The following is a 57,671-nucleotide window of genomic DNA, read 5'->3' on the forward strand; positions in this document are numbered from 1 at the left end:
TGAGCGCAAGCGGGAAATCCGCATAGTTAAGCAATGTTGAAATTAATAGATTAATCTTTGCTTTCTGACTGTAGCGCGTTCAGATTTGGTCTGCCATGTGTTTTCAATTCATCAGATGTGGAAGGTAGCGGGTGAACCAGGAAGGCGTAGTCATGAACGATTTGATTGCCAAGCAGATGCTTCTGGATAATTTCTTCAATCACAGTTGGGGTGGCGCTGTGATACCACACCCCGTCGGGATAGACCACCAAAATGGGGCCTTGCTGGCAAACTCGCAGGCAGTTGGCTTTAGTGCGAAAAACGCAGGTGGGGCGATCGCCCGTGGGTTGGTCTAGCCCCAATTCCTTTAGCCGCTTTTTTAGATAATCCCACGCCACCAGGCTGTCGCCTTTGTCGCAGCACTTGGGCACGCTCTGATCAGCGCAGATAAAGACGTGGCGCTCGATTTGTGGCAGATGGAGCGCCGCGACACAGGTAGAGAGGGGGGTAGTCATAGGAGGGACGGTTAAGGGGGATCGAGTGATAAGGGGTGAGAGAGGGAAAAAACGAAGAATGAAGAACGAAAAACGGAACCTCTTCGTTCTTCTCTCTTCGTTCTTCTCTCTTCATTCTTCTCTCTTCGTTCTTCTCTCTTCATTCTTCGCTCCAACACTCCTTAAGCTAGGGAGTGTAATCAATTAAGTAAGCTGTAATCAGCAGTGATTCAGCTATCTGACGATTATGACAACCCGACGCTACGCCCTGCGCGATGACCAATGGGAACGGCTCCAAGATTTGCTCCCTGGACGAGCGGGGGCGGTGGGAGTCACAGCAAAGGATAATCGTCTGTTTGTCGAGGCAGTGCTATATCGATATCGAGCCGGCATTCCCTGGCGAGACTTGCCAGAGCGGTTTGGTCATTTTCGCAAGGTTCACACCCGCTTTCGGCGCTGGGCAAAGACGGGCGTATGGCAACGGGTGTTTCAGGTGCTGTCTGAAGATGCAGACAACGAATACGCCATGATCGACACCACGATTGTGCGTGCTCATCAGCATAGTGCTGGGGCAAAGGGGGGGATGCCAATGCCCAAGCCATTGGTCGTAGTAAAGGGGGATTGAGCACCAAGATTCATGCGACTGTCGATGCACTGGGCAATCCGACAGGCTTTCACCTCACACCCGGGCAGGTCTGTGACCTTGATGGGGCTGATGTGCTGCTAGAGAACATTCAAGCTGATACAGTCCTGGCTGACAAAGGATATGACGCAGACCAACGGGTGGTTGAGCGACTCCAACAACAGGGCAAGGCTGCTGTGATTCCGCCCAAGCGAAACCGCAAGACACCGCGTGAATACGACAAGGAGCTATACAAAGCGCGGCATCTGATTGAGAACTTCTTTGCCAAACTCAAGCAGTATCGAGCGATTGCGACACGCTATGACAAGTTAGCCGAGACGTTTCTGAGTGCAATTTACATGGCGGCTGCCCTTATTTGGCTTAATTGATGACACGCCCTAGTAAGTTATAGGCTCATCATAGAAATCGGGGTACCAGAACCATCGGTTACATCAATAGGTGGACTACGGAAACCGGGAGCTACACGCTGTATTAATCGGTGGGGCAAACAATTTGTCGAAGATTGACCGGAATTAGTGCTTAATTCCCTTTAGAGATGTCCCTTTAGAGATACCTCAGCCCTTCTCCTATTTTCGTTAGTCAGTTAGGATTGTGGGCACACTAGGGCTAACTTAGCTCTTTGATAGCAGCTTGCGCGTCGTCAGGGTTGTTTCTGCTAGCTTGGGCTGATCTAAGTTGCTCGTGTTGGATTTAACCGATACATCCGGCTTCTCGTTGCTGGACAGGATACTTAAGAACGCATTTGCTTTGCGCCAGGCCTTGCTGAACTTCGGCAGCAATACTCCTTGCATCATTGGAGTGTAGATAGGGGGACGACCCCAAAGGAGAACTTGCTGAACTTCGGCAGCAATACTCCTTGCATCTCTGTGATTGCCTAGATTCAGTCTGTCGTTGCTCTCGTCTAACCTAGATTAAATCTGGAGGTTAATGTGAGTCTCTTCGAGAAAATTCGAGGTGAGTTTGTAGACATTATCGAGTGGTTGGACTCTACCAACGACACGATGGTCTATCGCTTCCAGCGATACAACAACGAAATCAAAATGGGGGCAAAGCTAACCGTACGCCCTGGACAAAAGGCAGTATTCGTCAACGAAGGCCGTATTGCTGACTGCTTCGAGCCGGGGATGTATACGCTGTCAACCCAGAACCTGCCCATTCTCACGACACTGATGGGTTGGCCCTATGCCTTCAACTCTCCGTTCAAGGCAGAAGTTTACTTCTTCAACACTCGAATTTTCACGAACCTCAAGTGGGGGACTTCTAACCCCATCCTGATCCGAGATGCTGATCTCGGCCCTGTTCGCTTGCGAGCCTATGGCACCTATAACGTGCGGATTGTCAAGCCTGAGGTTCTGCTCCAGGAACTCGTCAGCACCGATGGACTCTTTCAGGTCGATGAGGTCAGCGATCATATCCGCAATATGATTATCACGGCCTTTACCTCCGCTATCGGAGCAGCCCAAATCCCTCTATTTGATCTCGCATCTCGCTATAGGGAGATTAGCGACACTATCCGCTTGAATATGCAGCCAGAGGTGCAGCAGTTCGGTTTGGATCTCACTCAACTGCTGATTGAAAATATCTCTCTGCCACCAGAGGTGGAAACTGCTCTCGACAGGCGGGCTTCCATCGGGGTCTTGGGCAATATGCAGCAATATACCCAGTATCAGGTTGCCAACTCTATTGAACAGTCCGCCCAAAATCCAAGCGGCGGGAACTCCTTCTTGGAGTTGGGAGTTGGGCTGGCAATGGCGCAGCAGGTAACTAATGCGCTGCACCCCAACGCTGCTCCGCCCCAGGCAGCAGCCCCACCGCAGCCAACTGCTCAGCCCCAGCCGGCAGTTCCACCCGCAGCAGCTCCACCGCCCCCCCCGCCCCCCCTGCGTCCCAGTGGGTACCTGTCCCGATATGGGCAAACGTTCGGGCCGTTTTCAGTGAATCAGCTTCTTCAGCAGGGGCTGACGGCTCAGACCTATGTGTGGCGAGCAGGGATGAGCGGCTGGCAGTTTGCAAACGCAGTTCCAGAACTAGCTGCTTTGCTTCCACCATCACCCGCCGCCTAGTGTATAGACTCTGGGGTTCCGTATTATTTACCGCTGATTGTTTGCTGTCGAACATGTTCAGCGCCAGTGTTGCCTTAACCCTGTATTAAACCTGCGCCATACCTCCTCTTATCATGCAAAGCCAACCCTCCAGCAAGTCGCAGCTTTCCTGTCTGGGTTGCGGTGCGTCGCTAGAGTTCAATCCCAAACGAGGACAGATGGAGTGCCCCTATTGCGGGCGGCAAGAGGCGATCGCCCGAAACAAGACTTCCCTACTGGCAGAGCAGTCTTTTGAGTCTCATCTCAGTGAAAAGCATACTCAACTGGCCGCTTTATCTCAGCAGGCAGTTGAAGTGCAGTGTCCAGGGTGCCGTGCTCGATTTACGTTTGAGCCGCCGACCCGTGGCAGGGAAATGTGCATTTGTAATACCAATATCGTGGCGCAACCCCACACTGCTAGCCCAGTGGTCAGTCCAGGAGGGGTGGTACCGTTTAAGATTGGTCAAAGGCAGGCCCGAGAGAAGGTGAGTGAGTGGCTGCGTCAGCGCTGGTTCGCGCCAAAGGCGCTGAAACGCTTGTCTCAGCACGCAGGATTGCAGGGAATTTACCTGCCATTTTGGACTTATGATTGCAAAACCTGTAATCAATATCGAGGGAAGCGGGGCGATCGCTATACCAGGACTGAGACCTATACAACTACCAACGATGAAGGGAAAATAGTTACAGACACTCGCGAAGTCGAAGAAACCCGCTGGACACCCGTGTCAGGACGTTTGGATTATGCCTTTGATGACGTTCTGGTAGCGGCGGCTGAATCAGTTGACCAAAACCATTTACAGGCCGTCGAGAGATGGGATTTGTCTGAACTGGTGCCTTACAACGCCTCTTACTTGTCAGGGTTCAAGGTGCAACGATATCAGATTAACCTCAAAGCGGGTTTTGAGCGGGCGAAGAAAAAGATGGAGCCGGAAATTCGCCAGGCTGTAGAGTGCAAAATTGGCGGCGATGAACAGTGTATCGACTCTATTTCCACCTCCTACAGTGACATTACCTTCAAGCACATCCTCTTGCCAGTATGGACAGGGGCCTATGAATTTAAGGGACGGCGCTACACAGTCGTAGTGAACGGTCAGTCCGGCAAAGTTTGTGGCGATCGCCCCTTTAGCTGGCTCCAGATTGGATTAGCGATTCTCGTTGCGATCGTTATATTCGGAATTTTAATCAGCATCCTGTAGCATCCCATAGTTATTGGGGGCAAGTGTTAGAACAGCTAGAAATCGCCCCAGCCTGTAGCGAACTAGCATTCTGCCCTGGTTGCACAGCGCTACTTTGCACAGCGCCACGAAGCAATTCTTGCAACGGGATCTAGTGGTGAACGAGCAGCGTGCAGAGCGGCAGGCAAGCAGCAAATAGCCACAGCCACGGGAGGCGATCGCCCTCCACTGAGCTTGCCAACTCACCCTCAGCATCGGGCAGCAGCGCCTCAATCCGCTCTGTCAGGCGGCAGGGTGACGCGGCCTCGCCAAATGCCGCGCAGGGAAAGTCAGCCACCGTCAGTGGCGACCTCACCACCTGCACCAGCGACTCTGCCAGCAGCAGGGGATCGACGCGCTGAGCCGCCCAGCAATCGGCGCGGAGTTCTCGCAGTCGCAGCAGTTCTTGCCAGAGGGCCTCAGTGTGGGGAAGCCAGACCGTAAGACCGCGCAGCCAGCCCAGCCAGAAAAACCAGAAGGTGTCGCGATAGTGGGTGTGGGCCTGCTCGTGGGCCAGCACAGCGGCAACTTGCTCAGCGGAAAGGGTGTCCAGCAAACCCCGGCTGACCACGAGTTCGGGCTGCCAAAAACCGACCTGTGCTGCAAATAGAGCCGGGGTATCTAGCAAGCGGGCGGTTGTATGGCTAATCTCAACCACAGGCAGCGGTTTCAGCGATTCGTGCGATCGCCCTACCTGCCAGCCCAGCCGCAGCAGCATTCCACCTGCAAGGGTCAAGCTATCGACCGCTAGAACCCAGCCCAGAGATCCAACAGACAGCCCCAGCATATGCCCCTCACGGCCCATGCAAAAAACGGCGACGACGGTACACAACAGCAGCAGCGGCGCAAACAGAAACGGCCCTAGCGCCGCCGTCCACCGATGGGCAGGCGCGACGGGACGGTGCTTAGCAATCAGGCGCGAGAGAACAGCGAGGGCGATCGCCCCCAAAATCAGCATCAGGTGCATGGGCCGTCCTCCCGCTTTTGCCGTGCGGCCTTCAGCCGTTGAGTAATGGCATCAAGCTGTTCCAGGCTGGCAACATCCAGGTCATCCGCAAAGGCCGCCACCACGTCGGGATTGCTGACCGCTAGAAAGCGATGCAAATGCTCGTGCGCTTGAAGCATATGCGCCTCTTCCCGCGACACCAGCGGTCGCCAGTGAAACGCCCGCCCGTGGCGATCGCACGCCAGCCAGCCCTTGCCCGTTAGCCGATTCAGCACCGTGGTCACAGACGCATAGGCCAACTCCCGATTTGGATCTGCCAAGATGCGATCGTGGATCTCCTTAACTGTTGCCGATTCCATCTGCCACAAAATTTCTAAAATCTCGCGCTCTAGCGGCCCCAGAGAAAGCTGGCGGGGGCGAGGTTCGGGTAATGCCATACGCACCTAAATTCAGAAGTCTAAATCGGCTGATTTTAAATACTGTAGAACGGTGTTGAATCAGAGTCGAGCGAAGGCCGAAATGATCTTAAAAATACCTTTGCCGTCTTCAGTTTAGCCTAAAATCCAGCTCCGTCTTGTTATTAATGGGATATCAGGACTTCGGCGCAGTATCGCGGCTGCAAATTTGCAGAAAATTAAGCTAGAGATGAGTTTGAAAACGAATATTTTCGGAGGAGCATTGGGAGAAACAAATGATGGTTCACGCTATCAATCTCTATCAATCTAAGAATGGTTGACAAAGTTTATTGCATAAACTTATGGCTCGTATAGGAATAGATGAACTCACTAAGAAAACTAAAAGAAGATTAAGTAATCTATTGATCGGCAAGGAGTGTTTGTAAACTCTTGTAAAGGAGTGGGGTGAACTATTGCAGGCAGTTTCAGCGCTGTGGCGATCGCCGTTACAGCGCCAAATTTTGCTGAACTAATGCTCATTATGGAACGAATGTCAGTTGAAACGCTTTTGACGGAATATGCTGCGGGAAGACGCGATTTTAGCAATCTCGATTTAAGCCAATCTGACTTATTTGAATGCAATTTGCAAGACATTAATCTTCAAGGAAGCAACCTCCAACAGGCTTATCTGGCCTATGCCAACCTCAGCCGCGCAAACTTGCAGGGAACACAACTGCAAGCTGCGGAATTGGGTAATGCACGGCTACAATCGGCCAACTTGAAACAGTCGGCGCTCGATCGGGCAAACCTGTCGCGCAGCATCCTCTGCTATGCGGATCTGGCAGAGGCCTCGCTCCAGGAAGCCAATCTCCAAAGTGCGGATCTGCGCTACTCTAACTTGGCTGCGGCAAACTTGCAGGCGGCAAACCTGGTGGGGGCAGACCTCCAGCAAGCCAAGCTAGAGGGGGCGAATATTGGCCAATGTAATTTGTTTCGTGCCCAGTCGGCAAATCTGGGCGGGGCGATCGCCGATGAGGGCACGATTTTCCCAGATGGGCATCGGGGGAGTGATAGAATGATGGGTTGACCGGTAGATCTCCAACCCGCCATTGCTCCCAGCCTTCCTAAAACAAATCTAAATCTGTCACTGCGCCCCTGCTACTCGACGAAACCAGCGTGGCATATTTTGCCAAAACGCCTTTGGTATAGCGCGGCTTGGGCGGTTGCCACTGGGCGCGGCGCTGGGCTAGTTCCTCATCGGAAACGTTGAGTTGCAGCAGGCGAGCGTCTGCATCAATGGTGATGCTGTCACCTTCCTGGACTAGGGCGATCGTACCGCCGACATAGGCTTCGGGGGCGACGTGGCCGACCACCATGCCGTAGGTGCCGCCAGAGAAGCGTCCATCGGTGATCAGACCTACAGAATCGCCCAGCCCTGCGCCAATAATGGCAGACGTGGGAGCCAGCATTTCCCGCATTCCGGGACCGCCTTTCGGCCCTTCATAGCGAATCACCAGGACATCACCCGGATTAATTTTGTTGGCCAAGATCGCGTCTAGGCACTCCTCTTCAGAGTTATACACGCGGGCAGGGCCGGTGATTTTGGGCTGCTTGACCCCGGTGATTTTGGCAACTGCGCCTTCGGTGGCCAGATTGCCCCGGAGGATGGCCAAGTGGCCGGTGCTATACATAGGGTTACTCCAGGGGCGAATCACGTCCTGATCAGGGCGCGGCTCATCGGGAAGATCCCTCAGACGCTCGGCGATGGTTTCGCCGGTGATAGTGATGCAGTCGCCGTGCAATAGACCCTGGTTCAGCAGCATTTTCATCACTTGGGGAATGCCGCCGGCCTCGTGCAGATCGGTGGCGACGTAGCGGCCGGAGGGCTTTAGGTCGCACAACACGGGCACGCGCTGGCGAATGCGCTCGAAATCGTCCAGCGTCCACTCGACCCCGGCAGAATGGGCGATCGCCAAAAAGTGCAGCACCGCATTGGTGGAACCGCCGACGGCCATCACCACCGAAATGGCGTTTTCGATAGACTTGCGGGTGATAATGTCTCGCGGGCGCAGGTTCTTACGAATCGCCTCCACCAACACTTTGCCGGCCAGTTCCGTGTTCTCTGCCTTTTCAGGGTCAACCGCTGACATCGTGGAGGAATACATCAGGCTCATGCCCATCGCCTCAAAGGCCGACGACATCGTGTTGGCGGTATACATGCCACCGCAGGAACCTGCACCCGGACAGGCGTTGCGCTCCACCGACATCAGCCGCACTTCGTCAATGCGGCCGGCGCTATATTGCCCCACCGCTTCAAAGGCGCTGACAACCGTTAAATCTTCCCCTTCCAAATGTCCTGGCTTGATCGTGCCGCCGTAGACAAACACCGCGGGAATATTCATGCGGGCCATAGCAATCATCGCACCAGGCATATTCTTATCGCAGCCGCCGATCGCCAGCACACCGTCCATGCTCTGGGCGTTGCAGGCGGTTTCGATCGAGTCGGCAATCACATCCCGCGATACCAGGGAGTATTTCATACCCTCAGTGCCCATCGAGATGCCGTCGCTGACGGTAATCGTGCCAAACAGTTGCGGCATTCCACCTGCTGCTCGAATACCTGCCTCCGCTTTGACCGCCAGCGGCGCAATGCCCATGTTGCAGGGGGTAATCGTGCTGTGGGCGCTGGCAACCCCCACAATCGGCTTGTTGAAATCGTCGTCGGAAAACCCGACTGCCCGCAGCATTGCCCGATTGGGGCTGCGCTGCACACCTTGCGTAATCACCTGACTTCTGAGGGTTTCAGACATTCAACTGGTTCCTTAAGACTTCAAAACAGTTCGGTAAAACCATTCGGTATGAGGCGACACCGGAACTTTCATTTTCCCAAACCAGGGACATTTTTGGCGGAAGATCGATATCGACCTGACAACAGAATGCAGAAGAATGCAGATTCTCGGCTGCTGGCGGGCACTCTAAGAGAATCAGTTCCCTGAATAGCCTGCTCAGCAGTTTATGCTAATCCGCTGGCTCCAGTCACCGATGGGCGATCGCCCAATCCACCCGCCTGCCTACTGCTATGATGTTAACCTTCATGAACGTTGATGAACTCCTGAGCCACTATGAAGCAGGGGCACGAGATTTTCGCGAAGCCAAACTCAGTCAGTTCAATCTGAGCAATCGCGATTTGCAGGGCATCAACCTACGGCGGGCAAACCTCAGCGGCGCAAATCTACAGGGCGCAAACCTGCGAATGGCAAATCTGCGAGAGGCAAATCTCGCCGGAGCCGATTTGCGAGGCGCAGATTTGACCATTGCCAACCTGATTGGAGCAGAGTTGTATCAGGCGGATTTGAGCATAGCGACATTAACCGATGCCGGCCTGCGAAGCGCAAAACTGACGGAGGCAAACCTGAATCAAGCGGTGCTGATAGGCGCAAACCTGGCAGAGGCGCTGCTAGATCGAGCCAACCTGACCGAGGCCAACCTGACCGATGCCAGCCTCAACCGAGCGAAGCTGATTGCAGCCAACCTGACCCGCGCCACGTTGGAAAATGCAATTTTGACCAATGCTATTTTGAACGAGTCGCTGATGGAGCGGGCAAACCTGACCGGGGCCATCTTGCACGGAGCTAGCCTGGAAGAAGCCGACCTGCACGAAGCTGAGCTAAGCCGCACTCGCCTCAGCAGCGCCAACCTGATCAACGCCAGCCTCAGCCAGGCTAATGTGCGCGGCGCAAACCTAAGCTGGAGTTCGCTGCGGGGGGCAAATTTGTCTAAAGCAAACCTGTATCGCGCTAAGCTGAACTGGGCTAATCTGAGCGAAGCCAATCTAAGCGAGGCAGTGCTGATCAGCGCGACTGTTTTGCAAACCAATTTTCAAAACGCCAATCTGCGCGGGGCGATTATGCCAGATGGGTCATCGCATAGCTAGGTTCTGATTCTGACTGCTTCGCAACGCCTATGCGAGAAGGGTTTGAGGTTAGAAACAAACTAGAAACAGACAAGGAGCAATCTTGGGCGATCGCTCCTTGTTTCGAGGCTTTAGTGTGACAGATGCAGATCAGGTAATCACAAACTCCGGCGTGCGCTGTTCCGTCAGGCTGCTGATAGTTTGCCGCAGTTCGGCGATCGCCTGAAGCTGGTAATCACTGGTTTCCTGAAACTGGTTCAAAATTTGCCCGATGGATTCCAGCTTTTCGCGGACACCACCCGTGCCGCCCTGAGCCAGCGCCAAAGCATCCTGATAGGCATTTACCTTGCCCCACATCTCGCCCACAGCAGCTTTCTGCACTAGCACCTGCTGCTCTAGCTCCATTGCTCGATTCCAACGATCTTCTTGCGCCTGAGACTGCTGATCGACCGACTGCTGAGCTTGCTCGACGGCGGCTTGTAGTTCCTGTACCTGGGCTTCTGCCTGCTTGAGTTGAGCGGCCAAGTCTTGGCGGAGGGTCTCAAGCTGCGTCAACACAGGCGCAATATCGACAGTCTCTTCTGATGCGTCCGCAGTCGCTCGGCCCTGACGCTTGTCCAGCACAGTCTGATGCTGTTTTAATACGGCCTGGCGCTCTTGCAGGTTGCGGCGCTGTCCGACCAGCGTCTCCTCCAGCATCCGGTAGCGATCTTGCTCGTCGGTGAGTTCAGCTTCTAGGCGCAGGCGATCGTACTCGCTGGCTTGCTGGATCTGCTGCTGCAAGTTCTGCATTTCCTCTTGCTGTGCCGTTAGCTCCTCTTCCTGGCTATTGACAAAGCGAGACATCTTTTCCAGGTCATTGGTCAGGTCGCGGACAATATTTTCCAGTTCCTCAATAGGCATGGACTCTAGACTGCTGACATCGACCTTTGCGCCAACGGTAAAGCGATCCGACACATCGGCAAGCTGGCAAAACTGATGGTGGAGGCTGTCTTGCTGTTGCAGTTGGATGGTGAGGATTTGCACCTGTTCTTGCTTGAGTTCGAGCGATCGCCGCAAGGCTGCCAGTTCATCCCGCGCCTGATCCAAACCTGCTTTCGACTGTTGCCACTCTTGCCAGAGGGCTTGCACCTGTTGCACCTGCTGGTCGAGCGCGTCCTGCGCCTGTTGAGCGGCGTTGCGCTGTTCGTCCAGCATTTGATAATGCTGATCGAGCGTGGTTTGCTGCTGATTTAGCAGGTCAAAGGAGGTCGTCACCTGCTCCCGGGCTGCTTCGGTCGGGGCGATCGCCCCTGCCAGTCGATTCAGCAATTCTTGCAGTTCCTGAGCCTTCGCATCATCCAGCACAGCAGCCTGGGTAAACTGGGCCCTTTGCTCATCTAGCCGGCCCATCTCGCCCCGAAGCTGGGCCCAAGCTCCTTCTAGCTCCTGACTCTTGCGGTCAAACTCTGCTTTCAGCGCCTCAACTTCCTGTCGCTTGCTTTCAATCTCCTGGCGCTGTTGCTCTAGCCGCTCGAAGTCTTCCTCCATTTCCTGAAGCTGCTCCTGTCGGGCTTCCATCTCCATTTCCCGACGGTTTAGCTCCTGGCTTTGGTAGGTCAGCGATTCTTTCCACTGCTGAATTTCTTCTTCCTGAGCTTTGTAGCGCTCCTGCGCCCGCGAAAAGTTTTGCAAAATCGCAACCAACTGGCGACCTGCCTCAGCATGGCGCTGCACCTGCTTAGTGCCGCTCAGTTCCACCATCACCAACACGCCCGCCCCGTAAGTCACGTCGTCGGGTGCAGGGATGACCTCCTCACCCGGCACCGCGCTCCAGCTATTTTCAGAGCGCTGGCAGGCAAGCAACCGCAGCTCAGCCTTACTGCTGCCGATAACTCTGCTTTTTCTCTGTACTTCCGCTAAATACAGCACGCCAGTCGTCCCCTTACTTGTATCGTCTACGGTTTGGTTTACATCAGGCAGTTGCCAGCAGTGGCAGAACCGAAACCCGTCAAGATGATGATCGGGTCTGTGTTGGGCGATTTACTCAAATGAGAGCGCTACAGCGCCATATACGTAGCTACATAATTATGAGCCTAATAATTGAGCCTAATAATATGAACCTAAAGCGGACTGAAGCGACTGGGCTGGGATGCAGTAGCAGGCGATCGCCCCGCCCAAAAGACAAAGACCAGGAAAAATCTCGCCCTCTGGGGCAGCATATCGAACCTGAAACGCCAGAGAGCTTGCCGAACAAACCGCTCGTCTGGTTTAGCACCCACCCGCCCGCAAGCCATTGCTCCAGGTGGATCTAACAAGATAAGACGGCTGCTTCCATCCCTATTTCCATCAAATGTAGCATCATCATATCTCCCCTGAAGTTCGATTCTAGTTTGCAATCCAGAAAATGCAAGCAAAAAATGCAATCAAAACTGAGTGGGTCAGTCCAACCTGCTCCTCTACTGCGCTCAGACTCTATACAGGGAAATGAGAACAGGGACACCATAGGGACTCTGGAGAAGAACTCTAGCCGACCCTCACCTAGGACTGAACCCCAGAGTGCTGCAAATTCAGCGAGAGGAACCCGGCAAAACCCGCCCCCCCTAGAACAAACCCACCAAAACAGACCCAACAAGCCAAACTCTGGCAAATTTGGCAAACCTGGCGGATTTATCCTGTCCCAACTGACTATATCGGAGTTATGGACTGGGCATTCTTCGGTGAGACTGGGCTGAGCTAGCTGGATCGCTGGGATATCTGGCGATCGCCCCAACGCCTATCCGGGCTTGTGCCTACAAGACTTGCTCTAAAATCTAGCTTCCCTGCCTCCCTCTATTGCTCCTTGCCCTCGGCGCAAAGCCTGCAATTCCTGATAGTCTAGAGTGCCCAAGTCAGGGCTGGATTAACGCCTTCAGACAAAATCTGAGCGAATAGGCAAAGCTCAGGATTTGGCTGCGTCACCCCCTAGCAGCGCCAGGATAGTGGAACAATACAGACATTCGCCGGATATTCTGGGGTTTGTCTACTTTGATAGGCAATTGGGGAATCATACTGGATGACAAAGGCAGAAAAGCATTGGGCATCATGTCAGAATTGACTTTCAACGGTTGACCCAGGCCCACTTCAGCGCCTGCCCAAAGCCGCGAACCGCCCGCAGCAGACTAGCCCAAGCCCAGCACTGACCTTGAGGGGGTGATTTGGCGATATGCAGGGGAACTTGAATGAAATTGATATCCGCAGCATTCTCCAGCTGGTGGAACTGGGTCAGCGCACGGGCGAACTGTTTGTAGAGTCCTACGGGCTGGGTGGAATGCTGCCAGGAGGCGACACAAATACTGCGCCAATCGTCCTGCGAAATCGTCTCGCCAAGACCACGCCCTCGCAGTCCTGGTTTGTCTTTTTTCTAAATGGTCAAATCATCTACGCAGGCGATGCCCGGAGCGATTTGTCTCGCCTGCGCGATTATCTCCGTCGCTATCAGTTGGAAGCATCGCTGAATGGGGTAGACACCGGAGGGGCGATCGCCACTACAAACACTCCCGAATACGGACACCTCTGGGCCCTGCTGGAGCAACGTATCCTCACTCCCGCCCAGGCCCGCAGCATCATCCACAGCATGGTGCGCGAAACCCTGTTTGACCTGCTCAGCCTGCACCAGGGTAGCTTCATCTTTGAAATCGGTTCTCCCCTCGCCCCCCAACTCACCACGCTGGAAATTGGCCCGCTACTTGCCCGCATCATGACTCAGGTACAGTCCTGGAAAAAGTTTCATCCTCATATCCAATCCCCCGACCAAGGGTTAGTCGTGGTCGATGGCGATCGCCTCCGCGACTCCGTAAAAGAAGCCACCATCGCCGCCCTCAGCGACTGGATGGACGGACAAACCTCCATCCGGCAAATCTCTCGCTACCTCAACCGTGACCTCATCACCGTCGCCAAAGCCCTCTACCCCTACATCAAGCAAGGTATCGTTCAGCTTGCCGCCCCTATCCCCAACACTCTGCCCGCAAAGCCCAAGCCCACCATTCAAACCCCCGTCCCCCGCATCGTCTGCATCGATGACGGCACCTCCATCCGCAAAGCCATCGAGTCCATCCTCCGCAGCCACGGCTACGAAGCCACCTCCATCGGCAATCCCCTCAAAGCCCTCAGCCTAGTCTTTCATCTCAAGCCCGACCTCATCCTCTGCGACATCTCCATGCCCGAACTGGATGGCTATGAAATCTGCGCCATGCTCCGCACCTCCACCGCCTTCCGGCAAACCCCAATCATCATGCTCACCGGTCGCGACGGCTTTATCGATCGCGTCAAAGCACGCATCGTCGGCGCAACCGACTACCTCACAAAACCCTTCGGCGAACAAGAACTACTCACACTGGTCGAAACCTACATTGGCCCAGGGCTAGAAAACCCGCCCAACGTTGAAAGACTCCTGGCAGAAGACTTAGAAAATGCGTTAGAACTTGATATCAAACCACCCCCCACCGATACTTCTTCATTCCCACCCCATCCCGCTTAACCCGGCACAGGAGTCTGCAAAACATCCGCGAAACGCAGGCTTGCCAATGTCGTTGGTATTTTGCCAACATTCTGCCAATACAGGGGTCAGGTGTTTTGCAAATGCCAACCTTCGCTATCTTTAAAGGGCACCGCAATAAAAGGGCATTATTTTTATTAGTAAGTTTCCTAGTAGGCTTCTAGAATCCACTCAGTGTTTACCCAAGCGGTTTCGCGAAATCAACACTATGGTTGCAAAGTAAGGCGTTATGAGTAGAGTTTTGGTTGTAGAAGACAGCGTGACCCAGCGGGAAATGATTACTGACCTGCTAAAAGGCAGCGGACTCGATGTCACCGTGGCTAGCGATGGTGTAGAAGCGCTAGAACAAATAGAAGGTCATAGCCCTGACCTAGTGGTTCTCGACATCGTAATGCCCCGCATGAACGGATACGAGGTCTGCCGACAAATCAAAGCCAATCCCAAAACTCAAAACATCCCCGTTGTAATGTGTTCCTCTAAAGGGGAAGAATTCGATCGCTATTGGGGCATGAAGCAGGGTGCAGATGCATACATTGCAAAGCCGTTCCAACCAACCGAGTTAGTGGGCACGGTCAAGCAATTGCTGCGGGGATAGCTCAGATGAACCAGGTAAAGATAGGTTAATCGTCCATGATAGGCAATCCAGATTTTTTCACAGGCAGAGGGCAAGATCAGGTCGCAGAGTTTCAGGAACTAGACAGTCCTGAAGGAGAGCTACATCTGAGGTTCTTCATGACTTCGGGCGACGAGTTTGCCCTGCCCGCCGTAGGAATCAAGGAAGTGATTGCCTCGCCGCCCGATCGCATCACGCCCATTCCGAATGTCTCTCCCCTCCTGTTGGGTACTCTAAACGTGCGAGGGCGCGTTGTTTGGGTTGCTGATCTGGGTCAGTTTCTGGGAGACTCCGCGCCACTGAGTACCGATCGCTCAGAAATCTACGTTATCGCGGTTGAAGACCAAGACACCATGTTGGGGTTGGCTGTTGACCTGATTAACGGCATGGACTGGCTTCCCCTTGACGACATTCAGGTGCCAACCAACCTGCCCGACGGCATGGCTCCCTTTATTCGAGGCGAATGGGCCGTTGGAGACGCTCAAGATCGCCATTTAAGACTGCTAGATCAAGTCGCAATTCTGAGGTCGGCCCGATGGGCTGCTTGACTCAGCTTCAACCCGTTCGATAATTCACTCGACAACCCATTAGACCGAGGCACATTCGGAGACGCGCACAGGCTTAAGGAGAAGGCACATGGGATCAAGCACTGGATACGCACAGGAATATCAGCAGGCTGAAAGAGCCTATATGCAAGGAAAATACGACGATGCAGCAGCGGTGATCGATCGCCTTGTAGAAGACTATCCCGATGACCCCAATGTGCGGCTGTTGCGCGGACATATCTACTGCTACGGCCTCCAGCAATACGACATTGCGCGTGAACAGTATCAGTCAGTGCTGTCGCTGACCAATGACCCAGAGTATGTGGATTATGCCAACAGTGGGTTAGAAACGATTCAGCAGTATAGTGATGCTGGTGCGACGGTTGCCCCAGATGCCGGATTTGACGACATTGACGGTGATTTTGTTAGCACAACTGACTCCCAAACTTACTTTGAAGAGGGTGGCGATCTAGGCGACTTGGATAATGCTTTTAGCTTTGATGGGCTGGACTTTAATGGTGCCGAAGACCCATTTGCTAGCCCTGAGGGAATTCCGTCGCCCTTCGACAATCCATTCGCTGGCGACGAAGCAGACGGCGACTTTGGGCTGAATGACCCCTTTGCGGCATCCGACGATCCTCTGGCTGGGCTGGCGAATCCGGCCGATGCTGGGTTGGGCCAGCCATCGCCCTATAGTTATGACGACTCCGGTCGGTTGATCGAGAACTTTGCGGCGGCTGGATTTGATGATCCGGCGGCGGAGCCAGATTTGTCCTTTGATTCAGGGCTGGAGGATCAAGCGTATGAAGCTTTTCCGTCACCTCCTGCTGGCGGTGGTTTTTCGATGTCGGCTGAGTCTACAGGGGAAGAGACTCTGTTCATGATGTCTGATGAATTTGAAGCTCTGTCGTCTGAAGAGGACGGTGAGGCTACGTTTGGACACAGACAGCAGCAAGAGGATGAATCCTACGCTGCCCCCAATTACGGTGCATCGGACTATGGCGCATCGAACTATGGCGCATCGGACTATGGCACGCCAGGTTATGCTCCTCCTTCCTATGAGACGAATGGCTACCCAATGCCCAGCCATGGCAACGGCAGCGGCGGTTTTTCCGCCGATTTGGATGACCATACTTTTGTGGATGGCGGCAGTAGCTATGCGCTGGACGACCTGGATAGCCTAGACGATTTCTCAACTAGTGAAGACCCCCACAGTGGCAATAGAGCCGTGGGAGGGGTTGATTTTCTGGATGAGTTTGATGAGTTTGATGATTTGGGCAGCCTGCCCGACTTCGATGTGTCTGACCATTCGGCTGGCTTTACAAGTCCTTCGGTCGGCGGCGAAAGCTTTTTGGTCTCTGGGCGGTCGGGCATGGTGTCTAGCGAGAGTGGGTTTGACCTGACTGATGGAGGAGCTGATCAGTCGGTGATTCGAGAAGACGAGATCTTCAGTATTTCTGGAGTGTCTGGCGCGCTGCCGACCTTTACCCAGGGCGATGGGCGGAATGTCGAAGTTGAAGTCGCGGAGCAGCAAGGGTGGCTGGCTCCCTTGGCGAATGCGCCCCTCGACAGCAAGAAGTGGTTGATTGGTTTGGCCACGGGCATTACTTCGGCGATCGCCGTGGCAACGATCGGCTTCCTGGCATCCAACTTCCTAGTGCCCGAAGAAGACCGACCGACCATCATTCCAGCAAGCCAAAAGATGGGGCTGGTGATGGCGGTGGCGGCGGGTCTGGTTGGTGGCGGTACGGCAACGGCTCTAAGCGCTGCGTCGAATCGTCAGATTAAGCGCTCGGTGACCGATTTGCAGTCGCAGTTTAATGCAGTGTCGCAAGGCAATCTGAATGCTCGTGCAACGGTGTATTCCGAAGATGAACTGGGTCAGCTCTCGTCTGGGTTTAATCAGATGGCGCGGGTGATTTTGACGACCACTAGCGAAGCCCAGCGCAAAGCGGAGGAGCAGGAGCAAGCGAAGGAAGACCTGCAACGTCAGGTGATTCGCCTGCTGGATGATGTGGAAGGCGCGGCACGGGGCGACCTGACGGTTCAGGCAGAGGTGACCGCAGACGTGCTGGGTGCAGTCGCCGACTCGTTTAACCTGACCATTCAAAACCTGCGAGAAATCGTGCAGCAGGTGAAGCAGGCGGCGCGGCAGGTGACCAAGGGGTCTACTGAAAATGAGATTTTTGCGCGATCGCTCTCACAAGACGCTTTGCGACAGGCAGAGGAACTGGCCGTCACGCTGAACTCTGTGCAGATGATGACCGACTCGATTCAGCGGGTGGCGGAGAGCGCCCGCGAAGCCGAAGAGGTGGCGCGTTCTGCATCGACCACCGCGCTCAAGGGTGGCGAAGCAGTGGAGCGCACCGTGTCTGGCATTCTGGAAATCCGCGAAACGGTGGCAGAAACCACCCGCAAAGTAAAACGACTTGCGGAGTCGTCCCAGGAAATCTCCAAGATTGTGGCTCTGATTTCCTCCATCGCTTCTCGCACTAACCTGCTGGCGCTAAACGCCAGTATTGAGGCGGCGCGGGCAGGCGAAGCGGGACGAGGCTTTGCAATCGTGGCAGACGAGGTGCGCCAGCTTGCCGACCGGGCTGCCAAAGCATCGAAGGAAATTGAGCAAATCGTGCTGCAAATTCAAAGCGAGACTGGCTCGGTGATGACCGCGATGGAAGAAGGTACGCAGCAGGTGATCGAGGGCACCCGGCTGGCAGAACAGGCAAAGCGATCGCTCGAAGACATCATTCAGGTGTCGAACCGCATCGACGTGCTGGTGCGCTCCATTACCACCGACACCATCGAGCAAACCGAAACCTCCCGCGCCGTGGCTCAGGTGATGCAATCGGTGGAATTGACCGCCCAGGAAACCTCTCAAGAAGCACAGCGCGTGTCGGGTTCGCTGCAAAACTTGGTGGGCGTTGCCCGCGACCTGCTGAACTCGGTGGAACGGTTCCGCGTTGAAAAGTAGTGTCTTCTGCGTCTTCTTGACCGGCTTGCTCGGCACTTGATGGAGCTTTGGATGGATTCGGGTACATTAGGGTAGATTTTGAGGGGATACGCCCTCTTGCATTTTGAACCGCTCACCCCATCTTCATTTCGCGCATTTCCCCCATTTAGAAGGAACACCGCTATGCTGTCGGAACAACAACAGCGCATCCTGGGCTACTTCATTGAAGAAGCAAAAGACCATTTGAACACCATCGAGCAGGGGTTGCTGAATCTGCAAGCCACTATCGAAGACTCGGAGATGGTCAGCGAAGTGTTTCGTGCGGCGCACTCGGTCAAGGGCGGCGCGGCAATGTTGGGGCTAGACAGCATTCAAAACACGTCCCACCGCCTGGAAGACTACTTCAAGGTGCTGAAAGAGTGCCCAGTGCAGGTTGATCAAACCCTGGAAACGCTTCTGCTGGGCGTGTTTGACGCGCTGCGAGAACTGTTGGATCACCTCCAGGGTCCCTTTGGGTTGACCGATGACAAATCTGCCGAGGTGATGGCTGGGGTGGAGCCAATCTTTGGGCAGATTAACGAGCATCTGTCCCGGTTGGTGGCCCAATCGGGTGGCACACCGCCGGAGGATGTGGAGCTAGCGGTTCCTGCTGCCAAGGCAACTCCTGCCCCTGCGCCACAGCCTGCGATCGCCGAGGAAAGTGCCCTCCTGCTGATGTTCCAGAGCGACGTGCCCGCTCGTCTGCGAGAAATGCTGCAACTCTTCAAGCAGGCAGACAGCGATGCTACTCGTCAACAACTTCAGTCCCTCTGTCGGACGCTGAGCGGCTACGGCGATCCGTTTGACTTGCCTGCCTGGGCAGAGCTGCTCTCTCTGGCAGAAAGGGCGATCGCCCACCCCGATAACGAGTTTCGCACCCTCGCGCCCGTCATCATCAAAGACATCAAGCAGGCGCAAGAGCGGGTGCTAGCGAGTCGCGCCGCCGACATCACGCCCAGCAAAGCCCTACTCCAACTTCAGCCCAGCGGCGATGACCTGCTGCTGGAACCTGTAGCCGACTGGCTATCCGTTCCGTCCACAACCGACGGCGGCGTAGACGATGCTGGGTTTGGTTTGCCCGATGCCGAAGTGCTGGATACACCCAATACACCCCTAGACTTCGATCCGCTAAACTTTGATGCGGCCTTTGGGGCAGCCGCAGATGAGCAGGCAGTATCGGGCGATCGCACTCACGATTTTGAACGGTCATTTGACACTGCCGATTTTGACTTACCGGATACATCCGCTTCGGATGCACCAGGCCCCTTTGCCTCAACAGATGACAGCGCCCTGGGCCTGGATGTGTTGGATGGGCCCAGCGGCTTAGAAGAACTAGATTTTGCCGCAGCCGATGATCCTACAGGAGACGATCAAAACGGGCCAGAAGTCGGCATTGCAGAACTCAACAGCCTGGCCGACCTGTTTGAAAACGAAGCGCCCGACCTGGGAATCGTTTGGCAAGAAGAAATTCTGTCCGAAATCGAAGTGGAGCTACCAGAACCACTGGAGCCTGACCCGACCAGCGACTTCTCAGACTTGCTATTTGGGCAAGACACCGCTGGCGAGCTGAGCGATTTAGAGCTAGAGCTAGAGGGAGGTCTGGAATCCTACGGCACTGGCGACGATTCCGGCAGTTTTGAAAGCGCAGCGGACGATTCAGACGACGACCTCTCTGCAATTCTGAATGCTGCGGCAAACAGCGCGGCTCAGTTGGATGACTCCTCAGAAGTTCTGTTTGGAGCGCAGCCAGAACCGCAGTTGCCTGCCCCCGATCTGTTCGCCATGCCCGATCCGTCTGCAATGGCTGAGGAGGCATCTCTGGATGACCTGCTGGATGGTGACCTATTTGCCGAAGAATCCTCGGCTTCAAGTTTTTCTGGATTCGACGACCTAGATACTGGGCTGCTGGATGGACTCAATGAGGGGCCAGACAATCGCTTTTTGGATTTGCCTGGAACCTCCGACCCTGACCAGCAGCTTGATGCATTAGACGACTTCTTTGCAGACTTGGGCAGTGATTTAGAGCCGGAAGCACTGACCAGCATGGGCGAGGAAGCTGTGGCTGAGGTGGATTCGTCAATCCTGTTTGAGCCGTCCGCAGCGGAGATGGGTGAGAATGCTCCTGAGGATGGCTCTCTTGACCAGCCCCCTGCTGCCGAAGATCTTTTGGCGATGGACGGTTCTGGAGCGAGCAACCTTGACATGGGCCTCGAACTAGAAGAAAACCCCCAAGAAGATGCGACTGCTCAGCCAACGTCCTGGCTAGATGCACTGGATTCTGAAGATGGGCTGGCAGCGCTGACTCCGGCTCCAGCGATGTGGGATGTGGAGGCCGATCAGGATGTTACGGCTGATTTGTGGGATTCTGAGCCGTCGGCCCAATCGATCTGGGACAGCCTGGATGATCTAGAAGAAGAAGCACCTGAAACCTCTCCAGCAATCAACCCAACTGCTGACCCAGACTTGCTGGGAGTCGAAGATTTGGGGGGCTTTGACCTGAGCGATGCGGACGTAGACCGCCTAGAAGAGCCTACTGCTAGCGCTGATCTCGATGCGACAGAAGACGTTGCTGGGCCAGAAGATGAGTTTGCCCTGCTCGATCTGGGGCTAGACGAAGCTCTGGGTACGGAGGCTTTGGATGGAGACGAATTGTTTTCGGGGGTAGATGCCGAAGCCGCTGGCAGTCTGGATGCCTTGCTGGAAGAGTCGCAACTAGAGAAGACGCAGTTAGAAGCTCTGCAAGAGCTACAGACAAGCGCAGAACTTGCAGCAGAACTTGCAATTGAAGAGTCGATCGACGACGCAGCCAGCGCTTCCGCTGAGGAGCCTCCAGTAGAGGAACTTTCAGTAGAGGAACCCCTGATCTCCAGCAAGCCCTTGGAGGCGATCGCCCCCAATCCCGAAGCTGCTGCGGCCGTAGCCGACTTTGGCGACCTGGATTTGCTGTTGGGCAATGCCGACGAAACCGTCCCGCCAGATTTTGGGCTTGACCTCAGCGAAGCCAGCCTGTTTGAAAACGCATCAGACCCCAACAGCGATTTTGCTGACTTGGAAGACCTGCTGGCAGATTCCAGTCCGGTCAATGGGGACGGCGTTGGGGATGAAGCAGATGCCTTTGCAGATTTGGATGCGCTGTTAGAAGAAGAAATGGCAACAACTGATTCTAAAACGCCTATTTCAGGGTTTGGCGTGGAAGAGGCGGACGACTTTGCGGATTTGGAAGCGCTACTCGACAGAGATGTAACTTCTGTTCCGCCTACTGCTCCTCCAATTCCCAGCGAGGCCGAAGCAGATGAGTTTGAGGACTTGGAACGGCTGCTAGAAAACGCCGACCAAACCCTGTCTGACATTCCCACCATGCGGGCGGCTCGAAATGCTGCTGCGGCCCGCCGCCCTGCAACCCGCCGTAGCGCCCCCACCCTGACCGACCAGACCATGCGGGTATCGGTCAAAAACCTGGACAACCTCAACAACTTGGTGGGCGAACTGGTCGTCAACCGCAACAGTCTGGAACAAGCTGAGGAACGGCTGCGGCAGTTCCTCGACAACCTGCTCTATCAAGTGCAGCAGTTGAGCGATGTGGGTCAGCGGATGCGCGACCTGTACGAGCGATCGCTCCTGGAAAGCTCTCTGCTCTCTGGACGCAAGACCTCTGCCTTTACGGCTCCTGGCAGCGCCCCCAGCAGCAGCCAGAGCAACCACGCAACGGGCGTGAGCTTCGACGCGCTGGAGATGGATCGGTTCACGGGCTTCCACACTCTCTCACAGGAGATGATCGAGCTAATCGTGCGGGTGCGAGAATCGGCCTCAGACATTGACTTTGTGGTGGACGAGACAGATCAGATCACCCGCAACTTCCGTCAGATCACTACACAGCTTCAGGAAGGGCTGACCCGCACCCGAATGGTGCCCTTTGCCCAAACCGCCGATCGCCTCCCCCGTGCGGTTCGCGACATCTCTCTGCGCTGTGGCAAGCAGGCAGAACTGGTGCTGGAGGGACGCGAAACCCTGATCGACAAGATGATCCTGGAGCAGCTTTATGACCCGATGACCCATCTGGTCAACAACGCCATTACCCACGGCATCGAGTCGCCCCAAGAACGGGCCGCGATGGGCAAAGCACCGACCGGGCGAATTACGGTTCGCACCTTCCACCAGGGCAACCAGACGGTGATTTCGGTCAGCGACGATGGAGCCGGAATTGACCCGGAACTGGTGAAACAGAAGGCGATCGCCCGTGGGCTGATTACCCCCGCCGAAGCCAAAAATATGTCTCGGTTGGATGTTTATGACCTGCTGTTCCACCACGGCTTCAGCACCCGCGACAAGGCCGACGACCTGGCAGGACGTGGTGTGGGCATGGACGTGGTTCGCACCAGCCTCAACGAAATTCGGGGCGTGATCAACATCGACTCCTCCGTCGGGCGCGGCACGACCTTCACCATCCGCCTGCCGTTGACGCTGAGTATCTCCAAAGCGCTGTGCTGCATCAGCAACCGCGCTCGCATCGCCTTCCCAATGGACGGGGTGCAAGATATGTTGGATGTCCCGCGCGATCGCATCCAGATCAATAGCGAAGGTCAATCCTGTATCCCGTGGCGTGAACAACTGCTACCCTTCCAGCCGCTGTCGAACCTGCTGAAATACAATCGCAGCCTGGGTCGCGGCAGCGTCTATGGCGGCAACCAGGAAGACGATATTGTGTCGGTGGTGGTGCTGCGGAGCAACGCGGGCAGCTATCTGGCACTGCAAGTCGATCAGGTTTTGGGCGAACAAGAAATTGTAATCAAACAACTCGAAGGACCTGTGCCCAAACCGTTGGGCATTGCTGGGGCGACGGTGCTGGGCGACGGACGCATCATGCCCATTGCCGACGTGCTGGAACTCATCGACCTGTCGATGGGTCGCATCCGTCGCGAGGCCGGTAGCTCCCTGTGGGAAGTCAGCGAAGAGCCACCCGCCGATGCAGCCGATGCAAAGCAGGAACCCACGGTGCTGATTGTGGACGACTCCATTACCGTCCGCGAACTGCTGTCGATGACCTTTGCCAAGATTGGCTATCGGGTGGAGCAGGCTCGCGACGGACAGGAAGCCTGGGAAAAACTCCGGTCTGGCTTGCCCTGCGATTTGGTGTTCTGCGACATTGAAATGCCCCGCATGGACGGGCTAGAACTGCTATCTCGAATGCAGAAAGACGTGCACCTGGCCCACATTCCTATTGCCATGCTGACCTCTCGCGGAGCCGACCGCCACCGCCAAATGGCTATCCAGCTTGGAGCCAAGGGTTACTTTACCAAGCCCTATTTGGAGGAAATGCTGCTCGATGCGGCGCAGCGGATGCTCAAGGGCGAGGTGCTGGTGGCAGCTAGCGGAGATAGTAACTAAAGACAGTAACTAAACAGTAACTAACTAAACAGTAGCTCAGTAGCCAAGCTAGGCACTTAAACGCTTAGTCAGTTTCTTGCAGAAGATTCAGACTTTGCTGATCTGACGTTGCATCGGGCGCTTCGGGGGTGGGGCGACTTTGCAACCAAGCAAATAGCGCTGACCCTATTACCAAGTTGAGGGTGATGATAGAAACCAGTTGCAGCATCAGGACGTAGCGCATAGGGAAATAAGTCGATTCTCGATTTTGGATTTGCGATTTCGGATTGCCTGCCAAGCCCCTGTAGGGCTTCCAGCCATGTTATGTGTTCAGGACTCTGTACATGATTCTGTGAAGCCATTTACACCAGGTTGAAGTGTTCCATGTGGATGTGCGTGGGCGGCACCTGGAGATGGTGGAGTCCGGCTTCGACGGCATCCATCATGCGGGGACTGGCGCAGATAAAGTATTGACGGCTGCCGCGATATTGGGGAATGTAGCGTTCTAGCAGCGCTTCATCAACATAGCCCGATTCCCCGGTCCAGCCCTCGTGGGGATGGCGGAGAACGAAGACGATTTGCAAATCCAGCTTGTCCCTCAGGGCTTCCAACTCCTCGCGGAAGGTGAGGTCGTCCCAGCGATCGCCCGCGTAGATCAGCAGATGGGGGCGATCGTCGCCGCGTTCGGCGTGGGTGGTCAAAATGCTCATAAACGGCGTGATGCCAATGCCCCCGGCGATGAAAACAAACCCGGCGGTGTCTGGATAGCGATCGCTCGTAAACACGCCATAAGGCCCGTCCAGATAAGCCCGCGTTCCCGGCGGTACTTGCTTAATCTCGCGGGTAAAGTCGCCCAGTGCCTTAATGGTGAACCCGATGCGGTCGGGCTGGTTGCTGTCAGAAGACATCGAGAAGGGGTGTTCGCGCATGTGGAAGGGCGACACATCCAGCGTGATCCAGGCGAACTGTCCCGGCTGGAAAGTGAAGCCGCTATGTCCGTGGGGCCGCAGCACCAGTGTCCAGCTATCGCCCCGCTGTGGCTCGACAGATTCCACCAGATACGGCTTTTTCAGCATCATCCACGGCTTGACCACGCGCACGTAGACCAGCAGCCAGAGGGCTGCCAGGGCGATCGCCCCCCACAACACCGTCTTCCAAAACAGCGACAGGTAATAGCCAACGCCAATCGCGTGAGCCAGCCCCAGCCCCAGCGCCAGCACTGCCAGCAGTCCGTGCAGCGTGCGCCACACTTCGTAGGGAAGTTTCAGCCGCTTGCGCCAGATCGACGTGACGACCAGCATTACCAGCGCCAGCGTGCCCATTACGGCAAACCGCGCCCGCCACGGCGCTTCGGGAAAATTCAGCAGCGCCAGGGTTTCGGGTTGGTTGATGAACAAAATCGCCGGATGCAGCAGGATAAACAGCACCGCCACAATCGAGATATAGCGATGAAACTGCAAAATAATGTCGATGCCGTAAGACGCTTCGACCCGGTTGATCCGCGCCGTCAGCGCAAATTGCAGCGCCATCATCGCCAGTCCTACGAATCCCAGCGCCACCGAAAATTCGACCCAAAAGCCCCGCGCCTCATCAGCCATCGGCGGATAGAGCAGCAGCACCAGCAGCGGAACGAGCGTCAGTCCCAGATAGATGGAGATCCAAAAAATGGCGATCGCAACTGGACTGCCCATCAATAGGGTTTTCATAGGTGCCAAAGTCAGGTTTGGGAGATAGAGATTCAGCGCGTATCTCTGCAATGGCACAATACAAGAATATAGCGGAAACCGCTTCTCTCTGAGGCAGCGATCGCCCCCACGACGCTCTACGTCTTCAGAGAGAAATTTGGCTTTCCTGTGCCAAACCAGTCAAAAACTGCATACCAAAAACTGCAAAAAGTGTAAAAATTGTATAGTTCTGAGTAATGCGACTCCCTATTTTCTCAATGCGGTTTTGGGGCGGGACATGCGATTGAGAAGCACTTAAAATCTCTCACTCTGAATAGGAGGATCAATCGCTGATTTTTGCTCCCGCCTAGCGCTGGAAGTCGGGAACCCATACTGCTCACGAACAAGGTAAAGCGGTCTACCCTTGACTTCTTCATAGACTCGACCCAGGTACTCTCCAAGCACGCCCAAGGTAAGCAGTTGGATACCCCCCAAAAATAGAATCACGACCATTAAAGACGCATAGCCAGCAATATCAATTCCAAAGATGAGCGTTCTTAAAATCAAAAATGTGGCGTATAGAAATGCCAGGGCTGCAATTACCGATCCGACATAGATCCAAATTTTAAGAGGGGCAGTGCTGAAAGAGGCAATGCCTTCTATTGCCAGGTTCCAGAGATGCCAATAATTCCAGCTTGTCTGCCCTCCATAGCGTTCAGGGCGATCGAAGTAAATATGAGTCTGCCGATAGCCAACCCAGGCAAATAGTCCTTTCATAAACCTGGTTCGCTCTGGAAGTTGTTTTAACGCTTCAACAACGCAGCGATCTAATAATCGAAAGTCTCCTGTATCTGCTGGAATGGAAGTAGAGCTGACCTGCCTAATACACTTATAAAATACTTTTGAGGTGAACCGTTTTAACCAGCTTTCCCCCTGCCGCGATCGCCGGACTGCATAGACTACATCGTAACCTTCTTGCCACCTGGAAATAAGTTCGGCAATGAGTTCTGGCGGATCTTGTAAATCAGCATCTAGTGGAATGACTGCCTGACCAACTGCATAATCAATTCCCGCAGTCAGGGCAATTTCCTTGCCAAAGTTGCGAGATAGATCAACAACTTTAATTTCTGGATGTAAATTATGGTACTTAAGCAAAAGAGCCAAAGTGCGATCGCTCGATCCATCATTGACACAGATGATCTCAAAATCGGCTTTGATATTAGACATGACGGCAAAAAGCCGTTCAAATAAATGATCAATATTCGGCTCTTCATCATACATTGGGATGACAATAGAAATTTGGGGGAGTGCCTCAAATTCGTTCAATTTCTGAACCATAGCCAATTAAAATTTCCTCGATGCATCTATTCCGACTGTCTTTAAAAATACTTTTAGATAAGGGATGTTTAAGATAAGGAGTTTTTCGGAAGAATCATGGCTTAATAGGTATTTCCCCGAGACAATCTGCGCTTAACCACCTCTATGGCGATCTTTGCAGCAATCTATTTGTGTACATTCATCGATGAAGTAAGTCTTGATTCCGATTGATTGATTTCTGGAGAATTTCTAAAGCGTCTTCGTATTCTATAGATAAGATGTCCATCAATTTCTTCTACTTTTCTATATCGAGTTTTAAGCGTTTTTCTTAAAAGCAGCCTTGCTTTTTCATGCTTATTTAAATATTCAACCTCATGCTGAGTAACGATAAACTCTGGATTTTGTGCCAACACTTTGGATAATTCCTGCTCTACAGTCGTTCCAGTTCCAGCAAGTACCTCTAGTAAATACTCTTTTCCGAGATTAGATGGATGAGTCGTTGCTCTAGTGATTGGTTTTTCGCCTATCAACCAGTAGATAATATGATTTGTCATTATATATACGGGTCTTTTATCAGCATTAGACTGCATGAGATAATCTGCAATCTGATAAGAAGCACCACTTTCAAAAGAATTATTACTACGCTGCTGAATCCAAAGTGAACGATAGTTTTCTAATGCAGGATAGATTGTTAAACCCGAGAGTAATAGCAGAGGAAGCGTGAGTTGTGGACGACTCAGGTATTTGGCAAGCTGATTTATTCCAAAAGCAGAAACCAATGCAGCGATTGGTATGAGTTGAATCAGATAATGCTTGTAGGCAGCACCACCTCTGACAATTGAGAAGATCGTGCTGGCTAAAATAATTCCCAGTAGAATAATTTTTTCTTGTTTCTTATAGGACAGGGTTGTCCATTTTTTAGCAATAAATAGGGTTCCCAAGATACATCCGCCCCACATCAACAGGCTGATGGGAAGTCGAGTAATGGGCTGGGGCAAGCCGTACGGAGCTTCGCCGTCATAAATCATAAACCATAAATTCGCAAGCTGTTTCTCAAAAGCATCGATCCAAGAATATTGAGAATTAGCATAGGTCAATGGAACCACAATGGCAGATTCCCATAAACTTGAAAAATGATCTGTGATCAAATATGGCAATGTCACCACAAAGAGAACAAGAGCAGAGCCGATGAAATAGGCGAATCCGCCTGATAAAGCCAGGCGAACATCTAAATATTTTCGATGTTCTCTAATACCTATTGCGAAAACAACGAAAATGCCTGCTGCTGCTGAAACATAGGCTAAGTTAAGGCGAATTAAGACCGCCAGCATCATTAATATGCTGACTCCAAAGATATTTCCTGCCTTGAGTTTTGGCTGACTGAGTATGGCGATCGCCCCCATCATTGGAATGAGCGCCAGATGCTCTGTCATCACTGCCTGTCCGGATGGAAAAATGGAGACTGAGATAATCCATAAAATGCCCGCTATGACGCCTACCTTTGTCTCCCAAATCGACTTGCCAGCAAGGTAGGTAAACCATGCAACCAAGGCAACACAAATGGCACCTAGTAACCGGATTAAGGCAATTGATTTTCCAGCAATAGCGATGAAGCCAGCAAATAAAATGGCAACCAGAGGTGGCTTGAAGTCCCATACATCTGTATAGGGCAAATGTCCATCTAATACAGATTGACCAATAAGGATAAAAGTACTTTCGTCCCAGTCGATAACATCCTTAAAGAAAAACGGAATTCGTAAAAACAGGCTTAAGAGAATGAAGCATAGGAGGATCTTCAACTCCCTGAATATCCATGATTTTTTAGAGGCAGATAAGGTCAAGTTTTTCACTACTAATACTCTCTAAGCGCGACTTGAAAACAGACTTAAGAGCAGACATCAAAACTTGTCTTTATGTTTCTTAAGAGATGCTAAACCTGTTTGTATCAATTTATCTAACTATGCGGAGCTTGCACGTAAGCACTTTAGACAGTATAAACCTCAGCCCTGCCGAGGGCAGAGACAGAAAAATGCCTGCTTGACGGATGACGCCAAACAGGCATACAAAGCTCTAAAAAGTATCCCTTGATCAGACTAGAGGCTCATAAAGAGCAATCTGATTCTGTCTATCTTTTCAGGTTTGAGCAAAATCCCTGGCTAAACCTTCCTCAGCCAGCTAAACATGGCTCGCAAATCCTTGCCAACTTCCTCAATGGGATGCTCTGCCTCGCGACGACGCATGGCAGTAAAGCCAGGCTTGCCTGCCTGATTTTCCAGCACAAACTCACGGGCAAACTGTCCCGTTTGAATTTCGGTCAGGATCTTCTTCATTTCGGCGCGGGTTTCGTCGGTGACGATGCGCGGGCCGCGAGTCAGGTCGCCATACTCTGCCGTGTTGGAGATACTGTCGCGCATCTTTGCCAGACCGCCTTCCACGATCAGATCCACAATCAGCTTGACTTCGTGCAAACACTCGAAATACGCCAGTTCTGGCTGATAGCCCGCCTCCACCAGCGTTTCAAAACCCGCCTTAATCAACGCACTGAGGCCGCCGCACAGCACCACCTGTTCCCCAAACAGGTCGGTTTCGGTTTCTTCGCGGAAGGTGGTTTCTAAGATGCCTGCGCGGGTGCCGCCGATGCCTTTTGCATAAGCCATCGCGCGATCGCGTGCCCGTCCCGTCGCGTCCTGATACACCGCGAACAGCGCCGGAACGCCCTCACCCTGCTCATAGGTGCGCCGCACCAAGTGTCCCGGCCCCTTAGGAGCCACCATCACCACATCCACATCCGCAGGGGGCACAATTTGGGCAAAGTGAATATTGAAGCCGTGGGCAAAGGCCAGCACCTTGCCTGCCGTCAGTTGCGCTTCGATCTCATTTTTGTAGACCGTTTTCATCACCTCATCCGGCAGCAGGATCATGATGAAATCCGCTGCCGCAGCAGCATCGCTCACCGTCTTCACGGTCAGCCCTTCCGCCTCAGCTTTGGCAGCCGACTTGCTACCCGGATACAGGCCAACCACCACATTCAGCCCGCTGTCGCGCAGATTCAGGGCATGGGCATGACCCTGCGAGCCGTAGCCAATAATGGCAATCGTTTTGCCAGCCAAAACGTCCAAATTCGCGTCTGCATCATAATACATCCGAGCCATAGGGAAGGAATCTCCGTGAAGCGAGGGTTATCTGTCTTGCAAATTGGTCTTTGCAAATCGGTAAATCTTGCAAATGTCAAGCATTTGATTCTACCAAACGGAGGGGAGTGGGTGAAAGGCATAGCCCAGATCAGCGCAAAAAGAAACTGGATCACCCATTAGGCAACCCAGCCCTCAACACAAGACAGTGCTTGCAAACAGCAGTTACTAACAGCTACAGCTATTGGCCGCCACAGCGGTCAACTGCTACTCCGCAGACTGAGGCAGCAACTCCCGCTTTTCACCCGGAAGCACCTTCACCTGTCCGTCTTCGCCGACATCCACAACGGCCACATCGCCATCCTTGACTCGCCCTGAGAGGATTTCCTCTGCCAGGGAGTCTTCTAGCAGGCGCATAATAGCACGACGCAAGGGACGAGCGCCATAGCTGGGGTTGTAGCCTTCTTCCACCAAGCGGTCTTTGAACTTCTCGGTGACTTCGAGGGTGATGCCCTGCTCCAGCAGGCGACCCGACACTTCCCGCAGGAGAATGTCGCCAATCCGCTTCACTTCGTCCTTCGTCAACTGGCGGAAGACGATGATTTCGTCCAAACGGTTGAGGAACTCAGGACGGAAGTACTGCTTCAGCTCCTCGTTCACCAGGGAACGAATGCGGTTGTACTGTGACTCAGCCATATCTTCCGAAGACAGGTCGAAGCCCAGACCGCCGCCACCCTTCTCGATCACCTTGGAACCGATGTTGGAGGTCATGATCAGCAGAGTGTTCTTGAAATCTACCGTGCGACCCTTGGCATCGGTCAGGCGACCGTCTTCCAGGATTTGCAGCAGCATATTGAACACGTCGGGGTGGGCTTTTTCGATTTCGTCGAATAGCACCACGGTGTATGGACGGCGACGGACGGCTTCGGTGAGCTGACCGCCCTCGTTGTAGCCGACGTAGCCTGGAGGCGACCCGATTAGCTTGGAAACGGTGTGCCGCTCCATGTATTCCGACATGTCGAGGCGAATCATCGCATCTTCGGAGCCGAAGAAGTAAGCCGCCAGAGCCTTCGTCAGTTCCGTCTTACCGACCCCGGTGGGGCCAGAGAAGATAAAGCTGGCGATCGGACGATTGGGATTCTTGAGACCGACGCGGGCACGACGGATAGCGCGAGACACGGCTTTCACGGCTTCGTCCTGACCAATCAGGCGATTATGCAGGGTGTCTTCCATGTGCAGCAACTTCTCGGACTCGGTTTCCGTCAGCTTGTTGACCGGAACGCCTGTCCACGCTGCGACAATCTGGGCAATGTCTTCTTCCGTCACGACGGGAGAATCTTCGCCACCTGTCGTCTCGCTTTGCTTGGATTGAACGATCGCCCGGATTTCTGCCCGTAGCTCCATCTCGCGATCGCGCAATTCGCCCGCCCGCTCAAAGTCCTGATTGCGAACGGCATCGTCCTTCTCTTTCTGTACCTGGCGCAGTTCCTTATCCAGCTCTTTTGCTGCCGGGGGCATTTGCGAGTGGAACAAGCGGACGCGGGAACCTGCCTCGTCGATTAGGTCGATGGCCTTGTCGGGCAGGAAGCGGTCTGAGATATAGCGGTCAGAGAGCTTGGCAGCGGCTTCCAGGGCTGCATCCGAGATTTTTAGCTTGTGGTGTTGCTCATAGCGATCGCGCAGACCCCGCAGGATCTCGATCGTGTCCTGCACCGACGGCTCACCCACCATCACAGGCTGGAAGCGGCGCTCCAGAGCCGCATCGCGCTCGATGTGCTTGCGGTATTCATCCAGCGTCGTTGCGCCGATGCACTGGAGTTCACCCCGTGCCAGAGCGGGCTTCAGGATATTAGCCGCATCGATCGCCCCTTCTGCTGCGCCTGCGCCGATCAGCGTGTGAACTTCGTCGATTACCAGAATGACGTTCCCCGCCTGGCGGATCTCGTCCATGATCTTCTTGAGGCGTTCCTCAAACTCACCGCGATATTTGGTGCCCGCCACCAGCAAGCCGATGTCAAGAGTCACCACGCGCTTCTCTTCGAGAATGTCGGGCACGTCGCCGCTGGAGATGCGCTGGGCAAGACCTTCGGCGATCGCCGTTTTGCCCACACCCGGCTCACCGATCAACACGGGATTATTCTTCGTGCGGCGACCCAGAATCTGGATCACCCGCTCGATTTCTTTCTGGCGACCGACCACTGGGTCAAGCTTGCCTTCGCCTGCCATCTGGGTCAGATTCGAGCCAAACTCGTCCAGCGTGGGGGTCTTGGTGCGTCCCTGGCTGCCACCCGGCGTGACCTCGGCAGTTTCACCCAGCATCCGAATCACCTGGGTGCGAACCTTAGAGAGATCAACGCCCAGGTTTTCGAGAACCCGGGCGGCCACACCTTCACCTTCGCGAATCAGCCCCAAAAGGAGGTGTTCTGTACCGATGTAATTGTGTCCAAGCTGGCGAGCCTCTTCGAGCGACAGTTCTAGAACTCGCTTGGCCCGTGGGGTAAAGGGAATCTCGACCGCCACAAAGCCCGACCCGCGACCGATGATCTTTTCAACTTCAATCCGAGCGTCTTTCAGGTTGACGCCCATCGACTTCAACACTTTGGCGGCGACGCCGGTCCCTTCTCCAATCAGACCCAGGAGGATCTGTTCCGTTCCTACAAAGTTATGACCCAGGCGACGAGCTTCTTCCTGGGCAAGCATGATCACCTTAATGGCTTTCTCTGTGAAGCGTTCAAACATGGCAGTCTCTATCACCTGCTGCGTGCCGGTACTGCTGATTCTAGCATAGGGTAAGTGAATCCACCCGGCTGCTCAACGGAGACAACCGACCCCAACCAAGACCCTGATCCCGAAACAAGCGCATCAAAGAATGCAAGCGAAGAATGCGATCGCACGCTTGTCGCTCCGAAGGGGATCTTGCTAGGAAAAGATACCTATGTCAAGAGGGATGGCAGAAAATCCCAGATCGCCTGCTTCTTTTGGGGTAGGGGATTGGGCGGGGATCAGGTGCCACCCATGTTGACGATGGCGATCGCCCACCCAGCCCCACCACTGCCGCAGCGTGTCTGAGAAGTCTGGCTCTTGCAGCCCCCTGCGCCAGAGAATCAGCGCGTCCTCTTCGGGGTTTTGGTAGTAGCGGGGCCGCAGACCGACATCCGTGAAGCCAAATTTTTGATAGAGGGCGATCGCCCCTATATTTGACGCTCGCACCTCTAGTGTGGCCCAATGCATCTGGCGCTGCCAGGCCACCTGCATCAGCGCCGTCAACAACAGTTGCCCCAGCCCTCGCCCCCGCTGCGCCGGATGCACCGCCAGCGTGGTGATATGCGCCTCATCCAGAATCATCCACACACAGCCCAGCCCAACGAGCGAGGTTTCCCCATCTCCTGCCACAGTGGTCAGTGCCAGCAGCGTGCTATTCGGGCTGTCAATTTCTCTCAAATAACCGTCTTCCGTCCACAGGCCACCCAAACACTGCCGATCTAGCGCCACGGCGGCATCAACTTGATCTCGTGTCAACAGCGACAGATATAGCGTGTCCATGCCTATCTGTGATCCAGAAAATCCATCTTCAATCCCTCCAAGAAGGGTAGGTGCCAATTGTAAACTAGAAAAATTGGCATTCCTTCTAGCATTCCTTTGCAAACCCTCCTGTAAAGACAAGGACAGTTCCGCCCGATGGTTTCGACTCCTGCACCTGCTCTAGACAACTCTGGTCATCAATACTTGCCTACGTTAGACCCTGCGACTGCTTCACCGAATCAAGTTCTAATGCCACTGACTGCCCGCGCCAACGCGCAAGATCATCTGGAAATCGGCGGCTGCGACGTGACAACGCTGGTGGAGAGATTTGGTTCGCCGCTGTACATATTAGATGAAGAAACGCTGCGAACAGCCTGTCGTCAATATCGAGAAGCCTTTCGTCAATACTATCCGGGCGAGTCGCTGGTGATCTACGCCTCCAAAGCCTGGAACTGTCTGGCTGTATGTGCAGTGGTAGATAGCGAAGGGTTGGGGCTGGATGTCGTCTCTGGCGGGGAACTCTACACCGCGCTGCAAGCAGGCGTGTCGCCCGACAAGATTTACCTGCATGGCAATAATAAATCTGTCGAGGAACTGTCGCTGGCCGTCAGCGCAGGCTGCACGATTGTCGTGGACAATTGGCAAGAGTTGAAAACCCTGGTGTCTCTGGCGGCCGATTCGGAAACTTCGGAAACCGCCAGCAGCCAGCCGATTCGCATTCTGCTGCGCCTGACCCCCGGCATCGAGTGCCACACCCACGAATATATTCGTACCGGACATTTGGACAGCAAGTTTGGCTTCGATCCTGAGCAGTTGGACGAAGTGTTTGCCTACGTTAGCCAGCAGCCTGCGCTGCTGTGTGTGGGGCTACACGCGCACATTGGGTCGCAAATTTTTGAGCTACAGGCCCATCAGGATTTGACCAGCGTTATGGTGCAATGGCTAAGCAAAGCGGCGCAGTATGGGCTGCCGATTAGTGAACTGGATATTGGTGGTGGACTGGGCATCCGCTATACTGAGTCGGACGATCCGCCCAGCATTGAGGAGTGGGTGAAGGTGATTTGCGAGGGCATTATTCGCGCCTGCCAGCAGCAGGGCGTGGCGTTGCCCCGGCTGATTGCGGAACCCGGGCGATCGCTCATTGGGTCAGCCTGCGTTACGGCCTATCGCGTGGGTGGACAAAAGACGGTTCCCGGCATCCGCACCTACGTTACGGTCGATGGCGGCATGTCCGATAATCCCCGCCCGATTACCTATCAGTCGGTCTATCGCGCGGTGGTGGCTAACAAACTGTCGGCTCCGATGACAGAATCAGTGGCGATCGCCGGAAAGCACTGCGAATCGGGCGATATCCTGATTAAAGACGCAAAACTGCCGCCCACTGAGCCTGGGGACGTGCTAGTGGTGATGGGCACGGGCGCATATAACTACAGCATGGCCTCCAACTACAACCGATTGCCCCGTCCGGCGGCGGTGCTAGTCAACCAGGGCGATGCTAGCCTGATCTTGCAGCGCGAAACGGTAGAAGATTTGATCCGCCAGGATCGGCTGCCAGAGCGTCTGGTGCGGCGCGAGGGCTGAGGGCTATTGGGGAAGAGAAGTTAAGTTGTGCAATGGCAACTTTAGGACTGATGCAGTTGGACGATTTTTCGTGGGCTGTGCCCGCGAAGATCGTCTAAATCCCAGAAACCTAAACTTGATGACCCGGGGTGATGAAGACAAGACTGGTCTTGGCGAGAGCAACGTGAAGGGCGATCGCCCCTCCCCTTCCAGTCGTTATCTCGCTTGTGCGCCGCAAGATTTTCCCGGCTTGCTTTCGGGTCTGATCTCCGGAGTCATCCGTCAGGGACGTGTATCAGGGAAAGGGCAACCCCCTGGTTTTCCGCTCCCATCGGTCACTCACTGGTTCTTCTTGCCTCCCGCTCTTACAATTGGGGGGTGCGTTCTGTCCTCCATAACACAGCTTTTTAACGGACGGGCAAGACGTGTCGCCTGGTCTGAGGTTTTCTCGACATCTCTTGTGGCGAAGGGACGTTTTTGGACGGTTTGCCACGGATTTCGGGAAATATCTGTCCCTAACCCCATTCTTAAAATCTATTTTCAGGTGCGATCGCGCCTGCCATAGTTGCAATTTATACGGGGCATAATGCCTAGCACCAATTAACTGATGGGATCTTTGCTGAAGCAATGGCTGACAAACCCTGGCTGGACTCAGTCCTTGCTGCTGCATGGAATTGATGTCGTATTGGTGCTAATGCTGACCTATATGGTACTGGTGATTATTGGCGATCGCCGCACGCTGTGGATGGTGCGCGGGCTAATCGTGCTGATGCTGGCTTCGGCGCTTAGCAAAGCCTTGAGCCTGCAACTGCTCAGCTTTGTGCTAGAGAAGCTAGTCATCGGGTCTGCGGTGGCGATGGCCTTTATGCTGCAAGCAGAGTTTCGGCGACTGCTGGAGCAGCTTGGGCGCGGCGAAATCTGGCAACTGCTGAAACCTGCGACTGAGGCAATACCCAAATCTGACAGCGTGATTGATGAAATCGTCGATGCAGTCAAAGAACTGTCCCAAAATCGCACGGGCGCACTGCTGATCTTGGAAACCAACCGCCCCATCGACGAGCGCGATTTTTCGGTTCCTGGGGTCAAACTCAACGCCGAAGTTTCAAAGGAACTCTTGCAAACTATTTTTCAAACCTCAACGCTGCTCCATGATGGAGCCGTGCTGATTCGCGGATCGCGGCTGGCCGCAGCAGGCGTAATTTTGCCCCTGTCAGAACGCAGCGCCTCTCGGCAACTGGGCACCCGCCATCGGGCAGCAATGGGAATCACTGAGCGAGTGGAGCAATGCCTCTGTATAGTGGTATCGGAAGAAACGGGTTCAATTTCTCTGGCAGAAGGCGGCATTTTGAACCGTCCCCTGACGAGCAGCAAGCTGCGAGAACTGCTCATTGCCCGGTTTTCTCAGTCGGTCGAGCGTGAACCCGTCGCCCCCCAGTTGCGGAGTTTGGGTCGCCAGTTTATCGATCGGCTCAAGCTCTTTTTGCCTCCTCCCTTTCGCATTTCCAAGTCGGCTTCTCGGAGAAAAAATGACAGCAAAGCCAACCGTTCTTAGAGACCTGCCCGCAGATTTGCAGCAGGAGCGACTGCCCAAACACGTTGCTGTGATTATGGACGGCAACGGTCGCTGGGCCAAACAGCGGGGCTTGCCGCGCATCATGGGTCATCGACGGGGCGTGGACACGCTCAAGGATCTGCTGCGCTGCTGCCGAGATTGGGGCATCGAAGCTCTCACTGCCTACGCCTTTTCGACAGAAAACTGGGGTCGTCCACTGGAAGAGGTGGACTTTTTAATGACTTTGTTTGAGCGGGTGCTGCGTCAGGAACTCCGCGAAATGATGGAGGAGCAGGTGCGGATTCGGTTTGTGGGGGATCTGTCGCGGCTGCCTGCGTCGCTGCGGGCCGAAATCGAGCGGTCGATGGCAGAAACCAGCCAAAATCAAGGCATTCAGTTTTCTGTGGCCACGAACTATGGCGGGCGGCAGGAGATTGTGCAGGCTTGTCGGGCGATCGCCACTCAGGTCGAGCAGGGCAAACTGCACTCCGAAGACATTGACGAGGCGCTGTTTTCTCAGCATTTATATACCCAGGGCACGGTCGATCCAGATTTGCTGATCCGCACCAGCGGCGAAATGCGGATTAGTAACTTCTTGCTGTGGCAGATGGCCTACACCGAGATTTATATTACCGATACGCTGTGGCCCGACTTTGACCGGGCAGAGTTTCACCGGGCGCTGGTGGACTATCAGCAGCGCGATCGCCGCTTTGGTCGTCTCTCTTCGTAAACCTACAATACGCATAGTATGCTTTAGCTGCTTAGTTTTCGATCGGTTGCTGAGTTCACCTGTCCTACTGGCTTCAATCGCGCACTCACTGATGAGACAAATGGCTAACCAAATGCCCACCAGCTCTATATCAGGGCAATTTATCAGGGCAATTTGTCTGGATCTGCAATGCCGTAATTTTCTGGAGTGAACCATGTCAAACCTGCGCGGAATCCTTGGACGATTTTGGACAAATCTGAACTGGGAACTGGTGGATTTACTCACCAATCCAGCGAAAGTCACGCTCTTATTCGTCTTCTTGCTGGCGTTGCTGTGGGTCGTTCCCAAACTCATGCCCGGTTCAAAAAACTGGATTCGGCAGCGAAAATCTCTAAAGCGCCTGCTGATGGGCGCGTTGGTGCTGTATTGGCTGATGGTTTCGCCGCTGGGTGCCGCTGCGCTCACCTATCCACTAGTGACTGCCCTGCCATCGGATTCGGGGCAAACCGCCGATGCCATTGTGGTGTTGACGCGCAACCACCGAGATGAAGGACGACGCTATGAGACAGCCGTGGAACTCTACAAGCAAGGGCGATCGCCCCGGATTTTTGTAACGATGGAGCACAACATGGAGCAGATCGCGGAACTGCTTGAGCAACAAAACATTCCGCTATCGGTTCTAGCAGCGACACGGTGTGCCCGTACCACCAAGGATGAAGCCGAGTCAACGGCGACCATTTTGGGGCCCCAAGGCGTGGAGACGATTATCTTGATCACCGATCCGGCTCATCTGAAGCGGGCAACGTTGACCTTTGAGGGCTATGGCTTCTCGGTCATTCCCCATGCTGAAACTGCGACAATTCCGTCTGCACGGCGATCGCTCTTGGCGCTGCGAGAATATCCTGCCCTGGTCAGCTACCTGTTGCTGGGACGGTTTCACCCAGATTCGCCCGATGCGCTGAAAAATCCGCCCGCTGAACTGCTGGAAAAAGTCCGGGAACGGAGATGCGCGATCGCCCCAAACTAAGCCAGCCATTGCACCAGCAGACTAAAGTTTTCGCCTTGCGCCGCTTAGAGCGCTGATTAACTGATTAATTAGAGCGCTGATCAATCAGAACACCAATCAACGCGATGGGTTTGCAGAAATCCGTCGCGTTTCCGTTTGCGTCGCCTTCAGCATCCTGCCTGCATTACCGCCCAACGCATCACAGCCTAATGCATCACGGCCCGACAAAAATTGCCTCATCCAGATCTCGACGGCTCAAAGAGTATTTGAACGATCGCATCAGATCCTGTCCGTTTTCGCCCGCACCAATGTAGCGAACGGCAATGGAGTCTACATCCATCACAATTTCTGCTTCCCACTGAGGCTTTTGTACATACCAGCAATGTAAATTGTCGCGATCTTGCTGGCAGCCCTGGGAAATGAGCCACTGCTCAATTTCGGGTAGCGGATGATTGTAGAGCGGCGTATCGGCAGGGGGGAGGGACATAAGGGGGTGTGAGGTGTGGGGGATGAGAAACGAAAGGGACAAAGGGGATAAAAAGGCGAGAGAAATGCCTGCGTCAATCTATCAGGGCATCACTCGTGACTTCTGGGTCAAAGTCCACTGGTTCATCATGAGAGACTTCGGGGGGAGAGACCGCAGGGTGGGCTGTGGCCTGGTGAATAATTTCGACCAGGCGCTCAGACTTGAGGCTGGCGATGGTAAGCTCGCCCCGCGAAACGCCCACCGCTAGCACCAGCAGCAGGCAGGCGACAAAGGTAACTCCTAGGATGAACAGGGCAAATAGCTCACCCGCAGACAGGGGGCGATCGCTCGGATCAAGATAAGCGCTTGATCGATAGCGGCGGGCTTCGGAAACGGGACGGTTGAAATTTGCCGGGGTCTGGATGACCGAAACGCGGGAATAGCCGTTTTTCAAGTCATAGGCGGCGCGGCGCTCTGGGCTGCTCAGCGTGGCGTAGGCCTCGTTGAGAGCGTGAAACTTGGCCGTAGCCACGTCGGGCGGCAGTTCTGTCGTGTCTGGGTGGTAGAGCTTGCTCAAGTCTCGATAGGCGCGACGAATCTCTTGCACCGATGCCGTATGGCGCAGTCCCAAAACAGTGTAGTAGCTGGCGGATGGTGGCGTGGGATAGGTCGCATCGGGTGATTGCCCTGGCACTGTAAATCCTCCGGTTTTGGAGCAGCCCCTAGTTTTAGCTGAATATTTTTAACTAATTTTAACCAGATGTCTGGGCGATCGTGCCAGGGGAACGCTTTTGAAGCAGGTCACGGAACCACTGCTCCGTGCGATCGCCCATCGCCTGCATCGAGTAGTGGGCTTCGGCGCGGCGACGACAGGCCGCCCGATCGATTTGCCCCAGCTTGCCCACAGCCGCCACCAGTTCAGCAACCTGATCCGGCTCCACCAGCCAGCCCGTTTCCCCATCGGTGACAATCTCCGACGGCCCGCCCCGGCGGTAAGCAATGACGGGCACGCCGCAGGCCAGCGCTTCTACCGCCACATTGCCAAACGCTTCGACCCATTTGGGAGTCATGACCAGCGCCCGACAGCGGCCCAAGTCTTGCTGCAATTCTTCGGTTGAAAGAAATCCCCGGTACTCGACCGGCGCATCAGGATAGCGCTGCTGGATTTGCTGCCAGTAGGCGGGATCGGGCATTGCCCCCCACACGGAGAGCGGAATCTGGGTTTGTGCGGCGAGGGCGATCGCATCCTCCAATCCCTTTTCGGGAGCCAGCCGCCCCACCCAGCCCAGCCGATGGTCTGGCTCCGCGCAAAACACATAGCGCGACAAATCCAGCCCATTGCCCAGCACGCGAAACCAGCTTGATTCTGGGAAAGTCGCCGCCTGAGCATAGCTGTGGGCAGCCAGAGTGCCCGGAAAGGTGCGGGCAACCTGCTGAATGGCAACATCCATCGCCGCCGACAGCGATCCCATGCTGATCAAATGCGCCACGGGCCGCTGAAAAAAAGGCGTGAGATACAGCGGTAGCCAGTCGTAGGCAAAGTTTACCAGCAAATCGAAGTCATACTGCACTTGGCGGGCATAGTCCCACATATTGCCCAGCACAGACTCCGGCGGCAGGGTAATCGGATCGGTGTAGTGCTGGGTTTGGGCACTGGTTTGCAGCTTGCCAGGAATCTGGGCGATCGCCATTGATGCAGCATCACCCAACTCCGGCAGATGGGAACCCTGCGGCGCGACGATTTGCACCCGGTGGCCCCGCCGGGTCATCTCCATCGCCAGGTTGTACAGCGTCAATTCCACGCCGCCACCTAGCCCCGTGCCCAGCGGTGCAACTGGGGTGGAAAGAAACAGCAGCCGCAGAGCGGAACAGTCGGAAAGGATTTGGGAGGTCATGGGGACGTGGTGAGGAGCGATCGCGCTTGGTCGCAGTCTTGCTGAATTTGCGCCTTCAGTGCGTCGAGCGAGTCAAACTTTTGTTCAGGGCGAATAAACGCCTCCAGGCTGACGATCAGCGTTTTGCCATACAGATCGCCCGCCCAGTCCAGCAGGTGAACTTCTACCCGGCGCTGGGAGCCGTCCACAGTCGGACGATAGCCCAGGTTCATCACGCCGAGTAGGGTTGGTTCTGCCGTTGTGCCTGGGGAATGGGGCACGGCATCTGGCGCGGCAGGGTTATGGAGGCACACCCGCACGGCATACACACCCAGCCGGGGCAAAAACTTTGCTTCGGGCAGGCGCAGATTTGCAGTGGGAAAGCCGAGCGATCGCCCCAACTGCTGCCCCTTCACCACTTCGCCAATGAGCGTGTAGGGTCGCCCCAGCAGCCGCGCCGCGGGCCGCACAAGTCCTTGCTGCAAATAGTCGCGGATGGTGGAACTGCTGACCCGCTCGCCGTCCAGCGTATACATGGGCACGATGTGAACGGGAATGTCGTACCGAGCGGCGATCGCCCGCAAATCTTCCGCTGTACCCGCCCGCTTGTGCCCAAAGCAAAAATTCTCGCCCACGCTAATTTCCTGCGCCGCCAGCGATCGCACCAAAATCTGATCGACAAATGCCTTGGGCGACAGACACGACAGGGCATGGTCAAACGGCAACCGCACCAGTTGCTCCACACCAAGCTGCTTGAGCTGCGCGGCCTTTTCCTCTAGCGGAGTCAGCAAATCGCGGCGCTTGCCCGTAAAAAACTCGCGGGGATGGGGGTGGAACGTTACAACAGTAGGCACAACCACACCTTCACCCGCATGGGATTCGGCCGCGTGAATTGTCTGAAACTGCTGTGCGGACAGCCAAATGGGTTCAATCACAGCTTGATGTCCTGGGTGAACGCCGTCAAAGTTTCCCAGGGCAACGACTGTCGGTTTTTTTACCGTCTCTAGGCAGGAAGTAATCCACACGCTTTACATTCTGACACAGAGCGGCTAAAGCCGAAGTGGAACCCGAACTGTGTCTGCTGGCAAGCGTCATATTTCAATCGCATCAATCGCAAACTCAGGCAGAAACACTGGCTTGTGAAGCGGCGGGTTTGCCGTCCATAGCTTCTGCCGCTTCCGCCAGCACATCAATTTCTAGTCCCTCATAGGCAACAATGCTGTTGGGAAATTGCCTGCGAGTGTCTTCTTGGACGCGATCCATGAAGTCGTCGCTGTGCAGCGGGTCATGGTGGAAGATCACGACTTTCTTGACGTTCGCTGCCTTCGCCACTTTTACCGCTTCCTGCCAAGTCGAGTGTCCCCAGCCAACCTTGCTAGATTTCTCAGAGTAATATTCTTCGTCGGTGTAGGTGGCATCGTAGATCATGACATCCGCGTTGCGACAGAGCCAGAGAACGTTTTCATCCAGCCGATCGGGAAAATGCTCGGTGTCAGTGATATAGGCAACCGCGCGATCGCCCCAGTTAACGCGATAGCCCACCGACTCGCCCGGATGGTTCAGCAGGGCGTTTTCTACCAGCACGTCCCCCACCTGCACCGACTGGCCAATCTCTAGGTCGCAGAAGTTCATATCTGCCCCCATGATTTGCAGCGGCACGGGGAAGTTGGGATGCAGCATCTGGTCATTCAGCCGCTGCTCGATGGTGGAGCCGTTGGGGGCGATCGCCCCATAAATATTGAATTTGTTGCCCTTGACAAAGGCTGGCACAAAAAACGGAAAGCCCTGGATATGATCCCAGTGGGAATGGGTAAAGAACATATTGATCCGCAGCGGCATCTCTCGCAGCAAAGACTGCCCCAGCACTCGCAGCCCCGTACCGCCATCAAAAATCAGCCGCTCTCCAGCGACGCGCATTTCCACACAGGAGGTATTCCCCCCATAGCGCACCGTCTCTGCGCCAGGACAGGCAATACTGCCCCTCACACCCCAGAAATGAATCGTAAACTGGTTTTTCACGCTAGACATTTGTGGTTCTTACTGGACTGACATTGGCCCTGCTACACAAGACCTTCTCGTTGCGTGCGCTATCACCTATGAATGCTTCGGCTCTTGAGGGTTGGTAGTTTCTAGTTGTTCGGCATTTTGAGAATGCAGGTTCCAACAATATCAGTAGTATTAGCATCAGTAGTATCGGCAGTCTCGGCAATATCTGGCAAATATCTGGTAATACTCCTGTGCCACCTACGCCAAAGTCCCCAAAGAACAATTCACCCTGTTTGCACCGTACCCCTTTTGCACCTTGAGCTATCTGGCGGTAGAACCTGGCTCAACATACCACTCACCAATCTATGCCCCATTGTAAAGGGGGAAAGACCGTCCGGCTGCATCCTTGATCCTAGAGTTCCCTCTTCATCATGACATTGCTCTAATTTCACAAGAAATTTTGTTTGCTGCAAATTCATAGAACCAAATTCACAAAAAACTTTCAGCGTCGGTGCAGCACTGGGTTTTGCCCGCGAGGGTGGAAATTTGCGACTGGCTCGTTCATCATGCTTCATTCAGTTGAAGCTGACATCCGCAATTCATAGAAAAAATTCAGATTCTGCGACCTTCTGAACTTTGTTTGAAATTTGATTGAAATTTGTCAAGAAACGAGTGCTGTTCTTTGGCTAACCGATTATCCACCTCGATCCCATACTGCATTTGCTGCATTTGCCCCCATCTCTGCCAAACTGGCCGAGTAACTGCTGGCCAAGCGACTGTAGCCTGGCTCACGGCTGAGCTTGACTCCTTATTCAACCGATAACGTCCAATCCCGGAGATGATGCAAACCGTGGGCACAGGAAAGGTTATATTGCAGCGGCGTAATGGTGATGTAGTGCTGGCGAATGGCCTGGACATCGGTCATCATTTGATTCAGCCATGTTCCGCTGGCTTCGCCGAGCCGGGTTTGCGAAGTCACTACCAGTTCCAGATCTGGCTGCGGCACGTCTTCCAGCAGCTCGCCCGCCAGCCAATAGTAGGTTTTGCCCCTGGGGTCAATTCGTTTTTCAAACTGGTCAATGTAGCGCCGGAGTCCCTGTCGAGTCACGGCTACGCCCGCAATTTTTTCGACAGGCACAGCGGGCACGTTGACATTCAGCAGCATTGGCTGGGGCAGCGGGTTGGCGCTCAAGTAAGCAACGAGCCGCTGGGCAAAGTTGGCAGCAGGCTGAAAATCTTTTGAGGAGAAGCTGGTGAGACTGAAGGCAATGCCAGTCACACCTTCAATAACACCTTCCATCGCCGCCGAAACCGTCCCCGAATACAACACATCTGTACCCAGATTGGAGCCGTGGTTGATGCCCGACAGCACCATGTCGGGGGGATTGTTGAGGAGCGCTCCCAGCGCCAGCTTTACGCAGTCAGACGGGGTGCCCGAACAGGCCCAGGCCGTGACGCTGGGCTGGAAAACGCCTTCGACTTGCTCTGCCCGAATCGGTTTGTGGAGGGTTAGCCCATGCCCAGTGGCCGACCGCTCTCGGTCGGGGCAGACGACGGTGATTTGATGCCCTGCTTGGGCAAGGGTGTTTGCCAGGGTGCGAATTCCTAAAGAAAAAATTCCGTCATCGTTGCTGATTAAGAGGTGCATAGTGGTTTGATTGAGGGTAGACCCATTCAGAATTATGAAAGCGATTGGCTGGCTTATCCATTACTATTCTTCCTCTGCTATTCTCCGCTTTCGCCATGCTTCTATCGTGGAGAGCAATTGTAAGGGATGAAGCTCGGTAAACTATCGGTAAACTAGGGTAAGAGGGATTTAGCGTCGTGCTGAGTATGGCTCTTGAAGACTCTCGCGAAGAGATTGTTCTTCTGGATTGTTTCAGACGACTTTTCCCCGATCCTTTGTTAGATATCTTTTCCAGACAACCCGCCAGATAATCCGCCAGACAACCTGTATGACCACCCAGTTGGTAGAGCTAGAAACTCAGTTGACGACGTTGCAGCAAGAAGCCGAAGGGGCGATCGCCGCTGCTGCTTCCCTCGAAGATTTAGAACAACTCCGGATCAAGTATTTGGGCAAAAAGGGCAGTCTGTCGCAAGTGCTGGGCGGCATGGGGCGGCTGAGCGCTGAAGAGCGTCCTCGCATTGGGGCCCTGGCCAACGAGGTCAAGGAAGTCGTGCAGACGGGGCTGGATCAGAAAAAGGCGGCACTGCAAGCGGCCCAGATCGAAGCCCAACTGGCCGCTGAAACGCTGGACGTGACTATGCCCGGAACGTTCCGTCCTCAGGGGCGCAACCATCCCCTGACCAGTACTATCGACCGGGTGCTCGATATTTTTGTGGGTCTGGGCTATACCGTAGCCCAGGGCCCCGAAATGGAAACCGACTACTATAACTTTGAGGCCTTGAACACGCCCGCCGACCACCCAGCGCGGGACATGCAAGACACGTTCTATCTGCCGGATGGCAACCTGCTGCGAACCCATACGTCTTCGGTGCAGATTCGCTATATGGAGGCGAACGAACCGCCGATCCGCGTGGCCGCTCCGGGGCGGGTCTATCGGCGGGATACAGTGGATGCGACCCATTCAGCGGTGTTTCACCAGATTGAAATTCTAGCGGTGGATGAGGGACTGACCTTCACCGACCTACGCGGTACGATCAAGACTTTTCTGGAAGAAATGTTCGGCGAGATTGAGGTGCGCTTTCGCCCCAGTTTCTTCCCCTTCACAGAGCCATCGGCGGAGGTCGATGTGCGCTGGCGGGGACGCTGGCTCGAGGTGCTGGGCTGCGGCATGGTCGATCCCAACGTGCTAAAGGCAGTTGGTTATGACCCGGAAATTTACACGGGCTTTGCGGCCGGCTTTGGGGTGGAGCGGTTTGCGATGGTGCTGCACCAGATGACCGACATCCGCGACCTGTATAAGAGCGATCTACGCTTTTTGCGGCAGTTTTAGTCTGGCAAGTCACGGTCTAAGTTGGCGGTTGAACCGTGCTTGCTCTGCCGAACTTGCGCCATCAAACTTGCGCCGTTGAACTTGTGCCGTCGAACTTGTGCCGTCGAACTTGCTGTGCCTGCCATGCTTTCCAATTGTGCGGTCAGATTGTGCTGTTGCAGCGAGCTGTTGAAGTGGGCTGTTGAAGGGGCTGTTTAAGTGGGCTGCCAAAACATGGCGGCAGAATGTTACGTTTATTAACGTTGGGAGCGTAAATTTCTAAGACGACCATGCGTTTACTTCGAGCGTTGCTGGGTCTGGTATTTGGGCTGTGGGTGGGGCTGATGGGGTTGCCGCAGGGAGCGATCGCCGCTAGTTCTGCTGCCATTCGCGCCTACGACGACGTAGAAGCCACCACCAAAAACTTTGCAGGGCAACAGTTGATTCAAGCTGAATTTGCCAATGCTCAGCTTGCTGGGGCAGACTTCAGCGGTGCTGACCTGCGCGGGGCCGTGTTTAATGGCTCCACGCTGACAGGGGCCAATTTGCAAGGTGTAGACATGACCGATGGCATTGCTTACCTCAGCAATTTTGCAGGAGCAGACCTGAGCAATGCCGTGCTGACTTCTGCCATGCTGCTGAAAAGCAACTTCAAGGGCGCAAAGGTTGACGGGGCAGACTTTAGCTTCGCCATGCTGGATCGAGAGCAGGTGCTACAGCTCTGCAAAACGGCATCGGGTGTGAATCCCGTGACCGGAGCCGACACGCGAGAATCGCTGGGCTGCAAGTAGAATTCTCTAGTCGTCTTGAGCTTGTTTTTCGACTGCATCCCTCACCGACCAAATGCCCTTTAGCTTGGTCAATTGGGTGACTGAAAGAACTGCTGAAGATTGCTGCGGGGCTGGTTCTTTTGCAAAAACTGGGTTGCCGCGGCAGCTTCTAGCGGGCGACTGAAGAGATAGCCCTGCATTTCCTCACACTGGAGCGATCGCAGCTTGGCGAGCTGGTCTACTGTTTCCACACCTTCGGCGACGACATTCAAATTTAGCCCCTGCCCCAGCGCCACGATTGCCGCCACGATCGCCGCATCGTCTGGGTTAACTGTGACATCCTTGACAAAGGATTGGTCAATTTTTAGCGTGTGGAGCGGAAACTGCTTGAGATAGCCCAGCGACGAGTAGCCCGTACCAAAATCGTCCATCGCAATCCGCACCCCCATTTCCTGTAGCTCGTGCAGCAGCGTGGTAGTGGATTCTACATTCTGCATCGCAGCCGTCTCGGTAATTTCTAGCTCTAGGCTGGTTGGCGGCAATTCGGTTTCTTGCAGGATGCTGGCGATCGCGCCCACCAGATTGGGCTGCTGCAACTGTCGTGCCGATAGATTCACCGCGACTCGCAGTGGGCTGAATCCAGCTTCATGCCACTGCTTATTTTGCAAACAGGCCGTGCGAAGCACCCAAAACCCAATAGGGACGATCAGCCCATTTTCTTCTGCCAAACCAATAAAGGTCTGGGGTGCAATCAGCCCAAGTTTGGGATGAGTCCAGCGCAGCAGTGCCTCCATCTGAATGATTTCGCCCGTCAGAACATTGACCTGGGGCTGGTAGTGGAGGGTAAATTCCTGGCGTTCTAGCGCGTAGTGCAGGCTGCTATCGAGGACGAGGCGCTCTGTGGACTGGCTGGTAATCGCGGGCGTGTAAAACTGGTGATTATCGCGCCCGTGCCCTTTGGCCAGGTAGAGGGCGGCATCGGCATTTTTTAGCAGCGTTTGGGCATCGGTGCCGTGGTCTGGAAACAGGGCAATGCCCATGCTGCATGTGATGTGTAGCTCGTGGTTATCGACGCAGAAGGGAGGGCGCAGAGTCTCCGAAATTCGCTCGGCGATGCGACTGGCATCCTGGGGTGACTTCAGATTGGGCAGCAGCAGGGTAAACTCGTCGCCGCCCCAGCGGGCGATGGTGTCTTCTTCGCGCAGGCAGCAGGTAAGACGCTGGGTGGTCTGTTCTAGAAGGCGATCGCCCACGGCATGACCCAGCGTATCGTTGATGGTTTTGAACCGATCTAGGTCAAGAAAAACAACGGCAAACGGCTCCTGTCCCTGGCGGGCACGAGACAGCATGAGATATAGATGGCGATTGAACATCATGCGGTTGGGCAGGCCCGTGAGTGCGTCGTGAAAAGCCTGGTAGCGCATTTTCTCTTCGGTGCGCTGACGTTTGATTGCACCGCCCAAACTGGCGGCGATCGCCCACAGGCTTGATTCTTCACTCGCCGACCATTGCCGCTCAGCGTGGCAGTCATCCAGTCCGATATACCCCCAAAACTCGTCTTCAATAAAAATTGGCACCATCAGCGAAGATAGGACTCCAGCCTGGGTGAGAGCCGTTCGTTCTGGCTGGGGAAAGTTTCGCGTGATGCCCTGGATGGATTTTCCCTGCAAAAACTGGTTGTGCCAGCGGTTGAGTTCGTGTAAACGGTAGGGTTGGTTTTGCCAGTCGGATGTGCAAGGGGCAACGGCCTCTTGCACCCACTCGTAGCGGAGGCTAAAAGCCAGCTCACCCGTGATGGGGTGGGGATGATTTTCGGCGATAAAAACCCGATCGACCCGCGCAGCCTTACCCAGAATGGCGATCGCTTGAGAGATGGCTATCGATAAATCCTCATGGGTGAGCAGGCAATTTGCGGCCTGAGCAACCCCCTGCAACAAGTTGTCGCGATTCAGCAGTTCTAGTTCTGCCTGCTTGCGTCGGGTAATGTTTTCCACGGTTCCTTCAAATCGAATCAGGTTCCCCGCCGCATCGTACAGCGCTCGCGCCGACTCCGAAATCCAGATTACGCTGCCATCCTTACGATACACTTCCGACTCAAACCCCTGAACTTCGCCCTTGGCCTGCATCAGCCGCACAAACTCTGCCCGACGCTGTGGATCTACATAGAGTTGCTGCTCGATATTGGTCAAATTCGCCATCAGGTCGGCGGGCGACTCGTAGCCATACAGCCTTGCCAGCATCGGGTTGACCATCAGATATTGCCCATCGGGCGTGCTTTGAAAAATCCCCTCCACCGCGTTTTCAAAAATGCCCCGATATTTGGCTTCGGCGGCTTGCAGGGCCGCATCTGCCCGCGCCTGCTCGATGGCAATGCCTGCCAGCGGTGCGGCAATTTCTAGGAGTGACCAGTCCGCTGGGGTCGGTGTACGGGGGGCACGGCTATGGGCGGCAATGCTGCCCAACACGTTACCCTGAGAGGAGAGAATTGGCAGCGACCAGCAAGACACCAGCCCAAACGAACGAGCAAAGTCTCGATAATCTTCCCAGAGGGGGTCTTGGTAGACATCAGGGATAATCACGGGCGATCGCCGATACATCGCCATGCCGCAGGAACCGGCCTTTGGGCCAATCTGCACGCCGACGAGTTGTTTGACATAGGTATCAGGCAGGCTGTTGGTGATGCCGTTTTCGATCCGCTGCCCCGCCGCATCGAGCAACAGGATAGAGCCGATCAGCCCGCTGGTTTGAGCTTCAATCACCTGGAGCAGCAGTTTTAGGGCGTGTCATCAATTAAGCCAAATAAGGGCAGCCGCCATGTAAATTGCACTCAGAAACGTCTCGGCTAACTTGTCATAGCGTGTCGCAATCGCTCGATACTGCTTGAGTTTGGCAAAGAAGTTCTCAATCAGATGCCGCGCTTTGTATAGCTCCTTGTCGTAATCACGCGGTGTCTTGCGGTTTCGCTTGGGCGGAATCACAGCCGTCTTGCCCTGTTGTTGGAGTCGCTCAATCACCCGTTGGTCTGCGTCATATCCTTTGTCAGCCAGGACTGTATCAGCTTGAATATTCTCTAGCAGCACATCAGCCCCATCAAGGTCACAGGTCTGCCCGGGTGTGAGGTGAAAGCCTGTCGGATTGCCCAGTGCATCGACAGTCGCATGAATCTTGGTGCTCAATCCCCCTTTACTACGACCAATGGCTTGGGCATTGGCATCCCCCCTTTGCCCCAGCACTATGCTGATGAGCACGCACAATCGTGGTGTCGATCATGGCGTATTCGTTGTCTGCATCTTCAGACAGCACCTGAAACACCCGTTGCCATACGCCCGTCTTTGCCCAGCGCCGAAAGCGGGTGTGAACCTTGCGAAAATGACCAAACCGCTCTGGCAAGTCTCGCCAGGGAATGCCGGCTCGATATCGATATAGCACTGCCTCGACAAACAGACGATTATCCTTTGCTGTGACTCCTACCGCCCCCGCTCGTCCAGGGAGCAAATCTTGGAGCCGTTCCCATTGGTCATCGCGCAGGGCGTAGCGTCGGGTTGTCATAATCGTCAGATAGCTGAATCACTGCTGATTACAGCTTATCTAATTGATGACACTCCCTAGGGTTTCCGACAAATCAGCACCCGTGGCGATTTTTTCCAGAACCCGCTTTTGCCCTGCCAGCAGTTGTTCTGACTGCTTGCGCTCAGTAATGTCGCGGGAAACGGCAATAATTTCCTGAACTTGCTGTGTCGCCGGATCGCGTAGCGCTTTACTGCGCGTTTCAAACCAGACATAGTGACCATCAGCGTGACAGATGCGATAGATCACCGGCCCACTACTCACCAGCAGAGCCTGGAGAAGGGCTGTTTTGAGCAGGTCTTCACGATCTTGGGGGTGCAGCAGATCCGCGAGCGATCGCCCGACCAGATCTTCTGGACCGTAGCCCAGCAGCGCCCGGCAAGCTGGGGAGGCATAGCGATAGGTGCCATCAGGCGCATGACCAGAAATCAGATCAGTGGCGTGTTCGGTGAGCAGCCGATAGCGAGACTCGCTCTGACGCAGGGCAGCAGCAGCCTGCGCCCGCTCCAGTGCCAGGGAAAGCCCCGCCGCCGCCGCCCGCAGCAAATCCACCTCCGCCGCCGTCCAGGTTCGCGCCTCCACGCAATTTGAAAAACCAATAAACCCAAAAAACTCGCCATTCACCAACAGCGGCAACACCAGTAGAGACAGTACGCCCTGCGGCTCCAGCACAGCCCGTTCCGAGGCAGACAGATCTGCCACAATGCCTGCGTAGGGTCGTCCTTCGGAGAGGATCTGTTCAAACTGAGTGGAATAGTCGAGATAGCGCAGCCCTTGCAGCAGCGGTCGGTCGATGTTGGGAGAGATTCCCTCGGCGCACCATTCATGCACATAGTGCATCCGCAAATTGCCGTCCGAGTCGCGGCTGTTTTCAAACACGTAGACCCGACTCGTACCGGAAATCTGCCCTAGGCGCTGGCAGACAAGGGCATAAATTTCTGCCTGATCCTCTAGCAATAGCAACTGCTGCTGCACGTCCACTATCGTCGCGAGGTACTGCTCTCGCCGGGCCAAGGCTTCTTCAGCCTGCTTGCGCTCGGTGGTGTCGTCGTAGGAGCCAAGAATGCCAATAATCTTGCCGTCGGCATCTCGAATCGGCACCTTGCTGACATCCTGCCAGATCTCGCGGCCGTCGGCCAGCACCTTTTTGCGGACCATGTGCAGTTGGGCTTGGCCAGTTGCAAGCACTTCGCGATCGCTCTTTACATAGCGCTCGGCCTGGTCGGCGGGCCAGAGGTCATGGTCAGATTTTCCCACCAAGTCTTCTGGACGCTCGAATCCGGCGGAATGGGCAAAGTTGCGGTTGCCGCCGCGATAGATGAGATCGCAGTCTTTCCAGAAAACGTGCTGGGGAATATTGTCGATAATCAGCCGCAGAAACGCCTCTTGTTCTCGCAGGGCCCGCTCAGTGCGCTTGCGCTGGGTAATATTTCGCACGCTGACAATGAAAATTGGGTCAGCGGCTTGGCAACCCACCGGGCTGTTTAACGAACAGGCAAACAGATTGCCCAGCCGGTTGTCCAAGATTTGATTGCTGCTCTGAAGCGATTCTGCACCGCAGTCAGCAATGCGAGCCTCAAAATAGCGTTCTTCACCTTGCAGCAGCAGGCTATATTCCAGGGTTTGCACGGTTCCAGTTTGCTCTGCCTGGGCGATCGCCTGCATCATCGACTGCACGACCCCAGCAGGCAACAGTTCATCAATTTGGCGACCCAGCTGATCGCTTAAGGGACACACCAGATCATCGTCTTGCTCGGCTTGAATATATAGACAAGTGCCCCGCCGATCGACAATAAACAGCATTTCTGGCAGCGCCCTCAGCAGGTTGCGGTTAAGCGCTGCGCTTTGGCGCGACGCATCTTCGGCCTGCTTGCGGTTGGTCATGTCTTCTACGATGGTAAAGGTAAATTGCAGCGCTCCTTGCTCATCGCGCACGGCGCAGACCGTCAAGTTTGCCCAAAAGATGCTGCCGTCTTTGCGAATGTAGCGCTTTTCGATTTGGTAGTGGTTGCGTCGCCCTTCGATCATGTCTTGCAGCAGAGCCAGATCAATTTCTAGATCTGCTGGGTGGGTATAATCCTTGAAGTTCATACTGTAGAACTCTTTTCGGCTATAGCCAAAGATTTGGGTCGAGGCAGTGTTGACATCAATAATGCGACCGTCTAGCGCAGTCATGCCAATGCTCATGTTGGCGTGTTCAAAAACGGCGCGAAATCGAGACTCGTTTTGCCGCAGGGTCACTTCCGTGTGACGCAACTGCATTGCCGTACCCAGCCGAGCGGCGATCGCCCCCATCAGTTGCATGATTTGAGGATCTTCAGCGCGGGCTTCGCGGCTGACAAAAACCAGCACCGCTAGCGGGCGATCGCTCTCCATCACAGGCACCGCCAGCGCCGATCGCCAGTTTGGGCCTCCGTTTAGAGCGATGTTTTGAGGAATGTTTGGAGCCAAGTTTGGAGCCAGGTTTGGGGCTAAGGCTGGATTGGTCTGCGTCGCAGGTACAGGCGATTCTTCTCGCGCCTCCGGAGGCTGCGTCGTCAGATCCACAGCCCACTCCGCCTGCCGCTGCTTCCACGCCCGCTCCAGCAGCGCCACCCCTGCACATCCCAACAGGTCTGCGACTGGCAGATTTGTAACTGGCAGGTTTGTAACTGGCGCATCTACAGTCAGCGCATCTGGCTCTACCGAACCGTCCTGCACTGCCAGCGGACTGATCCAACTCGCCGCCCATCCCTGCTGTGCTAGAGGGTCGTAGGGAAGCCAGCAGACTCCCAGCCCCCACTCGCCCGCTTCACAGACCTGCTGGAGAAAACAGCGCAAATGGGCAGCAAACTCTTCATGTCGAGTTTTCAGAATCCAGCTTTGTGGGTCAAACGAAGCCGCTAAGCGATGAAGCGCTTCTGTCCCTTTATCCCGTTTTGTAGTCGGCTCTGTAGGCGGCTCTATGGTCGGGTCTATTTCACCAAAGCTTTCAGTTTTCTGTCCTTCACCTACGCTACAGGAAACATCTGTTTCAGGAAGTAAGCGCCGCGACTGATCAGGCATCATCATGACAGATAAGGCTGGGATAAGAGACCCCTGTAAGGTGTTGCTGCATACACGATGCAGATACAACGCAAAACCGTCCCCTTTACTAATTTAAAGATGCGCTCAGTCACCCAGATTTGTATCGCTGAGCCAGAAAGATTAAGGATCTATTTTTCTTTGTAGCCAGACTTTGTAGCCAGACTTTGTAGCCAGAAACCTTCGCTAAAAGCGCCAGGATTATCTGCAAGCCTAACGGGACGAGCAATCGCTCCGCAACTGAAACATTGCGGAGAGAAACAGTTCGATTGGCAATCCCTTCCGTTTTGCGGGGTGAAATTTTACTTGGCAGCCTTCTGATGGCGATCGCGCTTCTTCTAGTTCAAGCGGTGGCTTGGGGACATATAACAGCAACAGCCTTGCTATGCCGATCCAAAGTTAAATATGGCAGTTAAGTGTGGCGTACCGGGCCCAGATATTGCTTGAGATAGGGTGAAAACACTTCGTAAATCAGCGTAATCGGGTGTCCGTGATGCCAAAAGAGATAATGTCGCCCCCAAAACGGCCCCGCTTCGCCAAACGCCAGTTCCAAACTTGGCGAATGCCCATAGTAAATTCCCTGCACATCTCGGTATAGCTCTCGGTGCGGAGCCGCGTCAGGTTGACCCCAGATCCCCAGCGAACGATTTTGCAGATATTCATCGACATGTTCAGCGTTCCACCAGGAAGTCGCATAGGCGAGGCGCTGCCCCGATGCTGTGCGAAGCCACACCTGTCGCCGCACCCGCGGCCCCGGCACTACGGAAAGTTGCTCCGGCGCATAGTCATGATCCATGCCTACCAGCGACATATCGATTACATCTACCTCAGTCGGTTCCCCTGTCAGCAATTGCAAGTGGCGGGTGGGGGAACCATCTCCCAGCAGCAGCATTTGCCACGCCGGAGCCAGTTGGTGGTGGGGCAAGCCTTTTTGCACGATGTCTTCTCCACCCTGCCAGAGCGGATTTAGGGCGTGCCAGGCAGTGGGTAGGGTTGGGCGTTGGGAAGGCTTGATAGCTGGAGTCAAGGCGCGTTGGGGGTTAGGGATTGGGGGGATGGGTTAGGTCGGCCGCTAAAGATTAACCGGACGCTTGGCCAGACGGCTGACAATGCCGCTAACCCACGACGACAGTGCTGGCTGGCTCTGGCGCTGTAGCCTCTTGAGACTCTTGGAGACATCACCCAAGACAGCCTGAGAGCAGTCCTTTACAAAACTTTAAGCTTATACTTGCATCATACCGCGAATTGCGGGCGTGGTGGGCTGGCAGAAATGCCCTACCTCCCGCAAGTCTCAGCTCTTCCCTCTTCGTTCTTCCCTCTTCGTTTTTCCCTCTTCCCTCTTCGTTTTTCCCTCTTCGTTTTTCCCTCTTCCCTCTTCCCTCTACAGGGCGATCGCCAATCCATCAGCTCTGGGTTCCGAAGCGGCAATCAGGGTGCTGCCCTGCTTTAGGATGATCTGTCCTTTACCAAACTGGCTGACTTCAGCGCTGAGCTGGATGGCGTGATGGCGATCGCCCAACGCTCGTACCACAGAAGGCGGTACGGCCTGTTCCAGCAGCACCAAGTTGTCTCGAAGGAACCGCCAGCGGGGAGCATCTAGCGCCGCTTGGGGGTTCATGCCATAGTCGGTCAAGTTCACCCACCACCTGTACATGGCCCTGGGGGCTGCATGGGTGCGCCCATTACGCCGAAGGGGCCGAGCGGCTGTCCGTTGCGGGTCAAAAAAGCCGGGGATAATCGTGTGAAACGGGCGCTTGCTGGGGCATAGTCGTTGGGGTGTCCGGGTTTTAGCGTGAAGCCCTGCGCCGCGATTGTGCAGGGCGATGCCTGTATCGGGGATCAAAATGCCGCTGCCAAAGCCTTCGTAGTTGGACTGGATGAAGGACACCATCAGATCGGGTTCGGCGGCGACGAGGAACACCGTGCCACCTTTGGGGATGCCGGGTTTTGCCAGGGGCAGGGCGGTATCGGAAATGAGGGAGCGGCGATCGCCCGCATAGCCCTTGTCTAGCAGCCACGCCGGGTCAAATTCCATACTGTGGGGGTCGGCGACATAGCGATAGGCATCAGCAAAGGCCAGCTTGATGGCCTCGATTTGCCAGTGGAAGCTGTCGGCCGAATCGCGGGGATAGCGCCCCAAATCAACGCCTTCCAGGATGTTGAGCGCCATCAGCGCGGCGATGCCCTGGCCATTGGGCGGCAGTTCCCACACCGTCAGGTCGCGGTAGGTCGTCGAAATCGGCGCAACCCAGTCGGCGGTATGACTTTCCAGATCTGCCATCGTCAAAAATCCGCCCGTGCTGGCAGCAAAGCGGGTGATTTTCTGGGCCAACTCGCCGGTGTAAAATGCCTCACCGCCGGATTGGGCGATCGCTCGCAGGGTTCTGGCATGGCCCTCGCTGCGCCAGATTTCGCCCGCCTTGGGAGCGCGATTCGCAAAGCGATCCCCACGGGAATCGCCCGCAAAAAACACTCGCTTAAACGGTTCAAACTCCTTCCCTTGTAGCGGCAAAAACACCCGCTCTGCCCGTTGCCACGCCCGCGCTGTCTCTGGCGACACCGGAAAGCCCTGTTCTGCATAGCGAATCGCGGGTTCAAACAATTGCTCAAAGGGGAGTTTGCCCCACCGCTGCCAGAGCGATCGCCAGCCCGACACCGCCCCTGGCACCGTCACCGCCCGCCAGTCGCACGGTGGCACTGTCGCCAAGTCGCCAAACGCTGCTCGCGCCAGCCCTTGGGGACTCCGCCCCGACGCATTCAGCCCGTGCAGTTGCCCGTCCCACACCATCGCAAACGCATCCGACCCGATGCCGTTGGAGGTGGGTTCCACGACCGTCAGGGCGATCGCCATTGCCAGCGCCGCATCCACCGCATTCCCCCCTGCCCAGATCATCTCAGCCCCCGCCATCGTCGCCAGCGGCTGACTCGTCGCCATCGCGCATCGCTGCCCCATGATGACGCGACGACCAGAGGGATAGGGATAGTCGGTGAGGGTCATATAGAAGCCTAGACGCGGGAAGAAGGGTTAAAAGGTTATGGACTGGATAAGGCAAAGAGTCATGACAAATTAGAAGAGTCACAATCAATAGTAGTGACACCCCATTAGTAGTGACACCCCATTAGTAGTGACACCCCATTTTCTTGCATCGTGAAAGACTTACTGCCCTAAAGAGCCAAGACGTTTCAGATCATCCCACCAGCTTCAAAAACACTGTAGGCTCAATGGAGCGCCTGCAAAAGCACCCCTTCCCTCTTCGTTCTTCCCTCTTCCCTCTTCCTATGACAGGTACTCTCTACGGTGTGGGCGCTGGCCCTGGCGACCCAGAACTGATTTCGGTCAAAGGGCTGCGGCTGTTGCAGTCGTCGCCTGTAGTGGCGTTTCCAGCGGGGGCTGGGAGGTAAGCAGGGGTGTGGCGCAGCAGATTGTGGCGCAGTGGTTGCGACCAGAACAGGTACAGTTGACGCTGGACTTTCCCTATGTGCAGGATGAGGCAACCCTAAGACAAGCCTGGGAAGCGGCTGCGGCACAGGTCTGGAACTATTTGCAGCGGGGCGACGACGTGGTGTTTGTGTCTGAAGGAGATGTCAGCTTTTATAGCACCTTTACCTATCTGGCGCAGACCGTAATGCAGCAGTATCCAGAAGCGCAGGTGGAGACAGTTCCCGGGCATCTGCTCTCCAATGGCGGCGCGGCGGCGGCGCTGGGTCTGCCGCTGACCGTGCGGGCCGAGCGGCTGGTGGTGCTGCCTGCTTTATACACGGTTGCAGATTTGGAAACGGCGCTGGATACGGCTGATGTGTTGGTTTTAATGAAAGTGAGTTCAGTGTACGAACAAGTCTGGTCTGTGCTGGAGCGGCGCGGTCTGCTTCAGCACAGTTACGTGGTCGAGCGGGCCAGCCAGCCGACGCAGGTGATCTATGCCGACTTGCGCGATCGCCCTTCCCTAAAGCTGCCCTATTTTTCGCTGCTGTTGGTGAAGTGTGGCGGAGATCAGCGATTGCCGACCCCCGCTCCGACCTCCCTACGCTAAAATTTCAGAGGCTTTCGACGAAGCGCGTATGACCTATTACTCTGCTGAACCCTATCCCGAAAATTGGCTACAACGGTGGTCGCAGGAGCCGCTATTCTGGGCGGCGCTGGCTTCAGTCGGGACGCATCTGTTGCTGTGGGGCGTTTTTTGCCATTTTTGCCAGGGCAAAAGCTGCCGAGCGAGCGGCAAGTGCAGCGGCCGGTGTCGCTGGTGCAGCTCACGCCGGAGGAACTGAGCCGCGTTCCCAGCTTTGCCCAGCCAAATTTGGAATTGCCCACCTTCTCGAATCCGTCTACGACGCTGCCCCAGCCCGCTCCGGGGTCGTCCTTTAGCCTGTCGCCGCTGCCGGGGCAAACGGGGCGATCGCCCTCTGCCCTGCCGCCCTTTTTCGTGCCGCCTGCGCCGCCCCTGCCGCCCCTACCGCCGCTGTCGTCCTTGAGTCCTCGCTACAGCGCTACCAGTCGTCCCCGGACGACGCTGCCGCCCCGCTCGACCTTTACGCTGCCCCCTTCGTCCGCGCCGTCGTCGATTCCGTCGATTGTGCCCTCGCCGTCTCCGTCCATTCCATCGCTAGACCCAGAGTTTTCGACGGATGGGCCCTCGCTGCGGCTGCCCGCTGGCTCTCAAAACAATTCGCCCCTGTTCCCCACGCTGCCATCGGTAATTGCCAGCCCCTCGCCTGCGCCGTCGATTGCGTCCTCACCCAGCCCGACAGCCTCGCCCAGCCCGGCGGCTTCGCCGACGGTCGAGGCCTCCCCAGCGCCCAGCCCGGCGGCTTCTCCAGCGGCTCCCAGTTCTCTAGCGGCTTCGCCAACCCCGACCGCG

Annotated in this window: 41 protein-coding genes (1 of these 41 cut by a window edge); 19 read left to right on the forward strand and 22 right to left on the reverse strand. The window is 55.1% G+C overall.

The annotated features are described in order from the left end of the window. Nucleotides 1-50: 50 nt before the first annotated feature. Nucleotides 51-494, reverse strand: a complete 444-nt coding sequence (locus O77CONTIG1_RS03205) for a (2Fe-2S) ferredoxin domain-containing protein (protein ID WP_068508005.1) — start codon at nucleotides 492-494, stop codon at nucleotides 51-53. Between the two features lie 226 nt (nucleotides 495-720). Between O77CONTIG1_RS03205 and O77CONTIG1_RS23245 the strand changes: the two genes are divergently transcribed. The 3 genes from O77CONTIG1_RS23245 to O77CONTIG1_RS03230 all read left to right on the forward strand — a co-directional run bounded on the left by O77CONTIG1_RS23245 (nucleotide 721) and on the right by O77CONTIG1_RS03230 (nucleotide 4,393). Next, a protein-coding gene (locus O77CONTIG1_RS23245) for an IS5 family transposase (protein WP_410503485.1) occupies nucleotides 721-1,484 on the forward strand; the annotation gives its coding sequence in 2 pieces (ribosomal slippage) (nucleotides 721-1,051 and nucleotides 1,051-1,484; 765 coding nt in all). Nucleotides 1,485-2,045: 561 nt separating this feature from the next. After that, complete coding sequence (locus O77CONTIG1_RS03225; protein WP_068508011.1) at nucleotides 2,046-3,179, forward strand: SPFH domain-containing protein; 1,134 nt, start codon at nucleotides 2,046-2,048, stop codon at nucleotides 3,177-3,179. A 113-nt stretch (nucleotides 3,180-3,292) separates the two neighbouring features. Then, nucleotides 3,293-4,393 carry a hypothetical protein gene (locus tag O77CONTIG1_RS03230; protein WP_156434892.1) on the forward strand — a complete coding sequence of 367 codons (1,101 nt, stop codon included), beginning with the start codon at nucleotides 3,293-3,295 and terminating at the stop codon, nucleotides 4,391-4,393. A gap of 130 nt (nucleotides 4,394-4,523) precedes the next feature. Here the strand turns inward: O77CONTIG1_RS03230 and O77CONTIG1_RS03235 are convergent, their stop codons facing one another. After that, a complete protein-coding gene (locus tag O77CONTIG1_RS03235) occupies nucleotides 4,524-5,378 on the reverse strand; it encodes a M56 family metallopeptidase (RefSeq protein ID WP_068508014.1) in 855 nt (284 codons plus the stop codon). Continuing rightward, nucleotides 5,369-5,794, reverse strand: a complete 426-nt coding sequence (locus tag O77CONTIG1_RS03240) for a BlaI/MecI/CopY family transcriptional regulator (RefSeq protein WP_068508016.1) — start codon at nucleotides 5,792-5,794, stop codon at nucleotides 5,369-5,371. The genes O77CONTIG1_RS03235 and O77CONTIG1_RS03240 overlap by 10 nt, the downstream gene beginning before the upstream one ends. A 508-nt stretch (nucleotides 5,795-6,302) precedes the next feature. Between O77CONTIG1_RS03240 and O77CONTIG1_RS03245 the strand changes: the two genes are divergently transcribed. Then, nucleotides 6,303-6,839: a pentapeptide repeat-containing protein gene (locus O77CONTIG1_RS03245; protein ID WP_197673306.1), complete on the forward strand. Its 537-nt coding sequence runs from the start codon at nucleotides 6,303-6,305 to the stop codon at nucleotides 6,837-6,839. A 37-nt stretch (nucleotides 6,840-6,876) separates the two neighbouring features. Here the strand turns inward: O77CONTIG1_RS03245 and ilvD are convergent, their stop codons facing one another. Then, nucleotides 6,877-8,562, reverse strand: coding sequence for a dihydroxy-acid dehydratase (gene ilvD, locus O77CONTIG1_RS03250; RefSeq protein ID WP_068508018.1), 1,686 nt, complete (start codon nucleotides 8,560-8,562; stop codon nucleotides 6,877-6,879). Between the two features lie 269 nt (nucleotides 8,563-8,831). On the opposite strand from ilvD, the gene O77CONTIG1_RS03255 reads away from it, so the two are divergent. Beyond that, complete coding sequence (locus tag O77CONTIG1_RS03255) at nucleotides 8,832-9,686, forward strand: pentapeptide repeat-containing protein (RefSeq protein ID WP_225894678.1); 855 nt, start codon at nucleotides 8,832-8,834, stop codon at nucleotides 9,684-9,686. Nucleotides 9,687-9,815: 129 nt separating this feature from the next. Here the strand turns inward: O77CONTIG1_RS03255 and hmpF are convergent, their stop codons facing one another. Next, nucleotides 9,816-11,576, reverse strand: a complete 1,761-nt coding sequence (hmpF, locus tag O77CONTIG1_RS03260; RefSeq protein ID WP_068508023.1) for a pilus motility taxis protein HmpF — start codon at nucleotides 11,574-11,576, stop codon at nucleotides 9,816-9,818. Between the two features lie 1,285 nt (nucleotides 11,577-12,861). Between hmpF and O77CONTIG1_RS03265 the strand changes: the two genes are divergently transcribed. The 5 genes from O77CONTIG1_RS03265 (at nucleotide 12,862) to O77CONTIG1_RS03285 (ending at nucleotide 23,713) form a co-directional block, all read left to right on the forward strand. Beyond that, complete coding sequence (locus O77CONTIG1_RS03265) at nucleotides 12,862-14,163, forward strand: response regulator (RefSeq protein ID WP_317134200.1); 1,302 nt, start codon at nucleotides 12,862-12,864, stop codon at nucleotides 14,161-14,163. A 247-nt stretch (nucleotides 14,164-14,410) separates the two neighbouring features. After that, nucleotides 14,411-14,776, forward strand: a complete 366-nt coding sequence (locus O77CONTIG1_RS03270) for a response regulator transcription factor (protein WP_068508027.1) — start codon at nucleotides 14,411-14,413, stop codon at nucleotides 14,774-14,776. Between the two features lie 137 nt (nucleotides 14,777-14,913). Beyond that, nucleotides 14,914-15,342, forward strand: coding sequence for a chemotaxis protein CheW (locus O77CONTIG1_RS03275; protein ID WP_317134201.1), 429 nt, complete (start codon nucleotides 14,914-14,916; stop codon nucleotides 15,340-15,342). Between the two features lie 88 nt (nucleotides 15,343-15,430). Then, nucleotides 15,431-18,310 carry a methyl-accepting chemotaxis protein gene (locus tag O77CONTIG1_RS03280; RefSeq protein ID WP_068508032.1) on the forward strand — a complete coding sequence of 960 codons (2,880 nt, stop codon included), beginning with the start codon at nucleotides 15,431-15,433 and terminating at the stop codon, nucleotides 18,308-18,310. A 162-nt stretch (nucleotides 18,311-18,472) separates the two neighbouring features. Beyond that, nucleotides 18,473-23,713 (forward strand): response regulator, encoded by a 5,241-nt coding sequence (locus O77CONTIG1_RS03285; protein WP_068508034.1) that lies wholly within the window; start codon nucleotides 18,473-18,475, stop codon nucleotides 23,711-23,713. A gap of 341 nt (nucleotides 23,714-24,054) precedes the next feature. Here the strand turns inward: O77CONTIG1_RS03285 and O77CONTIG1_RS03295 are convergent, their stop codons facing one another. The 6 genes from O77CONTIG1_RS03295 to rimI all read right to left on the reverse strand — a co-directional run bounded on the left by O77CONTIG1_RS03295 (nucleotide 24,055) and on the right by rimI (nucleotide 33,347). Beyond that, nucleotides 24,055-25,398, reverse strand: a complete 1,344-nt coding sequence (locus O77CONTIG1_RS03295) for a ferric reductase-like transmembrane domain-containing protein (RefSeq protein ID WP_172799633.1) — start codon at nucleotides 25,396-25,398, stop codon at nucleotides 24,055-24,057. A 273-nt stretch (nucleotides 25,399-25,671) separates the two neighbouring features. Further along, the gene (locus tag O77CONTIG1_RS03300) at nucleotides 25,672-26,694 is read right to left on the reverse strand and encodes a glycosyltransferase family 2 protein (RefSeq protein ID WP_068508038.1); all 1,023 of its coding nucleotides are present in this window, start codon (nucleotides 26,692-26,694) and stop codon (nucleotides 25,672-25,674) included. Nucleotides 26,695-26,858: 164 nt separating this feature from the next. Beyond that, nucleotides 26,859-28,523: an ArnT family glycosyltransferase gene (locus tag O77CONTIG1_RS03305; protein WP_068508040.1), complete on the reverse strand. Its 1,665-nt coding sequence runs from the start codon at nucleotides 28,521-28,523 to the stop codon at nucleotides 26,859-26,861. 306 nt (nucleotides 28,524-28,829) lie between these two features. Beyond that, nucleotides 28,830-29,825 carry a ketol-acid reductoisomerase gene (gene ilvC / locus O77CONTIG1_RS03310; protein WP_068508042.1) on the reverse strand — a complete coding sequence of 332 codons (996 nt, stop codon included), beginning with the start codon at nucleotides 29,823-29,825 and terminating at the stop codon, nucleotides 28,830-28,832. A gap of 246 nt (nucleotides 29,826-30,071) precedes the next feature. Further along, the gene (locus O77CONTIG1_RS03315; RefSeq protein ID WP_068508044.1) at nucleotides 30,072-32,543 is read right to left on the reverse strand and encodes an ATP-dependent Clp protease ATP-binding subunit; all 2,472 of its coding nucleotides are present in this window, start codon (nucleotides 32,541-32,543) and stop codon (nucleotides 30,072-30,074) included. A gap of 180 nt (nucleotides 32,544-32,723) precedes the next feature. Continuing rightward, nucleotides 32,724-33,347, reverse strand: coding sequence for a ribosomal protein S18-alanine N-acetyltransferase (gene rimI / locus O77CONTIG1_RS03320; protein ID WP_068508046.1), 624 nt, complete (start codon nucleotides 33,345-33,347; stop codon nucleotides 32,724-32,726). A gap of 228 nt (nucleotides 33,348-33,575) precedes the next feature. On the opposite strand from rimI, the gene lysA reads away from it, so the two are divergent. From lysA to O77CONTIG1_RS03340, 4 genes are all read left to right on the forward strand, one after another. Beyond that, nucleotides 33,576-34,907, forward strand: a complete 1,332-nt coding sequence (gene lysA, locus O77CONTIG1_RS03325; protein ID WP_317134202.1) for a diaminopimelate decarboxylase — start codon at nucleotides 33,576-33,578, stop codon at nucleotides 34,905-34,907. Between the two features lie 586 nt (nucleotides 34,908-35,493). Further along, a complete protein-coding gene (gene cdaA, locus O77CONTIG1_RS03330) occupies nucleotides 35,494-36,438 on the forward strand; it encodes a diadenylate cyclase CdaA (RefSeq protein ID WP_068508049.1) in 945 nt (314 codons plus the stop codon). Next, nucleotides 36,413-37,168, forward strand: a complete 756-nt coding sequence (locus O77CONTIG1_RS03335) for an isoprenyl transferase (RefSeq protein WP_068508051.1) — start codon at nucleotides 36,413-36,415, stop codon at nucleotides 37,166-37,168. The genes cdaA and O77CONTIG1_RS03335 overlap by 26 nt, the downstream gene beginning before the upstream one ends. A 193-nt stretch (nucleotides 37,169-37,361) precedes the next feature. Next, nucleotides 37,362-38,174, forward strand: a complete 813-nt coding sequence (locus tag O77CONTIG1_RS03340; protein WP_068508053.1) for a YdcF family protein — start codon at nucleotides 37,362-37,364, stop codon at nucleotides 38,172-38,174. 193 nt (nucleotides 38,175-38,367) lie between these two features. Here O77CONTIG1_RS03340 and O77CONTIG1_RS03345 read toward each other — a convergent pair whose 3' ends face one another. The 6 genes from O77CONTIG1_RS03345 to surE form a co-directional block, all read right to left on the reverse strand. Next, a complete protein-coding gene (locus O77CONTIG1_RS03345) occupies nucleotides 38,368-38,640 on the reverse strand; it encodes a DUF3143 domain-containing protein (RefSeq protein WP_068508055.1) in 273 nt (90 codons plus the stop codon). A 73-nt stretch (nucleotides 38,641-38,713) separates the two neighbouring features. After that, a complete protein-coding gene (locus O77CONTIG1_RS03350; protein WP_068508057.1) occupies nucleotides 38,714-39,313 on the reverse strand; it encodes a J domain-containing protein in 600 nt (199 codons plus the stop codon). Nucleotides 39,314-39,371: 58 nt separating this feature from the next. Then, the gene (locus O77CONTIG1_RS03355) at nucleotides 39,372-40,514 is read right to left on the reverse strand and encodes a glycosyltransferase family 4 protein (RefSeq protein ID WP_068508059.1); all 1,143 of its coding nucleotides are present in this window, start codon (nucleotides 40,512-40,514) and stop codon (nucleotides 39,372-39,374) included. Beyond that, nucleotides 40,511-41,518: a bifunctional riboflavin kinase/FAD synthetase gene (locus O77CONTIG1_RS03360; protein WP_068508061.1), complete on the reverse strand. Its 1,008-nt coding sequence runs from the start codon at nucleotides 41,516-41,518 to the stop codon at nucleotides 40,511-40,513. The genes O77CONTIG1_RS03355 and O77CONTIG1_RS03360 overlap by 4 nt, the downstream gene beginning before the upstream one ends. A 94-nt stretch (nucleotides 41,519-41,612) precedes the next feature. After that, nucleotides 41,613-42,521, reverse strand: a complete 909-nt coding sequence (locus O77CONTIG1_RS03365) for an MBL fold metallo-hydrolase (protein ID WP_068508063.1) — start codon at nucleotides 42,519-42,521, stop codon at nucleotides 41,613-41,615. 766 nt (nucleotides 42,522-43,287) lie between these two features. Beyond that, nucleotides 43,288-44,127, reverse strand: coding sequence for a 5'/3'-nucleotidase SurE (gene surE / locus O77CONTIG1_RS03370; protein WP_068508065.1), 840 nt, complete (start codon nucleotides 44,125-44,127; stop codon nucleotides 43,288-43,290). 307 nt (nucleotides 44,128-44,434) lie between these two features. Between surE and pheS the strand changes: the two genes are divergently transcribed. Continuing rightward, nucleotides 44,435-45,436, forward strand: a complete 1,002-nt coding sequence (gene pheS, locus O77CONTIG1_RS03375; RefSeq protein WP_068508068.1) for a phenylalanine--tRNA ligase subunit alpha — start codon at nucleotides 44,435-44,437, stop codon at nucleotides 45,434-45,436. Nucleotides 45,437-45,705: 269 nt separating this feature from the next. Continuing rightward, nucleotides 45,706-46,206 (forward strand): pentapeptide repeat-containing protein, encoded by a 501-nt coding sequence (locus O77CONTIG1_RS03380; RefSeq protein ID WP_068508070.1) that lies wholly within the window; start codon nucleotides 45,706-45,708, stop codon nucleotides 46,204-46,206. A 68-nt stretch (nucleotides 46,207-46,274) separates the two neighbouring features. Here the strand turns inward: O77CONTIG1_RS03380 and O77CONTIG1_RS03385 are convergent, their stop codons facing one another. The 5 genes from O77CONTIG1_RS03385 to O77CONTIG1_RS03410 form a co-directional block, all read right to left on the reverse strand. Continuing rightward, on the reverse strand, nucleotides 46,275-48,944 hold the full coding sequence (locus O77CONTIG1_RS03385; protein ID WP_068508072.1) for an EAL domain-containing protein: 2,670 nt from the start codon (nucleotides 48,942-48,944) through the stop codon (nucleotides 46,275-46,277). 27 nt (nucleotides 48,945-48,971) lie between these two features. Continuing rightward, nucleotides 48,972-49,734 (reverse strand): IS5 family transposase gene (locus tag O77CONTIG1_RS23250; RefSeq protein ID WP_410503480.1). Its coding sequence is split into 2 segments (ribosomal slippage): nucleotides 48,972-49,388 and nucleotides 49,390-49,734, totalling 762 coding nucleotides; the frame shifts between segments, so codons are not numbered across the junction. 39 nt (nucleotides 49,735-49,773) lie between these two features. Then, nucleotides 49,774-52,803, reverse strand: coding sequence for a PAS domain S-box protein (locus O77CONTIG1_RS03400; protein ID WP_084782107.1), 3,030 nt, complete (start codon nucleotides 52,801-52,803; stop codon nucleotides 49,774-49,776). A gap of 424 nt (nucleotides 52,804-53,227) precedes the next feature. Beyond that, nucleotides 53,228-53,842 (reverse strand): chorismate lyase, encoded by a 615-nt coding sequence (locus O77CONTIG1_RS03405; protein ID WP_068508079.1) that lies wholly within the window; start codon nucleotides 53,840-53,842, stop codon nucleotides 53,228-53,230. A gap of 354 nt (nucleotides 53,843-54,196) precedes the next feature. Then, on the reverse strand, nucleotides 54,197-55,813 hold the full coding sequence (locus tag O77CONTIG1_RS03410) for a gamma-glutamyltransferase family protein (protein WP_084782110.1): 1,617 nt from the start codon (nucleotides 55,811-55,813) through the stop codon (nucleotides 54,197-54,199). A 281-nt stretch (nucleotides 55,814-56,094) separates the two neighbouring features. On the opposite strand from O77CONTIG1_RS03410, the gene O77CONTIG1_RS27710 reads away from it, so the two are divergent. The 3 genes from O77CONTIG1_RS27710 to O77CONTIG1_RS03420 form a co-directional block, all read left to right on the forward strand. Next, nucleotides 56,095-56,217 carry an SAM-dependent methyltransferase gene (locus O77CONTIG1_RS27710; RefSeq protein WP_286132516.1) on the forward strand — a complete coding sequence of 41 codons (123 nt, stop codon included), beginning with the start codon at nucleotides 56,095-56,097 and terminating at the stop codon, nucleotides 56,215-56,217. 8 nt (nucleotides 56,218-56,225) lie between these two features. Then, nucleotides 56,226-56,846: a precorrin-2 C(20)-methyltransferase gene (locus tag O77CONTIG1_RS03415; RefSeq protein ID WP_286132517.1), complete on the forward strand. Its 621-nt coding sequence runs from the start codon at nucleotides 56,226-56,228 to the stop codon at nucleotides 56,844-56,846. Between the two features lie 63 nt (nucleotides 56,847-56,909). Next, on the forward strand, nucleotides 56,910-57,671 hold the 5' portion of the coding sequence (locus tag O77CONTIG1_RS03420; RefSeq protein ID WP_068508081.1) for a hypothetical protein. Its footprint extends 471 nt past the window's final position; the window shows 762 of its 1,233 coding nt (coding positions 1-762); it begins with the start codon at nucleotides 56,910-56,912; the stop codon falls past the right edge of the window.

The organism is Leptolyngbya sp. O-77, from assembly GCF_001548395.1.
GTDB lineage: Bacteria > Cyanobacteriota > Cyanobacteriia > Elainellales > Elainellaceae > Thermoleptolyngbya.

Excerpts from the sequence above, each read along its gene's own strand:
- O77CONTIG1_RS03205 (WP_068508005.1), bottom strand. The coding sequence starts at position 494 with ATGACTACCCCCCTCTCTACCTGTGTCGCGGCGCTCCATCTGCCACAA.
- O77CONTIG1_RS03230 (WP_156434892.1), top strand. The coding sequence starts at position 3,293 with ATGCAAAGCCAACCCTCCAGCAAGTCGCAGCTTTCCTGTCTGGGTTGC.
- O77CONTIG1_RS03235 (WP_068508014.1), bottom strand. The coding sequence starts at position 5,378 with ATGCACCTGATGCTGATTTTGGGGGCGATCGCCCTCGCTGTTCTCTCG.
- O77CONTIG1_RS03240 (WP_068508016.1), bottom strand. The coding sequence starts at position 5,794 with ATGGCATTACCCGAACCTCGCCCCCGCCAGCTTTCTCTGGGGCCGCTA.
- O77CONTIG1_RS03245 (WP_197673306.1), top strand. The coding sequence starts at position 6,303 with ATGTCAGTTGAAACGCTTTTGACGGAATATGCTGCGGGAAGACGCGAT.
- ilvD (WP_068508018.1), bottom strand. The coding sequence starts at position 8,562 with ATGTCTGAAACCCTCAGAAGTCAGGTGATTACGCAAGGTGTGCAGCGC.
- O77CONTIG1_RS03255 (WP_225894678.1), top strand. The coding sequence starts at position 8,832 with ATGATGTTAACCTTCATGAACGTTGATGAACTCCTGAGCCACTATGAA.
- O77CONTIG1_RS03270 (WP_068508027.1), top strand. The coding sequence starts at position 14,411 with ATGAGTAGAGTTTTGGTTGTAGAAGACAGCGTGACCCAGCGGGAAATG.
- O77CONTIG1_RS03275 (WP_317134201.1), top strand. The coding sequence starts at position 14,914 with ATGACTTCGGGCGACGAGTTTGCCCTGCCCGCCGTAGGAATCAAGGAA.
- O77CONTIG1_RS03280 (WP_068508032.1), top strand. The coding sequence starts at position 15,431 with ATGGGATCAAGCACTGGATACGCACAGGAATATCAGCAGGCTGAAAGA.
- O77CONTIG1_RS03285 (WP_068508034.1), top strand. The coding sequence starts at position 18,473 with ATGCTGTCGGAACAACAACAGCGCATCCTGGGCTACTTCATTGAAGAA.
- O77CONTIG1_RS03295 (WP_172799633.1), bottom strand. The coding sequence starts at position 25,398 with ATGAAAACCCTATTGATGGGCAGTCCAGTTGCGATCGCCATTTTTTGG.
- O77CONTIG1_RS03300 (WP_068508038.1), bottom strand. The coding sequence starts at position 26,694 with ATGGTTCAGAAATTGAACGAATTTGAGGCACTCCCCCAAATTTCTATT.
- ilvC (WP_068508042.1), bottom strand. The coding sequence starts at position 29,825 with ATGGCTCGGATGTATTATGATGCAGACGCGAATTTGGACGTTTTGGCT.
- O77CONTIG1_RS03315 (WP_068508044.1), bottom strand. The coding sequence starts at position 32,543 with ATGTTTGAACGCTTCACAGAGAAAGCCATTAAGGTGATCATGCTTGCC.
- rimI (WP_068508046.1), bottom strand. The coding sequence starts at position 33,347 with ATGGACACGCTATATCTGTCGCTGTTGACACGAGATCAAGTTGATGCC.
- lysA (WP_317134202.1), top strand. The coding sequence starts at position 33,576 with ATGCCACTGACTGCCCGCGCCAACGCGCAAGATCATCTGGAAATCGGC.
- cdaA (WP_068508049.1), top strand. The coding sequence starts at position 35,494 with ATGGGATCTTTGCTGAAGCAATGGCTGACAAACCCTGGCTGGACTCAG.
- O77CONTIG1_RS03335 (WP_068508051.1), top strand. The coding sequence starts at position 36,413 with ATGACAGCAAAGCCAACCGTTCTTAGAGACCTGCCCGCAGATTTGCAG.
- O77CONTIG1_RS03340 (WP_068508053.1), top strand. The coding sequence starts at position 37,362 with ATGTCAAACCTGCGCGGAATCCTTGGACGATTTTGGACAAATCTGAAC.
- O77CONTIG1_RS03345 (WP_068508055.1), bottom strand. The coding sequence starts at position 38,640 with ATGTCCCTCCCCCCTGCCGATACGCCGCTCTACAATCATCCGCTACCC.
- O77CONTIG1_RS03355 (WP_068508059.1), bottom strand. The coding sequence starts at position 40,514 with ATGACCTCCCAAATCCTTTCCGACTGTTCCGCTCTGCGGCTGCTGTTT.
- O77CONTIG1_RS03365 (WP_068508063.1), bottom strand. The coding sequence starts at position 42,521 with ATGTCTAGCGTGAAAAACCAGTTTACGATTCATTTCTGGGGTGTGAGG.
- surE (WP_068508065.1), bottom strand. The coding sequence starts at position 44,127 with ATGCACCTCTTAATCAGCAACGATGACGGAATTTTTTCTTTAGGAATT.
- pheS (WP_068508068.1), top strand. The coding sequence starts at position 44,435 with ATGACCACCCAGTTGGTAGAGCTAGAAACTCAGTTGACGACGTTGCAG.
- O77CONTIG1_RS03380 (WP_068508070.1), top strand. The coding sequence starts at position 45,706 with ATGCGTTTACTTCGAGCGTTGCTGGGTCTGGTATTTGGGCTGTGGGTG.
- O77CONTIG1_RS03400 (WP_084782107.1), bottom strand. The coding sequence starts at position 52,803 with ATGATGATGCCTGATCAGTCGCGGCGCTTACTTCCTGAAACAGATGTT.
- O77CONTIG1_RS03410 (WP_084782110.1), bottom strand. The coding sequence starts at position 55,813 with ATGACCCTCACCGACTATCCCTATCCCTCTGGTCGTCGCGTCATCATG.
- O77CONTIG1_RS27710 (WP_286132516.1), top strand. The coding sequence starts at position 56,095 with ATGACAGGTACTCTCTACGGTGTGGGCGCTGGCCCTGGCGACCCAGAA.